The organism is Massilia luteola (assembly GCF_034420155.1).
GTDB lineage: Bacteria > Pseudomonadota > Gammaproteobacteria > Burkholderiales > Burkholderiaceae_D > Telluria > Telluria luteola.
Map to the genome: position 1 here is coordinate 453,449 of NZ_JAXOFN010000001.1, position 57,671 is coordinate 511,119.

The 57,671-nt window shown below is 69.4% G+C and carries 43 protein-coding genes (2 of these 43 running past the window's edge); 16 read left to right on the forward strand and 27 right to left on the reverse strand.

The features are described 5' to 3' along the window. On the forward strand, nucleotides 1-921 hold the 3' end of the coding sequence (locus U9J41_RS02090) for a sensor histidine kinase, YfiR-like protein-associated (protein WP_322399927.1). The gene continues 1,116 nt to the left of window position 1, outside the view; only the last 921 of its 2,037 coding nucleotides appear in the window; its start codon lies off the left edge, out of view; its stop codon occupies nucleotides 919-921. Beyond that, on the forward strand, nucleotides 918-3,098 hold the full coding sequence (locus tag U9J41_RS02095) for an EAL domain-containing protein (RefSeq protein ID WP_322399928.1): 2,181 nt from the start codon (nucleotides 918-920) through the stop codon (nucleotides 3,096-3,098). Before U9J41_RS02090 ends, U9J41_RS02095 begins: the two co-directional genes overlap by 4 nt. Nucleotides 3,099-3,107: 9 nt before the next feature. On the opposite strand, the gene U9J41_RS02100 is transcribed toward U9J41_RS02095, so the two are convergent. Further along, complete coding sequence (locus U9J41_RS02100) at nucleotides 3,108-5,345, reverse strand: ATP-binding protein (protein ID WP_322399929.1); 2,238 nt, start codon at nucleotides 5,343-5,345, stop codon at nucleotides 3,108-3,110. Nucleotides 5,346-5,504: 159 nt separating this feature from the next. Between U9J41_RS02100 and U9J41_RS02105 the strand changes: the two genes are divergently transcribed. Next, a complete protein-coding gene (locus U9J41_RS02105) occupies nucleotides 5,505-6,893 on the forward strand; it encodes an FAD-binding oxidoreductase (RefSeq protein WP_322400138.1) in 1,389 nt (462 codons plus the stop codon). A gap of 14 nt (nucleotides 6,894-6,907) precedes the next feature. Here U9J41_RS02105 and U9J41_RS02110 read toward each other — a convergent pair whose 3' ends face one another. Continuing rightward, nucleotides 6,908-7,606: an aspartate/glutamate racemase family protein gene (locus U9J41_RS02110; protein ID WP_322399930.1), complete on the reverse strand. Its 699-nt coding sequence runs from the start codon at nucleotides 7,604-7,606 to the stop codon at nucleotides 6,908-6,910. A 73-nt stretch (nucleotides 7,607-7,679) separates the two neighbouring features. Further along, complete coding sequence (locus U9J41_RS02115; protein WP_322399931.1) at nucleotides 7,680-8,573, reverse strand: LysR family transcriptional regulator; 894 nt, start codon at nucleotides 8,571-8,573, stop codon at nucleotides 7,680-7,682. A gap of 102 nt (nucleotides 8,574-8,675) precedes the next feature. Between U9J41_RS02115 and U9J41_RS02120 the strand changes: the two genes are divergently transcribed. Then, complete coding sequence (locus U9J41_RS02120) at nucleotides 8,676-9,281, forward strand: glutathione S-transferase family protein (protein WP_322399932.1); 606 nt, start codon at nucleotides 8,676-8,678, stop codon at nucleotides 9,279-9,281. Between the two features lie 7 nt (nucleotides 9,282-9,288). Further along, nucleotides 9,289-10,182 (forward strand): pyridoxamine 5'-phosphate oxidase family protein, encoded by an 894-nt coding sequence (locus tag U9J41_RS02125; protein WP_322399933.1) that lies wholly within the window; start codon nucleotides 9,289-9,291, stop codon nucleotides 10,180-10,182. Here the strand turns inward: U9J41_RS02125 and U9J41_RS02130 are convergent, their stop codons facing one another. After that, entirely contained in the window at nucleotides 10,183-11,310 is a 1,128-nt protein-coding gene (locus U9J41_RS02130; RefSeq protein WP_322399934.1) for a DNA topoisomerase IB, read from the reverse strand. 103 nt (nucleotides 11,311-11,413) lie between these two features. Here U9J41_RS02130 and U9J41_RS02135 point away from each other — a divergent pair, with 103 nt between their 5' ends. Continuing rightward, entirely contained in the window at nucleotides 11,414-11,728 is a 315-nt protein-coding gene (locus tag U9J41_RS02135; protein WP_322399935.1) for a hypothetical protein, read from the forward strand. 4 nt (nucleotides 11,729-11,732) lie between these two features. Here the strand turns inward: U9J41_RS02135 and U9J41_RS02140 are convergent, their stop codons facing one another. Together U9J41_RS02140 and U9J41_RS02145 are read right to left on the reverse strand one after the other, a co-directional pair. Beyond that, nucleotides 11,733-13,889: a PEP-CTERM sorting domain-containing protein gene (locus tag U9J41_RS02140; protein ID WP_322399936.1), complete on the reverse strand. Its 2,157-nt coding sequence runs from the start codon at nucleotides 13,887-13,889 to the stop codon at nucleotides 11,733-11,735. A 191-nt stretch (nucleotides 13,890-14,080) separates the two neighbouring features. After that, entirely contained in the window at nucleotides 14,081-15,721 is a 1,641-nt protein-coding gene (locus U9J41_RS02145; protein WP_322399937.1) for a Na+/H+ antiporter, read from the reverse strand. Between the two features lie 108 nt (nucleotides 15,722-15,829). Here U9J41_RS02145 and U9J41_RS02150 point away from each other — a divergent pair, with 108 nt between their 5' ends. Then, nucleotides 15,830-16,309 (forward strand): DUF3016 domain-containing protein, encoded by a 480-nt coding sequence (locus U9J41_RS02150; protein ID WP_322399938.1) that lies wholly within the window; start codon nucleotides 15,830-15,832, stop codon nucleotides 16,307-16,309. A gap of 89 nt (nucleotides 16,310-16,398) precedes the next feature. Here the strand turns inward: U9J41_RS02150 and U9J41_RS02155 are convergent, their stop codons facing one another. Together U9J41_RS02155 and U9J41_RS02160 are read right to left on the reverse strand one after the other, a co-directional pair. Further along, nucleotides 16,399-18,639, reverse strand: a complete 2,241-nt coding sequence (locus U9J41_RS02155) for a hybrid sensor histidine kinase/response regulator (RefSeq protein WP_322399939.1) — start codon at nucleotides 18,637-18,639, stop codon at nucleotides 16,399-16,401. 5 nt (nucleotides 18,640-18,644) lie between these two features. Further along, nucleotides 18,645-19,751 carry a pyridoxal phosphate-dependent aminotransferase gene (locus tag U9J41_RS02160; RefSeq protein WP_322399940.1) on the reverse strand — a complete coding sequence of 369 codons (1,107 nt, stop codon included), beginning with the start codon at nucleotides 19,749-19,751 and terminating at the stop codon, nucleotides 18,645-18,647. 291 nt (nucleotides 19,752-20,042) lie between these two features. Here U9J41_RS02160 and U9J41_RS02165 point away from each other — a divergent pair, with 291 nt between their 5' ends. Beyond that, nucleotides 20,043-20,402, forward strand: a complete 360-nt coding sequence (locus U9J41_RS02165) for a hypothetical protein (protein WP_322399941.1) — start codon at nucleotides 20,043-20,045, stop codon at nucleotides 20,400-20,402. Nucleotides 20,403-20,455: 53 nt separating this feature from the next. Beyond that, complete coding sequence (locus tag U9J41_RS02170) at nucleotides 20,456-21,061, forward strand: isochorismatase family protein (protein WP_322399942.1); 606 nt, start codon at nucleotides 20,456-20,458, stop codon at nucleotides 21,059-21,061. A 127-nt stretch (nucleotides 21,062-21,188) separates the two neighbouring features. Here U9J41_RS02170 and U9J41_RS02175 read toward each other — a convergent pair whose 3' ends face one another. From U9J41_RS02175 to U9J41_RS02185, 3 genes are read right to left on the reverse strand one after another with little or no spacing between them, the layout of a single operon-like run. Then, entirely contained in the window at nucleotides 21,189-22,691 is a 1,503-nt protein-coding gene (locus U9J41_RS02175; RefSeq protein ID WP_322399943.1) for a tetratricopeptide repeat protein, read from the reverse strand. A gap of 4 nt (nucleotides 22,692-22,695) precedes the next feature. Further along, nucleotides 22,696-24,957, reverse strand: a complete 2,262-nt coding sequence (locus U9J41_RS02180; RefSeq protein ID WP_322399944.1) for a xanthine dehydrogenase family protein molybdopterin-binding subunit — start codon at nucleotides 24,955-24,957, stop codon at nucleotides 22,696-22,698. Then, the gene (locus U9J41_RS02185) at nucleotides 24,954-25,433 is read right to left on the reverse strand and encodes a (2Fe-2S)-binding protein (protein ID WP_322399945.1); all 480 of its coding nucleotides are present in this window, start codon (nucleotides 25,431-25,433) and stop codon (nucleotides 24,954-24,956) included. The genes U9J41_RS02180 and U9J41_RS02185 overlap by 4 nt, the downstream gene beginning before the upstream one ends. Before the next feature lie 159 nt (nucleotides 25,434-25,592). Here U9J41_RS02185 and U9J41_RS02190 point away from each other — a divergent pair, with 159 nt between their 5' ends. Further along, nucleotides 25,593-27,998: a diguanylate cyclase domain-containing protein gene (locus tag U9J41_RS02190; protein ID WP_322399946.1), complete on the forward strand. Its 2,406-nt coding sequence runs from the start codon at nucleotides 25,593-25,595 to the stop codon at nucleotides 27,996-27,998. Nucleotides 27,999-28,027: 29 nt separating this feature from the next. On the opposite strand, the gene U9J41_RS02195 is transcribed toward U9J41_RS02190, so the two are convergent. The 9 genes from U9J41_RS02195 to U9J41_RS02235 all read right to left on the reverse strand — a co-directional run bounded on the left by U9J41_RS02195 (nucleotide 28,028) and on the right by U9J41_RS02235 (nucleotide 35,719). Then, nucleotides 28,028-29,011 carry a CsgG/HfaB family protein gene (locus tag U9J41_RS02195; RefSeq protein WP_322399947.1) on the reverse strand — a complete coding sequence of 328 codons (984 nt, stop codon included), beginning with the start codon at nucleotides 29,009-29,011 and terminating at the stop codon, nucleotides 28,028-28,030. Between the two features lie 188 nt (nucleotides 29,012-29,199). After that, nucleotides 29,200-30,531 carry an erythromycin esterase family protein gene (locus tag U9J41_RS02200; protein WP_322399948.1) on the reverse strand — a complete coding sequence of 444 codons (1,332 nt, stop codon included), beginning with the start codon at nucleotides 30,529-30,531 and terminating at the stop codon, nucleotides 29,200-29,202. 7 nt (nucleotides 30,532-30,538) lie between these two features. Beyond that, nucleotides 30,539-31,738, reverse strand: coding sequence for an SRPBCC family protein (locus U9J41_RS02205; RefSeq protein WP_322399949.1), 1,200 nt, complete (start codon nucleotides 31,736-31,738; stop codon nucleotides 30,539-30,541). Beyond that, entirely contained in the window at nucleotides 31,710-32,429 is a 720-nt protein-coding gene (locus U9J41_RS02210) for a phosphoribosyltransferase (RefSeq protein WP_322399950.1), read from the reverse strand. The genes U9J41_RS02205 and U9J41_RS02210 overlap by 29 nt, the downstream gene beginning before the upstream one ends. Before the next feature lie 110 nt (nucleotides 32,430-32,539). Beyond that, nucleotides 32,540-33,007, reverse strand: a complete 468-nt coding sequence (locus tag U9J41_RS02215; protein WP_322399951.1) for an Hsp20/alpha crystallin family protein — start codon at nucleotides 33,005-33,007, stop codon at nucleotides 32,540-32,542. 257 nt (nucleotides 33,008-33,264) lie between these two features. Further along, complete coding sequence (gene fghA / locus U9J41_RS02220) at nucleotides 33,265-34,107, reverse strand: S-formylglutathione hydrolase (RefSeq protein WP_322399952.1); 843 nt, start codon at nucleotides 34,105-34,107, stop codon at nucleotides 33,265-33,267. Nucleotides 34,108-34,181: 74 nt separating this feature from the next. Beyond that, complete coding sequence (locus tag U9J41_RS02225; RefSeq protein WP_322399953.1) at nucleotides 34,182-34,823, reverse strand: chromate transporter; 642 nt, start codon at nucleotides 34,821-34,823, stop codon at nucleotides 34,182-34,184. Further along, nucleotides 34,820-35,464 carry a chromate transporter gene (locus tag U9J41_RS02230; protein ID WP_322399954.1) on the reverse strand — a complete coding sequence of 215 codons (645 nt, stop codon included), beginning with the start codon at nucleotides 35,462-35,464 and terminating at the stop codon, nucleotides 34,820-34,822. The genes U9J41_RS02225 and U9J41_RS02230 overlap by 4 nt, the downstream gene beginning before the upstream one ends. 78 nt (nucleotides 35,465-35,542) lie before the next feature. After that, nucleotides 35,543-35,719 carry a hypothetical protein gene (locus U9J41_RS02235; protein WP_322399955.1) on the reverse strand — a complete coding sequence of 59 codons (177 nt, stop codon included), beginning with the start codon at nucleotides 35,717-35,719 and terminating at the stop codon, nucleotides 35,543-35,545. Between the two features lie 190 nt (nucleotides 35,720-35,909). Between U9J41_RS02235 and U9J41_RS02240 the strand changes: the two genes are divergently transcribed. Continuing rightward, nucleotides 35,910-36,128 (forward strand): hypothetical protein, encoded by a 219-nt coding sequence (locus U9J41_RS02240; protein ID WP_322399956.1) that lies wholly within the window; start codon nucleotides 35,910-35,912, stop codon nucleotides 36,126-36,128. Between the two features lie 386 nt (nucleotides 36,129-36,514). Beyond that, on the forward strand, nucleotides 36,515-38,647 hold the full coding sequence (locus U9J41_RS02245) for an ATP-dependent helicase (protein ID WP_322399957.1): 2,133 nt from the start codon (nucleotides 36,515-36,517) through the stop codon (nucleotides 38,645-38,647). Nucleotides 38,648-39,027: 380 nt separating this feature from the next. On the opposite strand, the gene U9J41_RS02250 is transcribed toward U9J41_RS02245, so the two are convergent. Next, nucleotides 39,028-39,849, reverse strand: a complete 822-nt coding sequence (locus U9J41_RS02250) for an SIR2 family NAD-dependent protein deacylase (protein WP_425259912.1) — start codon at nucleotides 39,847-39,849, stop codon at nucleotides 39,028-39,030. Beyond that, nucleotides 39,849-40,484, reverse strand: a complete 636-nt coding sequence (locus U9J41_RS02255; RefSeq protein WP_322399959.1) for a phosphohydrolase — start codon at nucleotides 40,482-40,484, stop codon at nucleotides 39,849-39,851. Before U9J41_RS02255 ends, U9J41_RS02250 begins: the two co-directional genes overlap by 1 nt. Nucleotides 40,485-40,610: 126 nt before the next feature. On the opposite strand from U9J41_RS02255, the gene glpD reads away from it, so the two are divergent. Beyond that, nucleotides 40,611-42,167: a glycerol-3-phosphate dehydrogenase gene (gene glpD / locus U9J41_RS02260; protein WP_322399960.1), complete on the forward strand. Its 1,557-nt coding sequence runs from the start codon at nucleotides 40,611-40,613 to the stop codon at nucleotides 42,165-42,167. A gap of 9 nt (nucleotides 42,168-42,176) precedes the next feature. On the opposite strand, the gene U9J41_RS02265 is transcribed toward glpD, so the two are convergent. After that, on the reverse strand, nucleotides 42,177-44,864 hold the full coding sequence (locus U9J41_RS02265; protein WP_322399961.1) for a M1 family metallopeptidase: 2,688 nt from the start codon (nucleotides 44,862-44,864) through the stop codon (nucleotides 42,177-42,179). A gap of 171 nt (nucleotides 44,865-45,035) precedes the next feature. Between U9J41_RS02265 and U9J41_RS02270 the strand changes: the two genes are divergently transcribed. Next, nucleotides 45,036-45,659 carry a glutathione S-transferase family protein gene (locus tag U9J41_RS02270; RefSeq protein WP_322399962.1) on the forward strand — a complete coding sequence of 208 codons (624 nt, stop codon included), beginning with the start codon at nucleotides 45,036-45,038 and terminating at the stop codon, nucleotides 45,657-45,659. 1 nt (nucleotide 45,660) lies between these two features. Here the strand turns inward: U9J41_RS02270 and U9J41_RS02275 are convergent, their stop codons facing one another. After that, nucleotides 45,661-46,512 carry a CheR family methyltransferase gene (locus U9J41_RS02275; RefSeq protein WP_322399963.1) on the reverse strand — a complete coding sequence of 284 codons (852 nt, stop codon included), beginning with the start codon at nucleotides 46,510-46,512 and terminating at the stop codon, nucleotides 45,661-45,663. Nucleotides 46,513-46,523: 11 nt separating this feature from the next. Beyond that, on the reverse strand, nucleotides 46,524-51,452 hold the full coding sequence (locus U9J41_RS02280; protein ID WP_322399964.1) for a response regulator: 4,929 nt from the start codon (nucleotides 51,450-51,452) through the stop codon (nucleotides 46,524-46,526). Between the two features lie 459 nt (nucleotides 51,453-51,911). Between U9J41_RS02280 and U9J41_RS02285 the strand changes: the two genes are divergently transcribed. Further along, a complete protein-coding gene (locus tag U9J41_RS02285) occupies nucleotides 51,912-52,643 on the forward strand; it encodes a helix-turn-helix transcriptional regulator (RefSeq protein WP_322399965.1) in 732 nt (243 codons plus the stop codon). Here the strand turns inward: U9J41_RS02285 and U9J41_RS02290 are convergent. Continuing rightward, nucleotides 52,618-52,890: a helix-turn-helix domain-containing protein gene (locus U9J41_RS02290; RefSeq protein WP_056435822.1), complete on the reverse strand. Its 273-nt coding sequence runs from the start codon at nucleotides 52,888-52,890 to the stop codon at nucleotides 52,618-52,620. The two genes, U9J41_RS02285 and U9J41_RS02290, sit on opposite strands and share 26 nt — an antisense overlap. Nucleotides 52,891-53,055: 165 nt before the next feature. After that, nucleotides 53,056-55,095, reverse strand: a complete 2,040-nt coding sequence (locus U9J41_RS02295) for a prolyl oligopeptidase family serine peptidase (protein ID WP_322399966.1) — start codon at nucleotides 55,093-55,095, stop codon at nucleotides 53,056-53,058. Nucleotides 55,096-55,205: 110 nt separating this feature from the next. Between U9J41_RS02295 and U9J41_RS02300 the strand changes: the two genes are divergently transcribed. Beyond that, nucleotides 55,206-57,671: the 5' portion of a CHASE domain-containing protein gene (locus tag U9J41_RS02300; RefSeq protein WP_322399967.1), read on the forward strand. It continues 558 nt past the right edge of the window; only the first 2,466 of its 3,024 coding nucleotides appear in the window; the start codon lies at nucleotides 55,206-55,208; its stop codon lies off the right edge, out of view.

Below are 57,671 nucleotides of genomic sequence, written 5' to 3' on the forward strand. Positions count from 1 at the left end.
CGGGCCATGCTCGAACCGCTGGGCGACCAGCGCGGGTTGCGCATGACGTTTCCCGCCGCGCCGGGCATCACCGTGCTGGCCGACCGGACGCGCCTGAAGCAGATCCTGTTGAACCTGTTGTCGAACGCGATCAAATACAACCGCGCCGGCGGCGTGGTGGCGCTCGACTGCGCGCTGGACGCGGCGTGGCGCGTGCGCATTGCCGTGCGCGATTCCGGACCCGGCCTGAACGCGGCGCAGATGGAGGGGCTGTTCCAGCCCTTCAATCGCCTGGGACAGGAAGCGGGCGCCGAGGAGGGAACGGGTATCGGCCTGGTCGTCACGAAGCGGCTGGTCGAGCTGATGAACGGCGACATCGGCGTGACGAGCACGGTCGGGATCGGCAGCGTGTTCTGGATCGAGCTCGACGGCGTGGCCCCGGCCGCGCCCGGCGCCGGCGACGTTGCCGCCGCGGCGTTGCCCACCGCCGCGGCGGCGGTGCCGGCCCCGCGCGCCGCCGGCAACGGCTACACGTTATTGTATGTGGAAGACAATCCCGCCAACCTGAAGCTGGTCGAATCGATCATCGCCCTGAGTCCCGACCTGCGCCTGTTGTCGGCGCCGGATGCCCACCTCGGCATTGCGCTCGCGCGCACCCATGCGCCCGACCTGATCCTGATGGACGTCCACCTGCCCGGCATGAGCGGCATCGACGCGCTCAAGGTCCTGCGCGCCAATCCCGCGACGGCGGGCATCCCGGTGATCGCCGTCAGCGCCAGCGCCATGTCGCATGACATCGCGCTCGCCATGAGCAACGGGTTTTTCCGATACGTCGCCAAACCGATCGACATCGCAGAATTTTCCGCCGCGATCGACAGCGCGCTGGAGGCCAACGGCGCCGTTCGCGGCCAAGTCATCGCCGACCGAAAAGAGGTGCCATGATTTCCTTATCCGACATTCACCGGGCCCGCATCCTGATCGTCGACGACCAGGAAGCGAACGTCAAGCTGCTCGGCTACATGCTCGAAGACGCCGGCTATACCTGCGTCACGCTCGTGACCGACGCGCGCACCGTGCTCGACCTGCATCGCGCCAACCGCTACGACATCATCGTGCTCGACCTGAACATGCCGTATATAAACGGGTTCCAGATCCTCGAAGGCCTGCGGCCGCTGGAAAGCGAGGGCTATCTGCCGGTGCTGGTGGTCACCGCCGAACCCGCGCACAAGCTGCGCGCGCTGGAAGCCGGGGCCAAGGATTTCGTCAGCAAGCCGTTCGACCAGGTCGAGGTGCTCACGCGCATCCGCAATATGCTCGAGGTGCGCCTGCTGTACACCGAGATGCGCGAATACGGCCTGCGCCTGGCCCGCTTCGACACCGTCACCGGCCTGCCGAACCGCATGCTGCTGCACGCGTCGATCGAGCAGGCGCTCGCGCAGGCGCAGTGCGCGGGCGAGATGGTCGCCGTGATGGCGATCGACCTGGACCGCTTCAAATACGTCAACGACACGCTCGGCCACGTCGGCGGCGACGAGTTGCTGTGCCAGTTCGCGCAGCGCCTGAGCGATTGCGTACCCGTGCGCACCGCGCTGGGCCGCGTCGGCGGGAACCAGTTCGAACTGGTACTGACGGGACAGCAGTTGCAGCACGAGGTGCTGCAGACCGACCATCGCATCCGGACGGCGCTGCAGCGGCCCTTCGCCCTCGAGACCCAGCACTTCACGATGACGGCCAGCATCGGCGTCGCGCTCTATCCGGCCGATGCCACCGATGCGGCGACCCTGCTCAAGTATGCCGACGTCGCCCTGCACCAGGCCAGGGCCGAGGAACGGGGGCGCTGCCACTTCTTCACCGACGAAATGAATGCCCAGGCGCGGCACCGGCTGACGCTGGAGAACGCGCTGCACGACGCGATCGGCAACGAGGAGTTCGTCCTCCATTACCAGCCGAAGGCCGAGATCAACACCGGCCGCATCACGGGCGCGGAAGCCCTGCTGCGCTGGAATCGCCCGGGGCACGGGCTGACAGCGCCGGGGGAGTTCATTCCCGTGCTCGAGGACACCGGCCTGATCGTCGACGTCGGCAACTGGGTGATCGACGCCGCATGCCGGCAGATCGCCGCGTGGACCGGCATCATGTCGGCGCCGATGCACATCGCCGTCAACGTCTCGGGCCGCCAGTTCGCGGGCGGCGGCCTGGAGAAGGCCGTGCTGGATGCGATCGACGCGCATGGCATCGACGCCGGCATGCTGGAGCTCGAAGTGACCGAAAGCGCCCTGGTGGACAACGTGGAATGCGCGATCGCCACCCTGCACCGCCTGCGGGCGCGCGGCGTGCGCGTGTCGATCGACGACTTCGGTACCGGCTACTCCAGCCTGGCGTACCTGAAACGGCTGCCGCTCGATACGCTGAAGATCGATATCACCTTCATCCGCGACGTCACGACCAATCCCGACGACGCCGCCATCACCGAAGCGATCATCGGGATGGCGCACAGCCTGAAGCTCGACGTGATCGCCGAGGGCGTGGAAACCGTGGCCCAGCTGTCCCTGCTCAGGCGCTATCGCTGCGACCAGATCCAGGGCTTCTACTTCAGCCGGCCGCTGCCGGCGTCGCAGTTCGAGGCGATGCTGCGCCAGGGCGCCGGCCTGGCGCTGCCGCCGGACCTGGTGGCCGCGGTGCCGCCGCGCACCCTGCTCATCATCGACGACGAGGCGAGCGTGCTCGCCGCGCTGAATCGCCTGCTGCGCCGCGACGGTTATCACATCCTGACGGCGTCGGGCGCGGCCCAGGGGTTCGAGCAGCTGGCGCTCCATCCCGTGCACGTGATCCTGTGCGACCAGCGCATGCAGGGCACGAGCGGCACCGAATTCCTCGGCAAGGTGAAGGAGATGTATCCCGACACGTTCCGTATCGTGCTGTCGGGGTACACCGACCTCGACACCATCATGGAGGCGATCAATCTCGGGGCGCTGTATCGCTTCTTTACCAAGCCGTGGGATAACGAGGTGCTGCGCGACAGCATACGCGCCGCGTTCCGGCACTATTGGCAATTGCACGGCATGGCGCCGGAGAACGTGCCGGCGATGCCGGCCCCCGAACTCGCCGGCCCGCCATGACGGCGCCGCTCAGGCGGACGGCGCGCCGGACCGGCCCGCGGGGTCGTCCGCTTCCGCGGCCCCCAGCGCCCGCCGCAAGTCGTCCACGCTGGCCGGCTTGGTCAGGTGCAGGTCGAACGCGGCCGCGTCATGCGGCGAGTGCGCGGCGACGCCGGCCTGGCGGCCGTAGCCGGTGAGGGCCGCCAGCCGCAGCGGCCTGCGCGCCGCGCGCCGCACGGCGGCGGCGAGGGCGTAGCCGTCCAGGTCGGGCAGGCCGATGTCCAGGATCGCCGCGTCCGGCGGCCACGCGGCCTGCACGTCGAGCGCGGCCAGCGCCGTATGCGCCGTCCTGACGTCGTGGCCGAGCTGGCGCAGGACGGCGGCCGTGAGCGTTGCCGCGTCCTCGTTGTCGTCGACCACGAGCACACGCAGCGGCCGCGTGTCGGCGTGGACGACGGGCGGCGGCGGCGCCGCCGCGGGCGTGCCCAGCGGCAGGCAGATCTCGAAGCGGCTGCCCATGCCGGGACCGTCGCTGTGCGCGCTCGCGCGGCCGCCGTGCAGCTCGACGATGCGCCGCACGATGGCGAGGCCGAGTCCGAGGCCGCTGTGGTGCCCGAGCGGCTGGGGCGCCTGGTAAAACGGTTCGAATATGCGCTCGGCCAGCCCGGCCTGCATGCCGATGCCGTTGTCGTTGACGACCACGCGCGCCGCGCCGTCGGCGCCGTCGAGCACGACGCGCGTGTCCGTGCTGCCGAAGCGGGCCGCGTTCGACAGCAGGTTGCCCAGCACCTGCGCGAGCCGGTGTTCGTCGCCGTCGACCCACAGCGCGTCCGGCGCCTGCAGCCGGATGGGCTGGTCGGGCAGGGCGGCGACGGCGTGGCGCGCGATGGCCGCGATGTCCACCGGACCGAGGTCGATGCGCAGCTTGCCGGACGCGATGCGCGACACGTCGAGCAGGTCGTCGACGAGGTGCTTCAGGTGCGCGACCTGGCGCCGCATGATGCCGCGCTCGCGCCGGCTGCCCTCGTCGTTGCGCAGGTCCATCAGGTCGAGCGCGCCGGCGATCGGGGCCAGCGGATTGCGCAGTTCGTGGCCCAGCACGGCGAGGAATTCATCCTTGGCGCGGCCGGCCCGGCGCGCCTGTTCCAGCGCTTCCTCGCGCGTGGCGAGGGCCTGGGCCAGCGTGTCCATCAGGCGGCCGCGTTCCTGTTCGTGCGCGGCGCGGTGCGCGCCGGCCGCCCGCAACGCGGCGCCCATCGCGTCGATTTCGCGGATGCGCGAATGGGGCACGGCGAGGTCGGCACCGGCGCCGAGTGCCGCGGCGCCGGCCTCGAGGGCGGCGATGCGGCGCACGATGCGCCGCGCCAGCACGGACGCGAGGCCGATGCTCAGCGCCAGCGACAGCGCGATGCCGGCCGCGTACCAGATGAATCCCTGCGCGGCACCGCGGGCCCAGCCGGCGGGCGGCGCGCCGACGGCCACCGTCCAGCCGTAGCGCGACAGCCGGGTATAGGCCGTCGTCAGTCCGTCGCCCTCGGTGGTGACCGTGGGCCCGACGCCTTCCGGTCCGTTCAACCGGGTCAGCCGCGCCAGCGTCGGACCCGGCACCGCGCCGACGTCCTCCTGTCCATGCGAGCGGGCGACGAGCGTGCCGTCGCTGTCCAGCACCGTGATCATCGAGCCGTCGGGCACCCGCTGCCGCTCGACCACGCGCATGATGCGGTCGGGCCGGACGACGGCCGTCAGCACGTAGGGATGGCCGGCCGCGTCGCTCACCGGATAGCGCACGGGCACGGCGGGACGGCCGCCCCTGCCGCGCGCGACGTGCCCGATCACGGGACGGCGCAGCGCGAGCGCCAGGTGCAGGCTGAAGGGATCGGCGATGGGTTGCGCCGGCGCGTCGAACGGCGCCGTCGTGCGGAACAGCATGCGGCCGGTGCCGTCGGCCAGGATCACGCCCAGCCATTCCTGCTGCGCCAGGGCCTGGTCGCGCGCGATGGAGTAGAACGCGCGCACGTCGCCGGCGTCGAGCGCCGGGGTGCGCGCCATGCTGGCGAGCGTGGCGACGGTGCCGTCCAGTTCCGCGTCGACGGCGCTCGACAGCGCCCGCGCCAGGTCCAGCAGCGCGCGTTCCTGTTCGCTCTGGTGGTATTCCGTGGCCAGGTGCACGCTCCAGGCGCCGAGCGCGGCCAGCGGCAGCAGGCCGATCGCGGTCAGCAGGATCAGCAGGTAGCGCAGCGACAGCGTGGGCCCGTGGTGAGCGCGCATGGGGAAATCCGTCAATACAAAGTGGTCCATTATACGTGCGGTGGCGCCCGTCCGGACGGCCGCCGTCGCTTGCACATCCCGCGCCGCGGCCTATGCTGCAAGGATGGCGCGGGCGGGATGGCGGCCGCCATCCGCCGGGCGCGCCGGGCGGAGGCCGCGATGATGCAGTTGAAACCTGAAGTGCTGGACGGCCTCGCGGCCGCCCTGCGGGGACCGGTGCTGCGGCCGGGCGACCCGGACTACGACGCCGCGCGCCGGATCTGGAACGCGATGATCGATCGCCGTCCGGCGCTGGTCGTGCGCTGCGCCGGCACGGCCGACGTGTGCACGGCCGTCGCGTTCGCGCGCGACCACGGCCTGCCGCTGGCCGTGCGCGGCGGCGGCCACAATATCGCCGGCAACGCCGTCTGCGACGACGGCCTGGTGATCGACCTTTCCGGCATGCGCGGCGTGCACGTCGATCCGGACGCGCGCCTCGCCTGCGTCGACGGCGGCGCGCTGCTGGCCGACGTCGACCACGAGACGCAGGCGTGCGGACTGGCCGTCCCCCTCGGCATCAATTCGACGACGGGCGCGGCCGGCCTCACGCTGGGCGGCGGCTTCGGCTGGCTGTCGCGCATGCTGGGGCTGACGGTGGACAGCCTCGTCGGCGCGGAAATCGTCACGGCCGAGGCGCGCCGCCGCCACATCGGGCCGCGCCAGGAACCGGACCTGTTCTGGGCGATCCGCGGCGGCGGCGGCAACTTCGGCGTCGTCACGCGCTTCGAGTTCGCGCTGCACGCCGTCGGGCCGCAGGTGACGGCCGGGCTGGTCGTGTTCCCGGCGTCGCAGGGTCGCGACGTGCTGCGCCGGTACCGCGATTACGTCGACGCGTTGCCGGCCGACGTGTCGATCTGGGCGGTGCTGCGCCAGGCGCCGCCGCTGCCGTTCCTGCCGCCGCCCGTGCACGGCCAGGACATCGTCGCGCTGGCCGTGTTCTCGCCGCGCGCGCCGGAAGACGCGGCACCTGTGATCGCCCCGGTGCGCACGTTCGGGCACGTGCTGGGCGAGCACGTCGGCGCCGTGCCTTACGCGGCGTGGCAAAAGATCTTCGACCCGCTGCTGGCGCCGGGCGCGCGCAATTACTGGAAGTCGCACAATTTCACGACCCTGTCCGACGCCGCGATCGACGTCGTGCTGCACTACGCCGCCAGCGTGCCGACGCCGCAGTGCGAGATCTTCATGGGCCTGATCGGCGGCCGCGCCAACGAACCCGCGGCCGACGCGACGGCCTACCCGCACCGCAACGTGACGTATGCGATGAACGTGCACGGCCGCTGGAGCGACGCGGCCGACGATGCCCGCTGCGTGGCCTGGGCGCGCGACTTCTTCGCGGCCGTGGCGCCGTATGCGGCCGGCAGCGTCTACGTCAACTTCCTCACCCAGGACGAGACGTCGCGCATCCGCGACGCGTACGGGCCGAACTGGGACCGGCTCGTGCAGGTCAAGCGGCGCTACGATCCGGACAACCTGTTCCGCTTCAACCACAACATCGCGCCGGTCGGGTGAAGGCCAGATGAGCGTCAGACGAGCGCCAGCTCGACCGCCGCCGCCGCGTGCAGGCCCGTCGTGTCGAACAGCGGCACGGGACTGTCCTCCGGCGTCACGAGCAGCACGAGTTCGGTGCAGCCGAGGATGATCGCCTCGGCGCCGGCGGCGACGAGCCGTTCGATCACGCCGCGGCAGGCGGCGCGCGACGCCGCTTCGATGCGACCCTGTACCAGCTCGTCGTAGATGATGCGGTGGACCGTGGCGCGGTCGCCGGCATCGGGCACGAGCACGTCGAGGCCGTGCTCGTCCGCCAGCCGACCCTTGTAGAAATCCTGCTCCATCGTGAACGCGGTGCCGAGCAGGCCGACGCGCCTCAAGCCTGCGGCCTTGATGCACGCGGCCGTCGGGTCGGCGATGTGCAGCAGCGGCACGTCCACGGCGGCCTGCAGCTGCGGGTAGGCCTTGTGCATCGTGTTCGTGCAGATGATGAGGAAGTCGGCGCCGCCCCGCTCCAGCCGCTGCGCCGCCTCGATCATCAGGGCCGCGGCGTCGTCCCAGCGGTCGGCGCGCTGCAGCACCGCGATGTCGTCGAAGTCGAACGACCACATGAGGCAGCGCGCCGAATGCAGCCCGCCGAGGCGGTCGCGCACGCCCTCGTTGACGAGGCGATAGTATTCGGCCGAACTGGCCCAGCTCATCCCGCCCAGCATACCGATGATCTTCTGCGTCATGCACGCCTCCTGTCGATGTCGAGCCGTCCAGTATAGCCAGAACGTACGCACGGCGCTGCCGTGCGGTTCGGCGTCAGCGGATCACGGCCAGCGCCGCGAATTCCGCCACCGCGAAATCGACGAACGCGCGCAGCCGCGGCGCCATGTGGCGGCTGCTCGGCAGCACGAGGTGCACGGGCGCCGGTTCCGGTTCGTAGTCCGCGAGCAGGCGCCGCAGCAGGCCGGCCCGCAGGTCCGGCTCGACCTGGTACGACATCGCGCGGGCGATGCCGAAGCCGTCGCGCGCGGCCGCCAGCACGGCCTCGACGTCGTTCATGCGCAGGCGCGGACCGTAGCGCACGACGTGCTCGCGGCCGCCCGCGCGGAAGCGCCACTCGGCCACGCTGCGCACCGACGTCGACATGATCAGCTCATGCCCCGCGAGGTCGGCGGGCGCGTGCGGCGTGCCGCGCCGGTCGAGATAGGCGGGGCTCGCGACCGTCACCTGGCGCACCTCGCCCAGCCGGCGCGCGACGAGGCTCATGTTGGACAGCGCGCCGATGCGCACGCCGGCGTCGATGCCTTCCTCGATCAGGTCGACGTTGCGGTCGGACAGCGCCAGGTCGACCTGGATGTCCGGGTGGCGCGCGAGAAAGCGCGTGACGACGGGCGCCACGTGGCGGCGGCCGAACACGGTCGGCGCCGTCAGCCGCAGCAGGCCGCGCGGGGCCCCGGCGCCCGGCGGCTGCAGCGCGGCGTCGTAGTCGGCCAGCAGGCGGCACGCCTGTTCCGCCAGCCGCAGCCCCGCTTCGGTCGGGGTCAGGCGGCGCGTGCTGCGCTCGAACAGACGCGCGCCGGCGCGGGTCTCGAGCAGCGCGAGGATGCGCGTGACGGCGGCCGGCGAGCGCCCCAGCTTGCGCGCGGCGGCGGCCATGCTGCCGGCGTCGAGGATGGCGAGGAACACGTGCAGCTCGTCGAGTCGGTCCATGATTATTTCGGAAACTGAAATGCTGAATTGCCATTATGCCGGATTCCGGCGTGAATGGAATCGCATTACGATGCTTGCATTCCCACCCACTGCGAGACGACCATGCCCCAGACCCGCATCCTCCACGGCACCCGCCTGTCCGGCCACACGCACCGCGTGATGCTGTTCCTGCACCTGCTCGACCTGCCGTACGAATTCGCCGACAGCCCGGCCGACGTGCGCCGCGCGCCGGCGTTCCTGGCGCTCAATCCGCTGGGCCAGATTCCCGTGCTGCAGGACGGCGACGTCGTGCTGGCCGACAGCAATGCGATCCTCGTCTACCTCGCGAAGCGCCATGCGGCGGGGACGGCCTGGCTGCCGGAAGATCCGGTCGGCGCGGCGCGCGTGCAGCGCTGGCTGTCGCAGGCGGCGGGCGAGATCATGTTCGGGCCGGCCGCCGCGCGCGTCTCGGCGCGGTTCTACGACACGGGCGTGCCGCCGGCGCTGGCGCAGGCGCTGGCCGCGCGGGTGCTGGGCCTGATGGAAGGCGAGCTGGCCGCGCGCGACTGGCTGGCGGCGGCCACGCCCACCATCGCCGACATCGCCTGCTACAGCTACGTCGCCCACGCGCCGGAGGGCGGCATCGCGCTCGATCCGTATCCGCGCGTGCGGGCCTGGATCGCCCGCGTGCAGGCGCTGCCCGGCTTCGTCGCGATGCCCGCCGAGTGAGGCGACCATGGACGGAGACCGCATTCCCATGCCGTTCCACGCGGGCGAGCTGCGGGCGCAGGAACTGGCTGGCATCGAGCCGTTCAACGCGCCGATCCGCAACCGCATGCCGGACCAGCACCGCACGTTCTTTCCGCTGCTGCCGTTCGTCTGCGTGGCCGTCGCGGATGCCGACGGCTGGCCGCTGGCGACCCTCGTGCAGGGCCCGCCCGGCTTCGCCAGCTCGCCCGATCCGGCGCGGTTGGACGTCGCCGCGCTGCCGCCCGGCGACGATCCGGTGCGCGCGCGCCTCATCGACGGTGCGGCGGTGGGCATGCTCGGCATCGACCTCGGCACGCGCCGGCGCAACCGCCTGAACGGCGTGCTCGCGCAAGTGGGCGATGCCGGGTTCGGCGTCGACGTCGCGCAATCGTTCGGCAACTGTCCGCGCTACATCCACGTGCGCTCCCTGGCGCCGGTGGTGCGCACGCCGGGGCCAGTGACGACGTTCGGCGCCGACCTGCCGGCGCGGGCGCGCGCGCTGCTGGACGCGGCGACGACGCTGTTCGTGGCCAGCGCGAGCGGCGCGGACGCGCCCGACGCCGCGGCCGGCCTGGACATCTCGCACCGAGGCGGCCCGGCCGGCTTCGCGCGGCTGGAGGGGGACGTCCTGTGCGTGCCGGACTACGCAGGCAATCGCTACTTCAACACGCTGGGCAACTTCGTCGCGGAGCCGCGCGCGGCCATCGTGCTGGCCGACGCGGCGACGGGGGACGTGCTGCAGTTGCAGGGCGTCGTGGACATCGACTGGACGGCCGCGGACCCGGACCGCGTGCCGCCGGTGGAGCGCATGTGGCGCTTCCGGATCGTGCGCGGCTGGCTGCGTCCCGGCGCGTTCGGACTGGCGGAGCGGGACGCGTAGTCAGGCGGCGCGCCGCTTGACGGCCAGGTCGGCGTGCGCCGTCTCCTGCGCGAGGCGCCGTTCCAGCATCGCGAGCACGGCCGCTTCCTCGGGTTCGAGCTCGCGCAGGTCCTCGACGAGGCTTTCCTCGGCGCGGGCACGCAGGCCTTCCAGCATCGTGCCGTCGAGGTAGGCGTCCAGCACGGCCGGGTGCACGTAGCACTTGCGGCAGACGGACGGCGTATTGCCGAGCCGCTGCGCCACCGACTCGATGGCGCGCACGATGTTCTTCTTCGCCTGGGCGTCGGAATCGACGGCTTCGAATTCCTGCAGCGCCATCGCCGCCAGCACCGTGCCGGACCACGTGCGGAAATCCTTCGCCGTGTAGTCCTCGCCGGTGATCGTGCGCAGGTAGTCGTTGACGTCGCTCGACCCGACCGTGTGCCGTTCGCCGGCCTCGTCGAGGTACTGGAACAGGTCCTGGCCGGGCAGGTCGCGCGTGCGCTGGATGATGCGCGCCAGGCGCCGGTCGTGTACCTTGACGTCGTGGTACACGCCGCTCTTGCCCCGGAAGCGGAACTCGACGTCGCTGCCGTCGATCTTGACGTGGCGGTTGCGCAGCGTCGTCAGGCCGTACGACTTGTTCTCGCGGGCGTATTCGTCGTTCCCGATGCGCATCATCGTCGCTTCCAGCAGGTAGACGATCGTCGCCAGGACTTTGTCGCGCGGCAGGCCGGGGAGGGCGAGGGCGCGGTCGACTTCCTTGCGGATCCTGGGCAGCGCCTTGCCGAAGTTGATCATGCGTTCGTACTTCACCTCGTCGCGCACTTCGCGCCACTTGGGGTGGTAGCGGTATTGCTTGCGCCCGCGCGCGTCGCGGCCGGTCGCCTGCAGGTGGCCGTTGGCCTGGGGGCAGATCCAGACGTCCGTCCACGCCGGCGGAATCGCGAGCGACTTGATGCGCCTGAGCGTGGCGTCGTCGTCGACGGGCGCGCCACTGGCGTCGAGGTAGCGGACCTCGTCGGCGCTGGCGACGCGGCGGATGCCGGGGCGGTCGTCGTGGACGTAGCGCAGGCCCGCGGCCTTCGCGGCGGCGGGCGGGTCGGTGTTCGGCACCGGACTCGCCGGCGCGGGGTCTTCGCTCTTCATCGGGTGCTCGTCGGTCGCAAGGGTGGGCTGGCGCCAGTCTACGCCGGCGCCCGGCGCGCACCGTTCGGGAACTAACGTTGGCCGCGCCCGTTACAATGGCGCCATGCCCGGCAAATCACCCATCTTCCCCGGCCCGCGCACCGCGCGCGGCATCGTGCTCGCCGTCCTGCTGTCGAATGCCGACCAGGCGGGCGCCGAACCGTTGCGCGGCCGCGTGACCCTGGCGGCCATCGTCCGCGCCCTCAAGCGTAAATATCACTGGCCCATCGAGACGACGAGTTTCCCGTCGAACGCCGCGGACGGGCGCGCGACGTGGGCCACGGTGTACAGCCTGCCGGCCCACGTCATCGACAAGGCGCTCGATGCGCGCGGGCGCGACTGGCTGCGCAGCAGCCTGGGGGACCAGGCTGCCCGTTGAGCCGTCAGTGCACGGCGACGTAGCGGACCGCGCCGCTGGCAAGGACGTCGTACACCGATGTATCGACCGTGTGCGTGCCCGCAATGCGGGGCGCGCCCTGGATCTTCTTGAGGTCGATGACGGCGAGCCAGCTCGGCGTGCCGATGGCCCAGTCGGCGATCACGCCGTAGGCGCGGCCGTCGTTGGGGCTCGTGTAGGCCGTGATGGTGTGCGGATCGAAACCGGCCGTGAAGGACGCGCCGTCCGGCGTGTTCGGCAGGTTGTTGACGACCGCGTAGTCGACCAGCGCCGGGACCGTGCCGCCGGTCGCCGGCGTGGCCGGCAGCTGGAACACGGCGAAGCTCTGGCCGCCGAATTCGCCCGTCAGGATCCCCATGTGCTGGCCGCCCGGCGCCACCGAGATGCCGGAGATGCCGGCCGCGAAGGAGCCGTCGAGCGTCACGACGTTGTGCGGCGACGTCCAGCTGCCGATCCCGCTGCCGGAACCGGGTATGAAGCTGGCCTGGTTCAGGTCGGCCATCGACACGTTCGACGTGAACTCGTTCGACGCGAGCGCGATGCCGGTCGTGCAGTCGGATGCGCTCGAGTCATATTCGCCGCCGCCGCCGATCGTGCTGTTCTCGAATTCCGTCAGCAGGTCGCCCACGCTGGAGAGCCGCACGAGGCCATAGCTGTTGTCCTCGCCCGGGGTCAGCAGCAGGTTGCGGCCGGCGTCGACCGAGATGTTTTCGGAGACGATGTGGCGCAGGCGCAGCGGCGCGCCGAACGCATTGGTGGCCAGGTTCAGCGCCTGGATGCCGGAACCGGACGCGCTGTCGGACAGGCCCACCGTGATGTAGGCGGTGTTCGTCAGGCCGTTCACGGCCACGCCGCAATTGCGGCAGCCGCCGCCGGAGAAGAATGCGTTGCCGGTGGCGCTGCTGAGCAGGGTATTGGTCAGCGTGTGGCCGTTGATCAGGTACACGTCGTTCGTGTTGGCGGTGCACACGGCCTGGCCCGTGCTCGGATTGGACGAGCAGGAATTCACGATAGCGGCCGTGGGAATCGACGCGGGTGCGCCGGCCCCTTCGATCGGTACGACCTGGATGCCGGTCGCGCCGCCGCCCCACCAGCCGTTCGGCACGTAGGCGGTGACCGTCGGGCCGAGCGCGACGGCCAGTGAGCTGGTCGGCAGGCACGAGTTGAGCGTCGTGTTCGACGTCGTCACGTTCAGCACGGAGCAGTTGGTGCTGGCGAACGCCCCCGCGCCGCTGCCGCCGGACAGCGAGACATAGTACGTGCCCTGGCTCAGCGCGGCCGGGATCTGGAAGCGGACCTGGGACGTGCTGCCGATCACGGGAATGATGGACGACGCCGGCGTGACCACCTGGCCCGCGACCGGGCCGCCGACGGCGCAGGTGGGGGCGATCGTCATCATCACGCTGGCGGGCGCCACGGCGGGCAGGCCCATCGCCGTGACCTTCACGAACGACACGCCGACGACGCCGCTGCTGGGAATCGACGCGGCCGCGAGCTTGACGGGAATCGAGGCGGACGCGGTGCCCGCGCCGGCGAGCAGGGCGACCAGGGCGGCCGAGCGGGCGCGCCGGCGCAGGCCGAACGCGGCGGCGCCGATCACGATGAGCCAGGCCGACGACGGTTCCGGCACGGTCACGGTGCCCGGTTCGTGGACGTAGATGACGCCGAGCGCGCCGTCGTCCAGCGCCGGACCGTGGATATCGCCAAACATCACGGGACTGAAGGCGGCGTCGATGTCCATCATGGTGCCGGTTCCGGGATCGATCGAGGTGGGACCGACAAGGCCCGACAGCGTCGCCGCCACGGGCAGCGTCGTGCCGCCGATCGCGACCGTCGGACCGTCGAGCGACATGCCGTCCACGCTGAGCGTGAAGTCGGACAGCCCGAACGTATGGTTGGTGCCGTCCGAGAAGGTGACGAGCAGGTTCAGTGCGCTGAACGTGAGTGGCGTGGCGACCGGGAAGTCCGGCGCGAGTGCGTTGGGACCGGTGAGGTTGGCGATGTCGAACTGGGCCGTGGTGCCCGACGTGACGTCGAACGACATATAACCGATTGCGATGGGGCCGGCGGCGGCCCACTGTGAGAACAAGAGCACGACGAGCGCGCCCAGCCATCTGACGCTGAGACTGAGTTTCCCAAACATAGTGATCTCCCTATTTATTGGTATGAGCGAAATCAAAGACTTGGTACGGTCCTGCGATTAATTGTTGAGCAAGATTCACACCATGTTGGATAACTGAATGTAATCAGCGTCTTACAAATGCCGGGATCGCGCGCTGTAAAGACAGCCGACAGTGCGCCATGCGGGCCGGGTCGGCACGGGCCCGGGGCCGCTCAATCCTGCTGGTAGCGCGCTTCCAGCAGGTCGATCTGGCGCAGCAGCTTGCGCGCCGTCTCGTCCGAGATGTCCATGCGGCGCGCGAGCCGCAGCACGGTGTCGCGCTCGGCGTTCAGCGCGAGCAGCCGGTAGGCGCGTTCCGTGCGCTGCTGGGCCTGGGCGTCGCCGTTGCCGCCCGCGACGTCGGTCGCGTCCAGCCGGTGCCGGTACAGCCGCAGCACGTGGCCGAGGGCCTGGTCGCGCAGGGCGGGATCGGGATCCCCGTCGATTCGGCCGGGGGCCTTGCGCGCCTGTTCGAGCGCGGCGATGGCGGCCAGCGTGGCCGCGTGGCGGGCGCCGTCCTCGCCGCAGTTCGCGTCCGGTTCGTCCGGCATCCTGAGGCCGCGCAGCAGGGCGGGCAGGGCGGCGCCGGCGAGCAGCAGCGAGACGACGATCACACTGGCGGCGAGGAAGATCGCCAGTTGGCGCGCGGGGAACGGGGCGCCGTCCGGCAGGGCGAGCGGCAAGGTCATCACGCCGGCCATCGTCAACGCGCCGCGCACGCCGGACACGGACGTGGCCAGCATCACGCGCAGCTTCGGCGCAAATGCCTGGCGGCCGAGCCGGCGCCGGTTCAGGAGCGTCAGCTGCAGCGAGATCCACACCCACACGAAGCGCAGCAGCACGAGGCCGAGGCTGAACGCGAGGGCGCGGCCAGCGAGCCACCACGGGTCGAACGGCTGGCCGCCGTCCGGGTGGAGCGCGCCGCGCGCGATGTCCGGCAGTTGTTCGCCCAGCAGCACGAACATGGTGCCGTTCAGGGTGAATTGGAGGGCGTCCCAGACGACGTTGCGGCGGATGCGCGTGCCGGGCGTCGCGCCGCCGGACAGTTCCAGGTAGCTCATCGTGACCCCGGCCGCGACGGCCGCCAGGATGCCGGACGCGTTCAGGCGCTCGGCCACGAGATAGGCGCCGAACGGCGTCAGGAGGTTGATCAGCACCGGCACGCCGTCTTCCTCGCCGAAGCGGCGCTGCAGGATGCCGTGCGCGCGCGTGATGGCGAACGTGATCGCCACGCCGGCGGCGATGCCGGCCAGCGCGATCCACAGGAACGACAGGCCCGCCCGCGCCGGCGAGAAGTGCCCCGTCACGGCGGCGGCGACGGCGAAGCGGAAGCAGACGAGGCCACTCGCATCGTTGAGCAGGCTCTCGCCCTCGATGATGTGCTGCAGGCGCGGCGGCATCGGCACGCGCGCCGTGATCGACGAGACGGCCACGGGGTCGGTCGGCGCCACGATCGCGGCCAGCGCGAAGGCCACCGCGAGCGGCATCGCGGGGATCATCCAGTGCAGCAGATAGCCGGCGCCGACGACGGTGAACAGGACGAGGCCGAGGGCCAGCTCCAGGATCGTGGCCCTGTCGCGGAACAGGCCGATCTTGGGGATGCGCCAGCCGTCCACGAACAGCAGCGGGGGCAGGAACAGGAGGAAGAAGATGTCCGGGTCGAGCGCGACGCCGTGGCCGAAGACGCCCGAGATCACGGCGCCCAGCACGATCTGGATCAGCGGCAGCGGCAGGGCCACGGGCAGCACGCGCGCCACGTAGCCGCTGGCGATCACGGCGACGAGCATCGCCAGGACGACTTCGACGGTCTCCATATCATCTCCTCGGTCACGGCCGATGATAAGGGATGGGGCGGATGAGCGCGGCACGGCAGGCAGGCGAACCGGCGTATACTGGCGGCGTCACCCGATCGGAGAACGACCATGAAGATCCGCATCGTTGCATTGCTGGGCATGAGCCTCGCCGCCGGCGCCGCATCGGCCGCCGTCACCGTCCGCTACGTCCAGCCGGAGCGCTTCACCGACCTGCCGCGCGCGCCGTGGCAGCGCACGCAGGCGCTCGACGATTTCAAGAAGCATTTCGAGACGCTGGGGGCGGCGCTGCCGCCGGGGCGGGACCTCGCCATCGACGTGCTCGACATCGACCTGGCCGGCCGCGAGCAGCCGAATGGCCTGGGCAGCGACGAGCTCCGCATCATGCACGGCGGCGCCGACTGGCCGGCCATGCATCTGCGCTACACGCTCAGCGAGGGCGGCAAGGTCGTCGCGAGCGGCGATGCGCAGCTCAGCGACAAGGGGTACGCGGACCACATCAACACCTATCCCCGCAGCGAGCGCTGGCCGTACGAGATGCAGATGATCGACGAATGGTGGAAGAAGACGTTCGGGGCGCCGCGGCGGTGACGTGCGGCGTGATTCACGCAGCCGGCGGGCGGGGGGCCGCCCACCCGACGCGATTTACGTGCCCGCCGTGACGCCGGCATGGCGCGCAACTAGCGCCGGATGTTCGCCTCCGCGGCGGCGGCGAGGATGTCCGCAAGCTGCGTCGTGTTCACCGGCTTGACGAGGTAGTGGTCGAAGCCGGCCGCCATCGACGCGTCGCGGTCCTGCTGGCGGCCGTAGCCGGTCATCGCGATCAGGGTGGCGCCGGCCGCCTGCGGCAGCAGGCGCAGGCGGCGTGCCAGTTCGTTGCCGTCGAAGTCGGGCAGGCCGATGTCGAGCAGGCAGACTTCCGGCACGAACGACTTCGCCAGTTCCAGCGCGTCCGTGGCGGAATACGCGACTTCCACGCGGTGGCCGCCGGAACGCAGGAACAGCTGCAGCGTGTGCACCGCGTCCACGTTGTCGTCCACGAGCAGGATGCGCAGCGGTACGGCGCCGTCGCCGTGCGGTCCGCCGACGATGGGCGCCGGCGCCAGCACGACGTCCTGCGAGTAGCGCGGCAGGCGCACGGTGAACGTCGACCCCTTGCCCAGGCCGGGACTGTACGCCCGCACTTCGCCGCCATGCAGCTCGACGAGGCTTTTCACGAGGGCCAGGCCGAGACCGAGGCCGCCCTGCGAACGGTCCGGCGTGCGCTCGGCCTGGGTGAACAGGTCGAAAACGCGCTCGACGAGGGCCGGCTCCATGCCGATGCCGTCGTCGGCCACCGTCAGCACGTAGTCGTTGCCGTCGGCGTCCACGCGCAGCTGCAGGGTGCCGCCTTCCGGCGTGTACTTGGTCGCGTTGTTGAGCAGGTTCGCGCACACCTGCACGAGGCGTTTGTGGTCGCCCTTGACGTAGGCCGGCATCGGCGGCAGTTCGATCACGACGCGGTGGCGCCGCGCCGCGATCAGCGGGCGGATCTGCTCGGCCGCGTCGTCGACGACGCGCTTGAAGTCCAGCACCTGGGTCGACAGCGAGACGAGGCCGCGCGTGACCCGCGACACGTCCAGCAGGTCGTCGACGAGGCTCGTCATATGGTCGACCTGGCGCACGATGATGGAGCAGGTCTGGGTGATCTGGGCGTTATCGGAGTGCAGAAGCTTGAGCAGGTGGGCGCCGGTGCTGATCGGCGCCAGCGGGTTCCGGAGCTCGTGCGCGAGCATGGCGAGGAATTCGTCCTTGCGCTGGTCGGCGGCGCGCAGTTCGCGCTCGGCCAGCGAACGGGCCGTCTCTTTCTTTTGCAGCGCGGCGGCCATGCGGTCCAGCGCCTGGGCCAGGTTGCCGATCTCCTCGTGGCCGTAGGCGATGCCGGAGCGGGCTTCCAGGTCGCCGGCGGCGATGCGCTCGGCTGTGCCCATCAGCTTGCGCACGCGCTGGACGATCAGGACGTCGCCGACGAGCCACGCGGCCAGCAGGGCGAGCAGCGTGGTCGCCGCGAGGCCGAGCAGGGACATGATCTGGTCATGGCGCGCGGCCGACAGGATCGTCTCGGTGGGGATGCCGATCGTGACCGTGTACTCGGTCAGCGCGGGCGCGCCCACGCGGGCGAAGGTGTGCAGGCGCTCGACGCCGTCGTCGCCGCGGATCGTCACGGCGCGCTGGCCGGCCGTGTTCAGCGCGTCCATCGTGGCGGGCGACAGCTTGGTGCCGAAGAAACGTTCGGGATCGGGGCGGCGCGAGATGATGGTGCCGCGCGCGTCCGCCGTCGCCAGCACGGAGCCGGGCGGCAGGTTGATGTCGTTGATGAAGGTGTCGAGGCCTTCGAGGTCCATCGCCGCGAACACGACGGCCAGCACCTTGCCGCTGCGGTCGATGACGGGGTAGGTCAGGTTGATCGTGTGCTTCTTGATGACGCGGCCGAACACGTAGTCGCCGGCGATGAAGCGGCGTTCCGAGATCGCGCGGCGGAAGTGGCTGCGGTCGCCCAGGTTGACGGGATGCAGCAGCGGCACGGCGCTGCAGGTGACGTCGCCGTTCAGCTGGATGAGGCCGAAGTTGACGAAGCCCTCGTTACGGTCGAGGACGTCGGACAGCAGCGACGTGCACTTGGCGGTGTCGCCCATCAGGTCGGGGACGCTGGCCAGGTCGACGAGGATCTGGCGCGCGCCTTCGATCGACTGGGCTTCGTTGGCGGCCGCCATGCCCGTCAGCCGACGCAGGTTTTCTTCCGACGCCTTGATGGCATGTTCACGTTCGCGGATCCCGGACAGGATCGTCATCACCGCCAGCGGCGTGATCGCCAGCGCGACCAGCAACATGAGCCGGCTGCGCAGGCTGTTCAGCCGGAAGCGGCTCAAGCCAGATGTCATCTTATCTATCTTCTATCTGCCACCTTGTGGGCAGCAAACGCATCACCAAATTCAATTATCCTGCGGATGCCTTCGCGCAAGGTCGCCACGTCGTCCGAAATATAGCCGAGCCGGATGTAGCCCGGCACGCCCAGCGCTTCGCCCGGCATGACGGCCACCTTCTGTTCCTCCAGCAGCGCCTCGGCAAAGCCGACCGTGTCCAGCGTCAGGCTGCGCACGTCTCCCCACAGGTACGGACCGGAGGCCGGCGCGCGCATGACGATCCAGGGGACCTCGGCAAACAGCCGCACCACCAGGTCGCGCCGTTCACGGTAGTCCGCCATCATCGCGCGCGGCGCACCGGTCGCGAATGCGACCTCGAGAGCGACCTGCGACAAATGGGGGGCTGCAGCCGTGATCGGACCTTGCAGCGTCTGCATCGCGTTGACCACTTCGGCGGGCGCCAGCGCAAAGCCGACCCGCCAGCCCATCATGGCATAGCTTTGCGAGGCCGAAAACAGCGTTGTCACGCCGATCTTCCGCCAATCGCACAATGCCGCCAGGCTGGTGTGTCCGCCGTCGAAGATCAGGTGTTCGTAGCTTTCATCCACGATCACTTGCGCCCCGATGCGCTCCACCCAAGTACGAAGGTGTTCCAGTTCCCGGCGAGTGTACACCTTGCCGGTGGGATTGTGCGGGTTATTGATGATGACGATGTCGGGTTTGCCCAGCCCGTCCAGCAGCGCGGGCGTGATTTCCCCGGGCAGGTCGACGAGGATAGGGCGCAGGCCCAGCAGTTGTGAGGTAGCAACATAGGCCGGCCAGTGCGGCTTGAACACGAGCACGGTGTCGCCGGGGTCGCCCAACGTGTACAGCGCTTCGTACAACCCCTGCTTGGCGCCGTTGGTGACGATGATCTCGCCCGGGTGCGCCTCGATGCCGTTTTCCTTGCGCAGCTTGTCCGCCAGGCGTGCGCGCACGTCGAGGGCGCCGACCACGCTCGTGTACGGCATGATGCGGCGGCGCTCGATCGCCGCGGCCACCGCATCCAGCACCGGCCGGGGCGCCGGAAAGTGCGAGATCGCAATCGAAAAATCGATCACGGACTGGCCCTCGCTGCGCAGCGTTTCCACGCGCCCATGCATGGCGGTGGTGGCGAGGGGACGGGATGAAGCGATCCGGGCTGAAATTTTCATTTTATTCTCTTGGGAGTGATGTTATTGAAAAGTCGTGAAGCACGGTGCAACGGCTGGGGTGTTGCCAGATTGTACTAAAAAGACGAAATCATGCCGCACGTGTCGAAAATAGCGCAGGAGAACCTGCCATCCGGACAGGGTACGACATCCGGGACAGTCGCGGCGGGCGCCGTGCGGTACGGGATTCTGGTACGGTGATTGCAAGCGCATATCATGCAGGAGGACACCATGCAGCAAGCCATCATTCGCACGTTCAAGCACGTCACCGCCGCCGAGGAGGCGCGCATGGCGCTGCTGGCCGCCGGCATCGCGGCGGACGACGTCGCGATCGACGTCCGCGTCGACGAAAGCGGACCCGTGCAAGGCAATTTCACGGTCGGCGACGCGCCCTCGGTGACGGGCAAGACCGCTTATTCGCACACCTATGCGCCCGTCGCGCAGGAGGACGTGCGCGACTGCCAGGTCACGGTGAACGCGGCCGACGCCGCGCTGGCCGAACGGGCCGCGGCCATCCTCGACCGTCTCGGCGGGCACGATCCCGACCCGGCCGCCGCCGCCGCCATCGCCGCGCGGGGGACGCGGCACTGAAGTTTGCGCGACAATAGGGCATCGCGGCTTGCCCGCCTTATCTGGAGAACAGCATGAGTGCGATCCACCTCGACCAGCGTGACGCCTTGCTCGTGATCGACATGCAGGCCGATTTCCTGCCCGGCGGCGCGCTCGGGGTGGCGGGCGGCCATGAGGTCGTCGCGCCCATCAACCACCTGATCGAGCTGTATCGGGCGCAGGCGCTGCCCATCTTCGCGTCGCGCGACTGGCACCCCCGCGACCACTGCTCGTTCCAGGCCCAGGGCGGGCCGTGGCCGCCGCACTGCGTGGCCGGCACGCCGGGGGCGGAATTCGCGGCCGAACTCGCGCTGCCGGACGACGCCCTCGTCATTTCTAAGGCCGCCTCGGCGGCCGTCGACGCCTATTCCGCGTTCGGCGGCACCGACCTGGCCGCGCAACTGCGCGAGCGCGGCGTGGAGCGCGTCACGGTGGTGGGCCTGGCCACCGACTACTGCGTGCTGAACACCGTCACCGATGCGCTCGAAGAGGATTTCACGACGCTGGTCGTGCCGGAAGCCATGCGCGCCGTGGACGTGCAGCCGGGCGACGGCCGCCGCGCGCTCGACCGCATGGTCGCGCGCGGCGCGGTGCCGGTGCGGCTCGGCGAGTTCGGCATGGTGGCGCTGTCGGTCGCGTAGGGTGGGGACCCTGTGCCCACGCGGCGATAAGCGAGGCGCGATATATCGTGTCCGCGCCGGCCGGAGGGTAAAGATACGTCGTGTCCGTGCCGGCGCACGCTGAACGCGTGGGCACGGCGTGCCCACCCTACGACAGCACGATCAGGTAGCCGGGAACGTCGCGGCCGTGGTCGCGGCGCAGCACCGCGCGCTCGGTGTCCACGACGGTGAAACCGGCCGCCCGCGCGGTGCGCCGCACGTAATCCGGCGCATGCGCGAACCGGTTCGACGGCTGGATCGCATAACCCCGCTCGCCGCGGTCCTCCAGCGCCTCGCAGGAAAAGGCGAACAGCCCGCCCGCGCGCAGCACGCGGCGCACGCGCGCGAACAGCGGCGCCAGGTCTCCCAGGTACACCAGGACGTCGGCCGCGACGGCGAGGTCGCACGACCCGGGCCGCTCCGCGAGCCAGTCGACGATGTCGGCGCACGCCAGTTCATCGTACAGGCCCAGGTCCGCCGCCTTGTCCAGCATGCGCTGCGACAGGTCGATCCCGGCGAGATGCCGCGCCAGCGGCCGCAGGAACGGCGCGCACAGGCCCGTGCCGCACCCGAGGTCCAGCACGGATGCCAGCGGCAGGGCCGCCAGGCGCGGACGCAGCAGCGCATCCAGCAGCGCCGGCGTGCGGTAGCCGAGGACGTCGACGAGGTGGCGGTCGAACCGTCCGGCATACTGGTCGAACAGGCTTTTCACGTAATCGGCGGGCGCGGCGTCCGGCTGGTCGGCCTCGCCCAGCGCGGCCAGCGCGAAACGGATCTCGTGCGCGTCCGCACCCAGCGCGAGGGCGCGGCGGTACGCGGCGACGGCCGCGTCGCGCTGGCCCAGCGCACGCAGCGTGTTGGCGCGGTAGTGCTCGGCCAGCGCATAGTCGGGACGCGCGGCCAGCGCCCGTTCGTAGCTGTGCAGCGCGGCGGCGAGGTCGCCCGACTTCTTCAGCGCCGCGCCGCGCGCGCACCAGGTGTCCGCCGCCTGCGGGGCCAGCGCGAGCGCGCGGTCGTAGGCGTCGACGCTGGCCGCGTGGTGGTCCAGCGCCTGCAGCGCATGGCCCAGCGCGACGAGCGCCTCCACATGCGCGGGCCGCGCGGCCAGCGCCTGTTCGGCGCTCGCCGCCGCGTCGGCGTGGCGGCCCAGGTCGTGCAGCACGATGGCCCGGTGGCACCACGCATCGGCCATCGCCGGGCTGATGCCGAGGGCGCGCTCGTAACTGTCCAGCGCTTCCGGCAGGCGGCCGAGCCGGCGCAGCGTGTTGCCGCGGTTGTCCCACGCGAGCGCATAACCCGGATCGATGCGCAGCGCGGCCTCGTAGCTGGCCAGCGCCGCGTCGACGCGGCCGAGGTCCTGCAGCGCGGCCCCCAGGTTGCAATGGGCGCGCGCCTGGTGCGGATCGGCGCGCAGCGCTTCCTCGATGAATTCGACCGCGCGCGCCGGCTGGCCGCGCTGGCGCTCGATCACGCCCAGCAGGTGCAGCGCATCGAACTGGCGCGGGGCCGCGGCCAGCACGCGCCGGTACAAGGCCTGCGCGTCCTCGAGCCGGCCCTGCTGGTGCAGCCGGACGGCCTGGCCCAGCAGGTCGGACACGTCGCCCGTCGTCACGCTGTCAGCTCCAGGACAGGTCCGCCTTCGCGAGCGGCAGTTCGCGCACGCGTTTGCCGGTGGCGGCGAAGATCGCGTTGCAGACGGCCGGCGCGAGCGGCGGGAGCGCGGGTTCGCCCAGTCCGGTGACGGGATAGGCCGTCTTGAGGAAGTGGGCTTCGACCCGCGGCGGCGTGTCGGGCATGCGCAGCAGTGGATAGTCGTGGAAGTTGCTCTGCACGATGCGGCCCTTGTCGATGTCGAGCGCCGGATACATCAGGGTCGACAGGCCGTCGATCACGGCCCCCTGCACCTGGTTCTCGGCGCCGGACAGGTTGACGACCTGCGCGCCGACGTCGGCGACCACGACGACGCGGTCCACGCGCAGCCGGCCTTCCTTCGACACCGTCACCTCGGCCACTTCCGCCACGTAGCCGCGGTGGCTGAAGTGGAACGCGACGCCGGCGCCTTGCCCGCGCGCGAACGTGCGCCGGCCCCAGCCGGATTTCTCCGCAACGGCGTTCAGCACGGCGCGCATGCGCCCCACGTTGTACGGCACGCCGCGTTCGCCGGTGCCGGCCACGAGGTCTTTATCGCCCAGCAGGTCGAGGCGGAACGCGACCGGGTCGCGTCCGGCCGCATGCGCCAGCTCGTCGATGAAGCTGTGGAACACCCACGCGAACACATTGCTGCCCGGCGCGCGCCACGGTCCCATCGGGATGCGGCATTCGAGCGGCGTCTGTTCGATCAGGCAGTTGGCGAGCCAGCGGCCGGGGAACTCGTCGCCGGACAGGTTGGCGCCGCTGCCCGCAAGCAGCACGCTGGCCGTGCCGCCGTCGCTTTCCTTCCTGTCGACGCGGTTGGCGAACGTGACGAAATGGTCGTGCCAGGCGACGACCTTGCCTTCCGCATCGACGCCGCCGCGCAGGAAGTGGAAGCCGCCGGCGCGGAAGTGGTCGTGCTGCAGGTCGTCCTCGCGCATCCACGTCAGCTTGACGGGCGCCTTGACCCGTTGCGCGATCGCCGCCGCCTCGACGATGAAGTCGGACGACAGCCGGCGCCCGAATCCGCCGCCGCTGCGCGTGATGTGGAGCGTGATCTTGTCCTTCGGGATGTTGAAGGTGGCGGCCACGAGGGCCTGGCCGGCGCCCGGGTTCTGCGTCGGCGCCCACAGCTCGAGCGTGCCGTCGGCCGGCTTGAACCACGCCGTGCAGTTCTGCGGTTCCATGCTCGCGTGCGAGATGAACGGATAGACGTAGTTCGCCTCGACGGTGCGCGCGGCGCCGGCGAGGGCGGCGTCGACGTCGCCGTCCTTGCGCATCACGGCGGCGCCGGGCTGGCCGCTGGCGGCCTGCGCCTGGGCGACGAAGCCCGGCCAGCTGTGGCGCGCGCCTTCGCCTTCGTCCCACGTCACCCGCAGTGTCTTGCGGGCGCGGAAGGCGTTCCACGTCGAGTCGGCGACGATGGCGACGCCGGGCCGCAGCCCGTTCAGGTTTTCCGTGCCCTCGACGATGAACGCCGCCTTCACGCCGGGCATGGCCTTGATGGCGGCGAGGTTCGCCTCGACCGGGCGGCCGCCGGGCACGGGGCATTTCACGTACGTCGCGTACAGCATACCGGGCAGGCGCGTATCGATGCCGAACAGCGGCCGGCCGCTGACGACGAGCGCGTTGTCGACGCCGCCCACGCGCGTGCCGAGCAGGCGGTACGTGGCCGGATCCTTCAGCACGACGCTGGCCGCGAGCGGCACGGGCAGCGTGGACGCCGTGCGCACGAGCGCGCCGTAGCCCAGCGTGCGGCCGCTGGCGCCGTGCACGACGGCCCCGTTCTCCGCGCGGCACTCGGCCGCCGCCACGTTCCACGCCTGCGCGGCCGCGCGCACCAGCATCGTGCGCGCGGTGGCGCCCAGGCGGTGGAAGTTGTCGTAGTTGGCCGGCGTCGACGTCGAGCCGCCGGCGCCCTGCGAACCGTAGATCGGGTTCAGGTCGCCCTGCACGACGCGGACCGATTTCCAGTCGACCTCGAGTTCCTCGGCCAGCACCATCGGCAGCGAGGTCTTGATGCCCTGGCCGATTTCCGGCTGCTTGGAGACGAGCGTGACGCGGCCGTCCGTGCCGATGCGGATGAAGGCGTTCGGCATGAAGTCGCCGGGGGCGGCGCCGGCCTGGCCGTTGTCGGAGAGCGCGGCGATGGCGCCGTCGGCCTGCACGCCGAGCAGCAGGGCCACGCCGGCGCCGGCCGAGCGGCCGAGGAAGCGGCGCCGTGCGGGGGAGGCGGGGCGGCTCATGCCTTGCCCTTGCCGGCGCCGGCGATGTCCGCCGCGCGGTGGATGCCGGCGCGGATGCGCACATAGGTCGCGCAGCGGCACAGATTGCCCGCCATCGCGTCGTCGATCTGGGCGTCGGTCGGACGGGGATGCTGCTTCAGCAGGGCGCACGCGGTCATGATCTGGCCGGCCTGGCAATAGCCGCACTGCGGCACGTCGAGTTCGGTCCAGGCCTGCTGCAGCGGATGCATGGCGCGCGCGTCCAGGCCCTCGATGGTGGTGATGCGGCGCTTGCCGAGGCTGCTCACCGGCAACTGGCAGGCGCGCGCCGGCTGGCCGTCCACGTGCACGGTGCAGGCCCCACAGGCGCCGATGCCGCAGCCGTATTTCGTGCCGACGAGACCGAGGGTATCGCGCAGCGCCCACAGCAGCGGGGTATCCGCTTCGACGTCGACGGCCTGGGCCTTGCCGTTGACGTGCAGTGTGTATTTAGTCATGTCCTCGTGGGATCGTTATCAAGTTGCCGGGCCTAAAGTGCAATGCTAAACCAAACCGCCCGGTCCAGAGCAAGGGAATTGATGTTTTGCTTCGTATTAGTAGAAATTCAAGCGGTATGACATACTGGTACGGCCCGATGCGTAGCGGTGCACTGACCCATGATGCGACGACCGATCTCTTTCCCGACCACCCTGCGCAGCCGCCTGGCCGGCGCCGTCGGCGTGCTGGTGCTGGGCGCCACGCTGCTGGCCGGCCCGCTGGCGGTGGACGTGGCCGAACACGACCTGCGCGCGGTCCTGGGCGGGCAGCAGTATGCGCTGCTGTCCGGCGCCGCCGCCTTCCTCGACGACCAGCTGGAAGCGCGCCTGCGCCAGATGGCCGCGCTGGCCGCGGCGCTGCCGGTGGACGCCCGCCATGATCCGCGTCGCCTGCAGGCCTGGCTGGCCGAGCGCACGGCCGACGCCAGCGAGGACTTCGTCAACATCGCCGCCTTCGCGCGCAACGGCGAACTGGTCGCGTCGGGCGCGACCATGCCGAGCTCCCAGCCGCTGACGGCCGCCGGCCGCCCCTATTTCGAGGAAACCCTGCTGCGCGGGCGCGGCATCGTCTCCGATCCGTTCCAGAGCCGGCTGTCGGGCGCGAAGGTGGTGGTGGTGACGGCCCCCGTGTTCGACGACCACGGCGAGATCCTGTATGTGCTGGCCGGCCGCATCGACCTGCAGCATGCGCGCTTCCTGCGCCAGGTCGACGCCTTGCGGCCGGGCGGCGGTTATCTGTTCCTGATGTCGGCCGACGGCGTGCTGATCGACTCGCCCCCGAAGGCGCACGCCCTGGCGCGCCTGGAGGAGACGCCCGGCACCCAGCCCGGCCTGGCGCGCGCGCTGCACGGGTTCGAGGGCTGGTTGTACGGCGACGACCGCGAAGGCCCCGCCATCGTCACCTACCGGCGCCTGGCCACGACGGGCTGGATCCTCGGCGCGCGCAACCCGGAAGCGGCGGCGCTCGCGCCGCTGGCGCGCGTGCGGCGCACGGTGCTCGTCGTCGCGGCGGTGCTCGCGCTGGTGGCGGGGATTTTGGCGTGGTGGCTCGTGCGCTGGGGCCTGCGGCCGCTGGACGCGCTGCAGCGCAACGTCGCCGCCGTCCGCCACGAGGGCGTCGACATCGACGTGCTGGCGCTCGCCCGGCACGACGAGGTCGGCGAACTGGGCCGCGCCTTCCACGACCTCGTGCACGCGCGCGAGCGCGCCAGCGCCCGCATGCGCGCGATCGCCGACAATGTCCCGGCCGTGATCGCCTACGTCGACCGCGACGAGCGCTTCGAATTCACGAACGCCGGCTTCGACCGCATGATCGGCACGCCGCCGGACTGGGCGCTCGGGCGCACGGTGCGCGAGGCGCTGGGCGAGGCCGGCTACACCCGTCTGGAGCCGCTGATCCGCGCGGCCCTGCGCGGCGAGCACGGCCACGTCGAGGACGTGCGCAGCGACGACGCCACGCGCCACCAGATGATCGACACGATCCCGGACGTCGACCAGGAGGGGCGCGTCGTCGGCTTCACCGTCATGGCGATGGACATCAGCGAGCGCAAGGAAGCGGAGCTGGCCCAGGCCGCGAGCGAGCAGCGCCTGCGCCTGATCGCCGACAACCTGCCCGTGCTGATCTGCTACATCGACCGCAACCACCGCATGGGCTTCGGCAACGCGACGTTCGACGCCTGGCTGGGACTGGAACCGGTCCGCCTGCCCGGCATGCACCTGGCCGAGGTCCTCGGCAAGCCGGCCTATGACGCGGCGCGTCCGCGCCTGAAACAGGCGTTCGAAGGCGTCGGGGCCACGTTCGAGATGCCGTTGCAGGCGCAGGGCCGGCACCGCATCCTCGAGTGGACGTTCGTCCCGGACGTGCAGGCGCAGGGCCGGGTGGCGGTCGCCGTCGCGGGCGTGTATGCGCTGGCGCACGACATGACCCGCGTGAAGGAGGCGGAAAGCCGGCTCGTGCAGATGGCCCGCTTCGACAGCCTGACGGGCATCGCCAACCGCCGCCTGTTCGGCGAGCTGCTGGGCCTGGCCCTGGAGCGCGTGCGCCGCCAGCGCCAGGTGCTGGGCGTGGCCTATATGGACATCGACCATTTCAAGGCCATCAACGACACCTGGGGCCATGGCATCGGCGACGAGGTGCTGAAGGAGTTCGCCCAGCGCCTGGCCGCCTGCGTGCGCGTGACCGACACGCCGGCCCGGCTGGCCGGCGACGAATTCGTCGTGCTGCTGGAAGACGTCAAGGGCCCCGAAGAAGCCGAACGGATCGGCGCCAAGATCGTGGACACCATCCGCCGGCCCTTCGCGACGGGGGCGGGCGAGCTGGCCGTGACGGCCAGCGTGGGGATCGCGCTCGTGCGCGGCGCGGACGGCCCGCTGCCCACGCAGGACCAGGTGCTGGGCTGGGCGGACGGCGCGCTGTATGCGGCCAAGCACGGCGGACGGGACCGCTGGGTCGTGCGGGCGGCGGGCGATGTGCCGGTCGCGGCCGCGCCCGCCGCCGCACCGCAGGCCGACGCGCGCATGCGCTGAGGCCCAGGGCTGCAGCGGGTTACCGCGGCTTACTGCGGTGCCGGCTGCGTCGCGACCAACGTCCGCTGGACCCAGCCGCCCGACACGTTTTCGCCGTCGATCTTGACGAAGCCGTCGCGCTCTTCGCCGGTGGCGATCGCTTCTTCCGCGCGCTTCAGCGTCCCCATCACCTTGCTGCCCGCGCGGGGTTCCGTGTACACCTTGACGGTCGCGAGGCGCGCATACACGCTGGCGCCGGCCGACACCGGCACGCCCTCGCGGGTGGATGCCAGTGCATTCGCCTTGCCGGCCGCGCTGGCCGTGCGCACCAGGCTGGGCTCGTTGCGGATCTTGAGCACGATGCGGTTGTAGTTGTCGAGCAGGCTGGCCGCAACCATCTTGCCTTCCGGCGTATTCGTATAGCCGCCCAGGCGCGAGTAATCGCCGCCGCCCCAGCTCCAGCCGGAAATGCCGAAGTCGGTCTTCGTCGCGACGCCTTCTTCCGCCGCGACCTGGATGCCGGAACGGACATCCGCGATCAGCAGACTGGTCTGCGCTTCCTTGAACTTCAGGTTGCCGGCGATGCCGCCCGCGATGCGGCCCAGGCCGCCAAGCAGCCGCCCGCCGTAGTCCGAGATGGCGCCGCCGATGCCGCCCGTGTTGTTGGCGGCGAACTGCACGTTCGGCGTCATCACGAAATCCGCCGCCTGCAACTGGCCCTTGCCGACGTTGCTGCCGGCCAGCGTCTCGCCATTCGCGGCCAGTGCGCGTTCCTGCTGCAGGTTGGCCATCGCGGCGCCGCGCTCGACGACCTGGAAGCAGTTCGATTGCTGCACCATGATGCGCAGCAGCGCAACCGGCGAGCCCAGCCCATAGCTCTGCAGCGCATGCGCGCTCTCGCTCTGCGCTTCCGTCACCGCGAGCGTGCCGAGCGGACGGTCGCAATGTTCCACGTTGGAATTGGTTTCCTGCGCGTGCAGGCCGGCGCTGCCTGCGAGCAGGGCGGCAATGATCGATACCCGGATTGGTTTCATAACCCTCGATGAGTGAACAAATGACTGTTAACGATTGCGTGGTTGCGCGACCGTCTCATGACGATGACGGCGCGCGACATGCGCAAGACATTTGTTCATTTTACAATTGTGCAGACCGTTGCATTCTCGCCAATTTTCACATTGACGCGCTCGGGATACACAATCGTCGATACAAGGGCGGGGCGGGCCTAGATACCGGTCGGATAGGTCTCCGGTGGTTCGTCCGCATGCCAGCCGCCACCCGGATCGAGCGGCTGCACGGCCGACGTGTGGTCGATGTGGATCACGGCATCGAACTGGCGCGCCATTTCGGCCGCAAAATAATGGCTGTGGCGTTCCGTGCGCGGCAGGTAGATGACGCCGATGGCGCGTTCCAGCTTGCGTTCGAGCATCGTGTCGCGCGCACGATTGTTGCCGTCGCGCAGAGGCAGCAGGAAGCGCGGGATGCCCGTCGCGTGCAGCAATTCCTCGTAGCTGCCCGGCATGCCCGGCCTGACGCGCTTGTGCTCGGCCGGCGCGTCCCATTCGGATGCGGCCGTGACGAAGCCGTCGTAGGTGGAAAAGCCGATCAGCCGCGCCTGCCCGTCGTATTCCTTGCGCGCCAGTTCGCCGACGTTCCACTCGCCCATCTCGCCCATCTCCGTCGCGCGTGCGTCGCCGATGTGGGAATTGTGTTCCCAGACGATGATTTTGCTGGCGGGTTCGTCATCCTTCGACAAGTGGCGGGCCAGCGCATCCAGCGTCTCTGCCATGTGGCTGTCGCGCAAGTTCCAGGACGACACGCGACCCCGGAACATGGTCCGGTAGTATTCCTCGGCATTCTTGACGAGCCGCGCGTTCTGCTCGGCATAGAAGAACGCTTCCTCGTCGCCGTCCCGGTACATATAGTCGGCGGCACGTTGCTGCAGCTGCTTCAGTTGTTCGAGGACGCCTTGTTCGCACGATGCGGACAGGTCGAGGCTCGCCGTGTAGCCGTAATGCTGGCTGTCCTCGTGGTAATGGTCGAAGCAGGCATAGCGTTCGCGGGCCTGGCGCGCCGCGTTCGGATCGACCTCGTCGAGGTAGCGCAGCACTTCCTCGATCGACGAGAACATGCTGTACAGGTCGAGCCCGTAGAAGCCGACCTGCGGGCCCGCCGCGTGCGCATTGTGGTGGCGCAGCCATTCGACGAAGGCGGCGACGTCGGTGTTCCGCCACATCCAGTTCGGGAAGCGCCGGAAGCCGGACAATGCTTCGTTGGCGTCGCGGTCGGCCCCGCGGCCGCGCACGTAGCGGTTGACGCGGTAGGCGTCCGGCCAGTCGGCCTCGACCGCCACGGCGTTGAAGCCCCTGTCCTCGATCAGGCGCCGGGTGATGCGCGCGCGTTCCTCGTAAAACTCGTGCGTGCCGTGCGTCGCTTCGCCCAGCAGGACGAAGCGCGCGTCGCCGACGAGGTCGAGCAGGGCGTCGTAGTCGCGTTTGCCGCCCGTCAGCGGGCGGGCGGCGGCGCGGATCGCGGCAACGGCATGCGGGGTGGCCATGGCGTCCTCAGTGCAGCCAGCGGCTGCCGGTGCGCGGGCGCGCGGCGTCGCGCGGCACGGCGCCCCGTTCGATGAACGCCTTCATGCGCGCCAGGTCGTCGTCCATCCGGGCCTTGGGATCGGACCCGAGCAGCATCGCGAGGCCGTGGCCGAGGACGCCCGCCGGCGGCGTGTACGACATGTGGACGGTGACGAGGGTGCCGCCGCGCTCCGGTTCGAACTGGACCGAGCCGCTTTGCGGGATCTCGGCGCCGGTTTCGCTGCGCCAGGCCAGGCGGTGCGGCCGGTCCTGCTCGGTGAGTACGGAATTCCATTCGAACTCGCTGCCGCCCGGTCCGCGCACGGTCCAGTGCGAGCGCCCGCGCCCGAGGTCGCGCACCTCGGCGACGTGGGACATGAAGTGCGGGAAATTCTCGTAATTGGCCCACACGTCGTACACGTCGTCCGGCGCGGCGTCGATGAGGATGGACTTGCTGAAGTCGATGGTCTGGTCCAGGCCCATGCCGCGCCCGCGCAGCATGCCCGCCAGGGGCTGGTTGGCGGCACCCCGCGCCAGCAGCGCGGCGCCGGCCAGGCCGAGCAGCAGGGCCAGCGGCGAGCGCCGCGTCAGCGCGTACAGGGCCAGCAGGCCGCCGCCGGCCAGGGCGGAATTGCGCGCGGCCGGTGTCCATTCGCCGCCCGGTCCCGCCTGCAGGGCGTCGCGCATGCGCGCGCGCAGGCCGCCCGCGCCATCCGATTCCCCGATTGCGTCGCCGGCCTTGGCGCTGCCGTTCCCGACGCCGACGCCGCTTCGGCTGAATGTACGCTTGGCCTTGTCCATGCCCGTCTCGACGGCGTCGCCCGCATGGCCCACGGTGTCCTTCGCCTTGTCGAGACCGGCATCGAGCGCGTCGCTGGCGGCGCGGCCCATGCGTTCGAGCGCCGAGCCCGTCGTGGACGCCGCGCCGTCCGTCCGGAGGTTGTCCGCCAAGCCGGCCGCACCGTCGCGCAGGCTGTCGGCCGCAGCGCCGATGCGCGCGCCCGCGCCGTGCCACACATTGCCCAGCGCGCTGGACGTGCGCGACCCGGCGTTGCGCACGGCCGCGGCCGATTGGGCGCGCCGCGCGCCGCCGCGGTCGGGGTCGAGCATATACATCAGCAGGGCGCCGGCGGCGGCGCCGCCCAGCCATTTCGCGATGTCAAAGCCTGTGTCGGTCGTTTGTCTCATGATTCGCTCCTCCGGTTGGTCTGGCCCCGGCCGCCGCCTCGTCGTGCCAGGCGGTGGCCAGCAAATCCTGCACTTCCTCGTCGCTGGTCTGTCCGAACGTGTCGTACCACTGGCCGACCGAGCGGAATTGCGGCGGGGTCGACAGGCAGACGAGGTCGTCGACGCGCGCCGCGAGCGCGGCCGCCGTGTCGGGCGGCGCGACGGGGACCGCCAGCACCAGCGTGCGCGGCCCGAGCTGGCGCGCCACTTCGATCGCGGCCAGCATCGTGGAGCCCGTGGCGACCCCGTCGTCGACGAGGATCGCGCTGCGCCCCGCGAGGTCGAGCGGCGCCCGCCCGCCGCGGTAAGCGCGCTCGCGCCGCCGCAGCTCGGCCAGTTCGCGCGCCGTGACGAGGTCGACGTCGTGCGCGCTGACGCCCATCAGTCCGGGCACGCCGGACTGGAGCACGCGCACGCCGCCGCTGCCCACCGCGCCCATCGCGAATTCCTCGTGGCCCGGCATGCCGAGCTTGCGGACGATGAGGATGTCGAGGGCGATGCCGAGCCGCCGTGCGATCGCGAACCCGACCGGTACGCCGCCGCGCGGCAGCGCCAGCACGACAGCATCCGGCCGCCGGGCGTACTCGCCGAGCCGCTTCGCCAGCAGGCGGCCCGCCTCGGTGCGGTCCTTGAAATGACGGATGTCGGCCATGGTGCACTGTCCCTGAGGTTCACCGCATTGCGGCGGCGCGAGCGCGGCCGCGGGCGGCCGACAGGCCAACAGGCCGCCGGGCCACGTCCGCGCGTCGCGCGCGTTGCGGCTTACTGGATCGTCAGCTGGCGCGCCGTGCCGCCCTGTTTCTTGGGCAGCGAGAGCATCAGGACGCCGTCCTCGAGGCGGGCCTCGGCACTGGCATCGTCGACCTCGGCGGGCAGCGTGAAGCTGCGCTGGTACTTGCGCGTCGAGCGTTCAGAATACACCACCTGTTCGCCCTCGCGCTGTTCGTTTGCCTGCTGACACTCGCCCTCGATGGTGACGCGCTGGCCGTCGATCGAGACGTGCACGTCGTCCTTCTTGACGCCCGGCAGCTCGGCCTTCACCTCGAAGGTTTTCTCCGTCTCGCTGACGTCCAGGCGCGGCATGCCGACGTCGTCGCCGGACCAGCGGCCCTGGGCGAGCGGGGCGAAGAAATCCTGGAACATGTTTTCGACCAGGCGTCCGAACTGGTCTTCCATGGCGCCGGGACGGTAGGTGGAGAGCGGCGTCGCGCCTCTTCTGATCAGGTTCATGATAGACCTCCCTCGTAATAAGAGTGACGTTCAGGAATGGCGTCCGGCGACGCACCGGACGCCGCCAATCCCATTTATAGGGCGGGCGAACCGGGTTTGCAAGGGGCGTCCCGATACGTGCGCGGGCGGCCGGACGGGACGTTTGATCCCGGCCAGCACGCGCGGAAAAACGGGGAATTTTATGGATACGCCCGGGTCCATGACAGTGTGGCCCGCGTCGTTCCGCATGACGCGACGGAACGTGGGCCGGGGCGGCGTCAGCCGAGGTTGCGGCGGTGGAAGCGCAGGTGGTCGTCGACGAAGGTCGAGATGAAGTAATAGCCGTGGTCGTAGCCCTGGTGGCGGCGCAGGTCGAGGGGCTGGCCGACGGCGCGGCAGGCTTGCGCGAAGGCGTCCGGGTACAACTGCTCGGCCAGGAATTTATCGCCCAGGCCCTGGTCGATCAGGATGCCTTTCGGGAACGGAGGCGCGTCGGCGCACGCCATCAGCTCGGTCGCATCGTAGGCGCGCCACGTGTCGCGGTCGGGGCCGAGGTAGCCGCCGAACGCCTTTTCGCCCCACGGGCAGCGGGACGGCGCGGCGATGGGCGCGAAGGCCGACACGGACCGGAACAGGGCGGGATTGCGCAGCGCCAGCATCAGGGCGCCGTGGCCGCCCATCGAGTGGCCGAAGATGCCCACGCGCGCGGGATCGGCCGGCAGTTCGGCCAGCACCAGTTCGCGCAGTTCGAGGATGTGGCTGTACATGCGGTAGTGGGTGGACCACGGTTCGCGCGTGGCGTCCACGTAGAAGCCGGCGCCGGCGCCGAAGTCCCAGCTGTCCGTCTCGCCCGGCACGCCGGCGCCGCGCGGGCTCGTGTCGGGGGCGACCAGGACCAGGCCTTCCTGCGCCGCCACGCGCTGGGCGCCGGCCTTGGTCATGAAGGTCTCTTCGGTGCAGGTCAGGCCGGCGAGATAGAACAGCACGGGCAGGCGCTTGCCGTGCGCGCCGGGCGGCAGGTACACGGAAAAACGCATCGGCAATCCGATGGCGGCGGAATCGTATTTGTAGAAGCGTTGGACGCCGTCGAAACAAATGTGTTCGCTGAGGAGTTCGGGCATGGCGCGGTCCGTCGGAAGTGTGGATGATCAAAAACGCAAGTATGCCCGGTCGGCGCCCTCGTTGCCAATGCGCGTCAGATCAGGCCGAGGGCCCCCAGCACGGCGCCCGCGGCCAGCAGCCACAGCAGGTGGATGCGCGTGCGCCAGATGACCAGGCCGCTGACGATGACCGTGAGCCACAGGGGCCAGTGCGCCAGGACCCCGCGCGCGGCGTCGGCGCTGGCGTTGGCGCCGCCGTCCGCGGCGGGCGGCGCCACGGCGGCGGCGGAACTGGCCATGATCCAGGCCGTCGACAGCAGCAGGGCGATGACGATGGGCGCCATGCCCTGCTTGAAGGCGCGGACGGCGCGCAGGTCGCGGTTGCGATGGCCCCAGCGGGCCGCCGTGTAGGTGATGATCGTGGAGGGCGTCATGATGCCGACCATCGTCACGAGGACGCCGAACAGGGCGGCGCCCGTGCTGCCGGCGTTCATGCCGACGTGCCACCCCATCAGGGCGACGAACAGGACGTTCGGCCCGGGGGCGGCTTGCGCCAGCGCGATGGACTGGTTGAACTGTTCCTGGGTTAGCCAGTGATGTTGGTCGACGAGGAAGCGGTGCATCTCGGACGATGTCGAGATGGCCCCGCCGACGGACATCATCGACAGGGTGAGGAAATGGCCGAACAGGTTGAGCCAGTCGGCCCAGTCCAGCGTGAGGTGCAGGGGCGCGCTCATGCTTTCAGGCGGCGGTAGGTGAGAACGCAGCCCATGCCGCCGAGGCCGAACAGCACCCAGGCGAGCGGCCACTTGAGGAGCGCCACGAGGACGAAGCCGGCCGCGCTGATGGCCACGCACCACGACAGCGGCATCGGACTTTTCTTCAGCGCGCTCACCGGGCGCAGGCCCGCCGCGCCGATCAGGCCGGCACAGACGGCGGCCATGCCGTGCAGCGCGCCCGCCACGACGGGGCTGGCGGCGAAGCGGTCGTGCAGTACCACGAGCCCGAGGACGAGCACGAGCGGCACGGCCAGCAGTCCGGCCAGCGCGGCGAGTGCGCCGGCGATGCCGAAATAGCGGCCGCCGATCATCAGGGACAGGTTGACGACGTTCGGTCCGGGCATGATCTGGGCGACGGCCCAGTCTTCGATGAATTCCTCCTGGGTCAGCCAGCCCTTGCGGTCGACCAGTTCGCGCTGGACGATGGCCAGTACGCCGCCGAAGCCCTGCAGGGCCAGCAGGGTGAAGGAAACGAACAGGTCGGTGAGCGAGCGGGGATGGGGACGGTCGGGCAGGGCGGCGCCGGCGGAACGATCGGGGGTATCGCGACTATTGAAACCATCGGAACTATTGGAACTATTGGAGCGGGGCGCGTTCATCTCCGGATTATCGCGCCGCCGCCCGGGCCTGTCCATGGCGGATCGGCGCCGCGCGGGCGAGCGCGATCGCGGCCGGCATCAGCCGCCGCCGATGCCCCGCATCACGCGTCCCGTCCCTTCGCATTCGGGACAGGTCTTGCCGTTGGCCAGCTTGCCGCTGCCGCCGCACGTTTCGCACAGGTCTTCGCCTGCGCCGGGCGTGCCGGGTTCGGCTTCGTCGCCGGGTTTCAGGTCGGGATCGGGCATGGCGCTCATGGATTCCTCGTGATGGTTGGATGACTAGGCCATTCTAGGCGCAGCGGCGAGCGGGCGGCGCACGGCGCGGGGGCGAGGTGCGGGCGCAGGGCATACCACGAAGATTAAAAAATAAGCTTGACTTTGGCTGAAGCTGGGAAATACTCGTTAGGCGGCAATCCCTTTCAATCCATCAAAGTCAGGAACTGCGATGAACCAACACTCCCCCGAGCTCGAAGACGGTCAGGCGACCGTCCCCTATCAGCGACGCGATGCCCAGCAGACGGACATCGTCGACCTGGGCATTGCGCTCCAGCAGCGCAGCAATACGATGTCGGCCGTGGAATACATGCGTTCGCAAAACGTCGGCAACGATGTCATCGAACGCGTGCTGACGGAGCCGGGCCGCAGGCGCTCGTGGTGCAGGTAAGGGAGTCGGCGCCAGGACAGTTATGCACGATATGTCCTTTCTTTTCATCTTGCATATTGTTTTGATTTATGTTTACGATTTACCGCGTAAGCCATTGATTTTGCGACGGTTGAGTTTTGCCCACGCAACGGGCAAATTGTTGAAACCCGCATTCTGGCTCGGTTTTGGCATGTCAAGAGGGTGTTTTTCCACAACCTTATGCACAGATTTTGTGGATATCTGAGCAAGCTTTGATAATCAGGCAAGTAGAGCGGGCGCGGCCGCCGAGCCGTACGCCCGCTTTCTTTTTTGCCGGCGACATTGACGTGGTTTTGCTACATCGACATCAAGCCGCTTGCATTTAGATACTGGACAAATGTACAGTTGAGCATCAACGCTCAACCGCCATGTCCACCGCCGCCACCGCCATCCCCGCCGCCGCCATCCCCGGTGCCACGCCTGTTTCGAGGCCATCCGCGCCCGCCGATCCGTTCGCCGGTCTGAACCCCGAACAACTGGCTGCCGTCGAGCACGACGTGGGCGCGGACCCGGTGCGGCCGCTGCTCGTGGTTGCGGGCGCCGGCTCGGGCAAGACGAATACGCTGGCGCACCGGGTCGCGAAGCTGATCCTGGCGGGCGGCGATCCGCAGCGCATCCTGCTGCTGACCTTTTCGCGCCGCGCCGCGGGCGAGATGGGCCAGCGCGCCGCCGGCGTGCTGCAGCGCGTGCTGGGCACGTCGTCGGCGGCCGTGGGCAGCCTGCCGTGGGCCGGCACCTTCCACAGCATCGGCGCGCGCCTGCTGCGCGAGTACGCCGGACGGATCGGCCTGGAGGCCTCGTTCACCATCCACGACCGCGCGGATTCCGAAGACCTGATGGGCCTGGTGCGGCAAGAGGTCGGCCTGGGCGCCGCGTCCGGCCAGAAGCGCTTTCCGCTCAAGGGCACGTGCCTGGCGGTGTATTCGCGCGTCGTCAACAGCCGCGAGCCGCTCGCCGACGTGCTGCAGTCGACCTTTCCTTGGTGTGGCGAATGGGAAGAGCAGCTCAAGCGCCTGTTCGGCGCCTACGTCGACGCCAAGCAGGAGCAGAACGTGCTCGACTATGACGACCTGTTGCTGTTCTGGGCCGAGATGGCGTCCGACCCGGAGCTCGGGCCGGCGTTGGGCGCGCTGTTCGATCACGTGCTCGTCGACGAATACCAGGACACGAACCGGCTCCAGGCCGCGATCCTGCAGGGCATGAAGCCGGACGGGCGCGGCGTGATGGTCGTCGGCGACGATGCGCAATCGATCTATTCGTTCCGCGGCGCGACGGTGCGCAACATCCTCGATTTCCCGCAGCAGTTCGCGCAGCCCGCCCGCGTGATCACGCTGGACCGCAACTACCGGTCCACGCAGCCGATCCTCGACGCGTCGAATGCCGTCATCGGCGCCGCGCTGGAGCGCCATGCCAAGACGCTGTGGACCGACAAGGTCGCGACCGCCAAGCCGCAACTGGTGCTGATCCCGGACGAGGCCGAGCAGGCGCGCTGGGTCTGCAACCGCGTGCTGGAGCAGCGCGAGGCGGGCATCAAGCTCACGCAGCAGGCCGTGCTGTTCCGCGCCGCCAGCCACAGCGCGGCGCTGGAACTGGAACTGGTGCGGCGCAACGTGCCGTTCGTCAAATTCGGCGGCCTCAAATTCCTGGAAGCGGCCCATATCAAGGACGTGCTCGCCATGCTGCGCTTCGCCCAGAATCCGGCGGGGCGCGTGGCGGGCTTCCGGGTCGTCCAGCTGATTCCCGGCATCGGTCCGGCGACGGCCGCCCGTTTCCTGGACGCGGTGGCGCAGGCGGCCGAGCCCGTCGCGGCCGTCGACGCGTTTCCCGCGCCGGCGCGCGCGCAAGGGGAGTGGAAACAGTTCACGGCGCTGTTCCGCACCCTGCGCACGACCGGCCTGCGCTGGCCGCTGGACGTGGAACTCGTCCGGGACTGGTATGCGCCGCATCTGGAACGCCTGCATGACGACGCGGCCGTCCGCGCCGCCGACCTCGACCAGCTCGTGCAACTGGCTGGAGGCTACGGCTCGCGCGAAAACTTCCTCACCGAACTGACGCTCGACCCGCCGGAAGCGACGAGCGACCGCGCCGGTCCGCCGCTGCTGGACGAGGATTACCTGATCCTGTCGACGATCCACTCGGCCAAGGGCCAGGAGTGGAAGGCCGTGCACGTGCTGAACGTCGTCGACGGCTGCATCCCGTCCGACATGGCGACCGGGAGCGCCGAGGACATCGAGGAAGAGCGCCGCCTGCTGTACGTCGCCATGACGCGGGCCAAGGAACACCTGCACCTCGTCGTCCCGAACCGCTTCTTCATCAAGCAGCAGGCGCAGATGGGCGACCGCCACGTGTACGCGCAGCGGACGCGCTTCGTGACGCCCGTCATGCTCAAGCATTTCGAGGAATGTGTCTGGACGAATGCCGATACGTTGCAAACCCGCAAGCCGATGCCGGACAGCGTGCGGATGCTCGTGCGCGACCGCGCCCGCAATGCCTGGAAATGACGCGCCGGGCGAAAATGACGGCAAGATGACAGGAAAAGTGGACAGAAGCGGAACAGCGCGGCCAAGTTATCCCCGCCGCGGCGGTTTTGTAGGAATTTGCCCCGGTTCCAGTTCTTGCTTAAAACACGGGCAACCGTAAGTCATTGATTTTAATGGGATTCATTTTTGCCTGTTCAACGGGCAGTTTGTTGAAACCCGCACCAATACTGCGCTTCCGGCTTGTCAAGAGGCGCTTGTCCACACAGTTATCCACATTTCTTGTGGATATTAAAATTAATCCCGTCGAATCAATATCTTAGGTCATTGAGTTGATACGACGTCGAGTATTTTCGCGCCGCCAAGGACCCATTTGCGCGGGCAAACATTACCCGGCGTGTGCATCAATCCAGCAATGCGCGAAGGGTAAGCAAGGCCTCCAGCGCGCCCAGCGCGATGCCGGCACCCTGATCCGGACCGACATGCGGCTCGCGCGGATTGATGCGGATCAGCGGCGCGTCCTGGCCCTCGCACATGCGCCGCACCGAAGGCACGTCCGTGCCGGCGCCGAGTTCGATGACGACGAGCTTGCGCACCCGCGCGCGCCAGCGTCCGAAACGGGCGAACTGGTCTTGCGTGCGCGCGTCCAGCCAGCGGCCGTCGCCGAACATCAGGATGTTCGGCCGCGCCAACGCGCCGCAGCGGGGGCAGCGCGGCAGCGGCGGGGCCATCAGGCAGGTTGACGGATCGACGACGGGATCGACGGCGCCGGCCGGCCAGATGGCGTCGCCGCACGGGCGCGTGCATTGCAGGTGGTGAATCGACCCATGGCATTCGACGAGCGCCTCGTCGCCGAAGCCCGCGCGCTGGAACTGGCCGTCGACATTGCTCGTGAAGACGAATGCCCCGTGCGGCAAGCGCGCGCCGATGTCGCGCAGGACCGCGAAGCCCGCGTGCGGGACCGTGTTCCGGTACAGGGCGAGGCGGTGGCCGTAGAAGCCCCAGGCCAGTGCCGGATGCGTGTCGAAGCTGTGCGGATTCGCGATCTCGACGAAGCGGATGCCGGCGGCGGCGAGCGGCGGATAGGCGCGGCAGAAGCCGTGGTCGCCGCGGAAATCGGGCAGGCCGGAATCGACGCCGATGCCGGCGCCGGCGCCGATCAGCAGGCCGTCCGCGGCGCGCAGCAGCGCGGCGGCCCGGGCGAGGGCGGCATCATGGTCCGGCATCATGCGTCGCCTGCGTCGATCCGTCGTTGCAGATGTTCCAGTTCGCCCAGGAAGCGTTGCGCGGCCAGGCCCGGCGACCACGGTTCCCAGGGCGGGCAGCCGTAGACGTCCACCAGCGGATCGCGTTCCAGCACGGGCGAGCGGATCTTGAGCGTGGTGCGCACTTCCCGCTCCGACCAGCCGGCCACGTGCACGGCCTCGCTGGCGGCGGCCAGGCGGTCGGCCCGCTTGTGCAACCGGTGTTCGGCCGGCGTCCAGGCGGGCAGGCGGTAGCGCAGGAAGACGGCCTGTTCGAGCCGGCGGGTGAGCGCCCGGAAACCGTCGCCGAGGAAGGGCTTGATGGGCGCGACGGCGTCGAAGCCGAGCAGGCCTTCCTCCGCGTCGTGCAGCAGTTCGCGCAGTTCGAGGACGGGCGCCAGCGGGGCCGGCGCCGCCGCGCGCCGCAACAGCATGACGGCGATCGAGTGCTGGGCCACGGACAGCGGCAGCGGCCAGGCCGAATGTCCGCCCCAGCGGTAGGTGCGGGCCAGGCCGAGGGCAAGGTCGCTGTCGTCCCAGTCGAACGGAGTCGGATTCAACAGGTCGAGTCGTTTGCCGGACGGCATACGTACCCAGGCGCGCATGTCGGAGGTCATGGCCAGATTCTACACGGCCCGCGGCCGGCCCCGGCCGGATTGACGTGGCCGAACACAGGGCGCCGTTCGCGGATTATAGTAGGCTGCGGCCGGACGCGGGTCCGGGCGAACAGGAGCGTGGTGGACATGGGAGAACTTGCCAAACGTATCGATTGCGACGTCCTCGTCGTGGGCGGCGGCATCAACGGCGCCGGGATCGCGCGCGACGCGGCCGGGCGCGGCCTGCGCGTCGTCCTGTGCGAAAAGGACGATCTCGCGCAGCACACGTCGTCCGCTTCCAGCAAACTGATCCACGGCGGCCTGCGCTATCTCGAGCAGTATCGCTTCGGTCTCGTGCGCAAGGCGCTGGCCGAGCGCGAAGTGTTGCTCAAGAGCGCGCCGCACATCATCCGTCCGCTGCGTTTCCTGATGCCGCAGGCGGCGGGCGCGCCGGGGCAGCGACCGGGCTGGATGATCCGTGCCGGCCTTTTTCTCTACGACCACCTGGCGCGGCGCGACTTCCTGCCGCCGTCCGGCACCGTCTCCCTGCGCGCGAGCCCGGCCGGCGCCGCGCTGCAGCGCCAGTTCGTGAAAGCGTACGCGTATTCCGATGCGTGGGTCGACGACGCGCGCCTCGTCGTGCTGGCGGCGCTCGATGCGCGCGAGCGCGGCGCCACCGTCCTCACGCGCACGCGCTGCGTGCACGTGCGGCGCGAAGCGAAACGCTGGGAGGCCGACCTGCACGGGCCGGGCGGCGACGTGCACGTGCACGCGCGCTGCCTCGTGAACGCGGCCGGGCCGTGGGCGGGCAGCTTCCTGCAGGCGGCCGGCGCCGGCCCGGCGCGGGCCATGCGTCTCGTGAAGGGCAGCCACATCGTCGTGCCGCGCCTGTTCGACGGCGACCACGCCTGCCTGCTGCAGCAGCCGGACGGCCGCATCGTGTTCGCGCTGCCGTACGAGGGCGCGTTCACGCTGGTCGGCACGACCGACGTCGACCACGATGCGTTGGACCTCGACCGGGTCGCCATCAGCCCCGCCGAGACGGCCTATCTGTGCGAAGCCGTGAACCGCTGCTTCGAGTGCCGCATCGGGCCGGACGACGTGGTGTGGAGTTACGCGGGCGTGCGGCCGCTGATCGGCGACGACGGCGGCAGCGCATCGTCCGCCAGCCGCGACTACCGGTTCGAACACGACACGGCCGGCGGCGCGCCGTTGCTGTCCGTATTCGGCGGCAAGGTCACGACGTTCCGCAAGCTGGCCGAGCAGGCCGTCGACTGGATCGGCCCCGTCCTCGGGCGCCAGGTGCCGGCATGGACCGCGCACGCCTGCCTGCCGGGCGGCGACTTGTACGGCAAGGTGCCGATCGCGCGCGCCGTGCTGGAATACGACGCGTGGGTGCGCACGCGCCGCCAGCAATTCGCCTGGCTGCCGGACGGCCTGTTGACGCGCTATGCCCGCAGCTACGGCACGCGGCTGTCCGCGCTGCTGGCCCATTGCCGCACCCGCGCCGACCTCGGCGCGGAAATCGTGAACGGCCTGTACGAGGTCGAGGCCGACTACCTCGTGCGCCAGGAATGGGCCACCTGCGCCGACGACATCCTGTGGCGGCGCACGAAGCTCGGCCTGCACGCGGCGCCGGGCGCGGCCAGGCGCGTCGACGCGTGGCTGGCCGCGCGGCGCCGGGGCGCGGTCACCGTGCCCTGACGCGAGGCGTCATTCGGCGTGCTTCGCCAGCCACGCATCGATCTCCGGCAAGCGCGCCGCATTCACCTGGATGCGGTCCTTGATGGAGGCGACGGCCGCCTCGACGTCGCCGCGCGAACTCGGCGCCAGGTTCGCCTGCGCATACGCCCCCAGCTTGTCGACCATGGCCGGGTCCGACGAGCCCATCGCGAGGCGCGCCAGGTAGCGGCTGCGCGAGCTGGCGTCCACGCGCTCGTTGATCCGGGCGAGGTTGGCGAGGGCGAAGTCGAACGCCATGTCCGGATAGCGCTGCGCGACTTTCGAGATCATCGTCGCGCTGATCGTCAGGCCCGGCTCGTCCGTGAGCGCGAGCTGCAGGGCGCGCATGGCGAGCGCGCGGTCTTCCGTCGCGGCCAGCAGGGTGTAGCGCTGGTCGCGCACGAGCGGGTTCGTCTCGTTGCGGGCGGCCGCGTGCAGCTGGTCCCACATGGCGGCGTCGGCGTGCTGGGCGACGACGCCCATGACGGTCTTGCGCAGCGGTCCCGGCACGGCGTCGGCATCCGTCGCCAGCGCGGCGTAACGGCGGCGCGCCTCGGCGATGACGGTCGCGTCGCCCAGGTCGCCCAGCACGACGATCAGCTGCCCGCGCAGGTTCGCCACGGCCGACGGTTCGCCCGGCCGCGCGGTCCAGCCGACCTGCGCCATCAGCGGGGCCAGGCGCGCGATCGCGAACGTGTCGAAGCGCCGCAGGCGCGTCGTGTCGCCGCCGGCGGCCTGGTCGCGATAGCGGTCGTGGATACCGTCGAGCATGCCGGCGATGCGCGCCCACACGGCCGGATCGGCGCCGGCCGGCGTCGCCTTCACGAGGTCCATCACGTCGGACGCCGGTTGCCGGCCCGCCAGGCCGAGCGCGCCGCTGTCGGCCAGCAGGCCGATCTGGTCGATCGGCGCCAGGCTCGCGAACCGCTGCGCCAGTTGCGCGAAGTCGGCCGACGTGTACAGTGTGCGGTAGTAGCCGGTCTGGCCGGCGTTGACGATGACGGCGCCGCAGCCCGGCACGGTGATCGTGCCCTTGCCGCCGGTGACGAGCGTCGCCGCCTGCTTCGTGTTGCCGGCGATCTGCGCGATGACGGGCACGCGCCACGCCAGCGGCGCCTTGTCGGCGCGGTCGCGCGTGAATTCCGCCTGCGTCAGCGCCACGGTCGTCGCGCCGTTATGGCAGACCGGGTCGCCGACCTCGATCAGCGGGATGCCGGGCTGCAGGGTGAAATCGTGGGCGATGGCCGTTACCGGCTTGCCGGCCGCCTTCTCGATCTGCTTCCACAGGTCGTCCGACACCGTGTTGCCGTACGCATGCGCCTTCATGTACGCGCGCACGCCGTTCTTCCAGGCGTTCTCGCCCACATAGGCTTCCAGCATGCGGATCACCGATTCGCCCTTCGCATACGTGATGTCGTCGAACGCCTGGTTGGCCTGTTCGACCGTCTCCACGTGCTGCACGACCGGGTGCGTGCCGGCGACGGAATCGCGGCGCATGGCGCGCTCGCGCGTGGCGACGGCGCCCAGGTGGGTGTTCCATTCGGGGTGCAGGCGGGCCGTCGTGCGGCTCTCCATCCACGACGCGAAGCCCTCGTTCAGCCACAGGTCGTCCCACCAGCGCATCGTCACGAGGTCGCCGAACCACTGGTGCGCCATCTCGTGCGCGGCCGTCTCGAAGATCTCTTCGCGGTCGTGCTGGGTCGCGATGGCGGGGTCGAGCAGCAGCGCGTATTCGAACGTGAAGATCGCGCCCCAGTTTTCCATCGCGCCGAAGAACTGGCTGCGGCCGGCGCCGGCCACGTTGTCCAGCTTGGGCAGCGGATAGCGCACGCCGAAGTAATCGTTGTATTCGCGCAGGATCGACTTCTGCGCGTCGAGCGCGAACTGCGCCTGCGGCAGCGCGCCGCGGCGGGTGACGACGCCGACCTCGGTGCCTTCGACCTTCGCGGTCGCCCGTTCGAAGTCGCCGAGGGCGAAGAACAGCAGGTAGGTCGACATCTTCGGCGTCGTCGCGAAGCTGATGTGGCGGCGGCCGTCGGGCAGCGTCGCCGTGGCCGTCGCCGGCATATTGCTGACCGCCATCTGGCCGGCCGGCACGACGACGTCCAGCGCGAAACTGGCCTTGTACGCCGGCTCGTCCCACGAAGGGATCATGCGGCGCGCGTCCGAGTTCTCGAACTGCGTGTACAGCGCGCGCTGCTTGTTGCCGCCGGCGCCCGGGTAGTCCAGCGAGAACAGGCCCACGGCCTGGGTGCCGATCACGCCCGTGTAATCCATCGCCAGGTGGTACATGCCCGGCGCGACGGGTTGCGCGAAGGTGAACGTCGCGGTCTGCGCGGCGGCGTCCACGGCCACCGTCGCATCGCGCGCGGCGCCGCCGGCGGCCGGGGCCAGCGTCACGTGCGCGAACTTCAGGTCGGCCGCGTTCAGCGTGATGCTGTCGGTGGCCTTGGTGACGTTGATCGTGACGACGGCGCGGGCGCCGAACGACGCGGCGGCCGCGTCGGGCGTCAGCGAGATCTGGTAATGCGTGGGGATGACGTTGCGCGGCAATTGCGTCGTGGTGTCGACGGTGGCCGCCGCGCCGGCGTGCGCGCGGGTAGGCGCGGCGCTGGCGTGGACGGTAGGCAGGGCCGCCAGGGCGAGGATGACGGCGGCGGAGAGCAGGCTGCGTTGCATGGGATTCCTATCGAGTATGTACGTCGAACGCGCGCGATGGTCGGGGTAGTGCGCGCGGCCAGTCTGGCAATCTACGATCAAACGGCGCGGCCTGTCAAATGAACAAGTGGACAGGCGCGGCCGCGGCGTGGGGTATGATCTGCCACGCATGACGAGACGAGGAGCAGACGCATGAAACTGTACACGAGCAGCCGCGCGCCGAATCCGCGCCGCGTGCTGATGTTCATGGTCGAGAAGGGCATCGCCGGCATCCACACCGTGCAGATCGACCTGGGCAAGGGCGAGCACCGCGGCGCGGCGTTCATGGCCGTCAATCCGATGGCCCAGGTGCCCGTGCTGGAACTGGACGACGGCCGCACGCTGGCGGAGACGCGCGCCATCTGTACCTACCTGGAAGGGAAGTTCCCGCAGCCGAACCTGATGGGCGAGGGCTTCGAGGAACGCGCCTTCATCGAGATGATGGACCGGCGCTGCGAGCTGCAGCTGTTCCTGCGCATCGCCAACTGCGTGCGCCACACGCATCCGGGCCTGGCCGCGCTGGAGCAGCCGCAGTTCGGCGACTTCGGCGCCGCGCAGGGCGCCAAGGTGCGCGAGTCGGCGCGCTGGCTGGACGGCGTGCTGGCGGACCGCGACTACGTGGCCGGCGACCGGCTCACGATCGCCGACATCACGGCATTCTGCGCGCTGGAATTCGCGCGCGGGCTGATGCGGTTCCGGCCGTCGGATGACGGACTGGCGAACCTGCAGGCGTGGCGCGACCGGATCGCGGAGCGGCCGAGCGCGCAGGCGGCCTGACTCACCCGACCCGCTTGTACCACGGCCGGTCCCCTTCGATCGCCTGGTACGTCCCCGCATACGCGTCCGACACGGCCAGCGGCCGGTCCAGGCACAGCACGCCGAAGCGCGCCAGGCTGTCGTGGAACAGCCGCAGCACGCGCTGGCGCAGCACGGGCCCGAAGTCGGACAGCGCGCTGCCGCACAGGATCGCCTGGAATTCGTTGAACGAGGCATCCGTCACGAGGCTGTACTGCGACCACGTGATGCGCCGGCGCAGCTGCGGCTGCAGGCGCGCGCGGCCGTCGCGCACGTCGAAGTACGACGGCAACGCCGCCTGGCCGTCGCCGGCCGCGTAACGCGACTGCGCGGCGTCGAGGTCGGCCACGGGCAGCCATGCGTCCTGGTGCTGCGCCACCAGATCCTCGTTGGCGAGCGTCGCGTGGATGTCCAGCTTGTCCAGCACGCCTTCTTCCGCCAGCACGACGGCGAGCGTCCACGCTTCGCCCACGCCCGCGCATTCCGCGATCCACACCCGGGGCAGCGGCCAGGCGCGCAGCGACGGCGCCAGCACGGCGCGCAGGCGCCGCGTGTGGTCCGGATCGTCGAACAGGGCGGCCGGCCGCGGCGACAGCATGCGCAGCAGCGCGGCCGATGCGGCCGGATCGTGCAGCACCTTTTCCTGCAGGCCGGACAGCGTGGCGGCGCCCTGCGCGCGCATGGCGTCCGCCAGCCGCAGACGCAGGACGTGGCGGTCGTAAGCGCGGAAATCGTGGCCGAAGCGCTGGAACAGGGCTTCCAGCAGCAGCTGCGTTTCCAGTTCCTCGACCGCCAGCCCGGCCGCCAGGCCCGTCCACGCATTCGATGTGCCCATCACGGCAGCCATCAATGCAACCACACCCGCATCATCGACAGCAACTGGGCCACGTCGACCGGCTTGGTGATGTAGTCGGACGCGCCGGCGGCGATGCACTTGTCGCGGTCGCCCTTCATCGCCTTGGCCGTCAGCGTGATGATCGGCAGCGACTTGAACTTCGGGATGCGGCGGATGGCGCGCATCGTGTCGTAGCCGTCCATCTCCGGCATCATGATGTCCATCAGGACGATCTCGATGCTCGGGTCCTTTTCCAGCACCTCGATGCCGTCGCGGCCGTTCTCGGCGAACAGCACCTGCATCTGCTGGCGCTCCAGCAGCGAGGACAGCGCGAAGATGTTGCGCAGGTCGTCGTCGACGATCAGCACCTTGCGTCCCGCGAGGCCGGAATCGAGCGCGTGGATCTCTTCCAGCATCTTGCGCTGCGTCTCCGGCAGGCTGGCCTGCGAGCGGTGCAGGAACAGCGCCGTCTCGTCGAGCAGGCGTTCGGGCGAGCGCGCGTCCTTGACGACGATGGTCTTGGCGTAGCGCTTGAGTTTCGTGACCTCCTTGCGCGACAGTTCCTGCGCCGTGTAGATCACGATCGGCAGGTCGCGCAAGGCCTGCTGCTTGCCGATCTGGTCGAGCAGGTCGAAGCCGGAGATGTCGGGCAAGGTCAGGTCCAGCACCATGCAGTCGAAGTGCTGCTGGGCCAGCGCGTCCAGCGCGGCCTTGCCGTCTTCGGCCGTCACGATGCGCACGTCGGAATCGCCGATCAGGCCGACGATCGATTCGCGCTGCGCCATGTCGTCCTCGACGACGAGCAGCGAACGCTTGCCGCCCATGAGGAATTTCTGGATGCGCTTGAATTCCTCCTGCAGCATCTCGCGGCTCACCGGCTTGTTGATGTACGAGATGGCGCCCTGGCGCAGCGCGCGTTCGCGCTCGCGCAGCGACGACATCACGTGCACCGGGATGTGGCGCGTGCTCGGGTCGCGTTTCAGGCGGTCGAGCACCGTGAAGCCGTCGATGTCGGGCAGGTCGATGTCGAGCAGGATCGCGGACGGCAGGTAGTCGCGCGCCAGTGACAGCGCGGAATCGCCGCGGTGCGTGACGATGCCCTTGAAGTTCTTTTCGCGCGCGAATTCGAGCAGGGTCTTGGCGAAGCGCTCGTCGTCCTCGACGATCAGCACGGACGGGTCGCCCGGCACGATCAGGCCGCGGTCGTCCAGCATGGTCGCGTATTCGACGAGGCTGCCGGCCGGATCGGACAGCCCGGCGCTCGTGACGGCATTGCCCGCGTCGGTATCGGTCTCGGCCTCCAGCAGCAGGGTCCGCGCAGGGACGGCGGACGACTGCGACGGCGGCGGCGCCAGGCGCGCCGGTTGCGGCTGGCGGGTCTGCTCGTAGTTGATGAAGCCCGCGCGGTTGTACGGCAGGTACAAGGTGAACGTGGAGCCGATGTTGACGGTTGACTCGACTCTGATTTCGCCGCCCAGCAACCGCGCCAGTTCGCGCGAGATCGACAGGCCCAGGCCCGTGCCGCCGTATTTGCGGGCGGTGGAACCGTCGGCCTGCTGGAACGCCTCGAAGATCAGCTGCAGCTTGTCGGACGGGATGCCGACGCCCGTGTCGCGCACCGAGAACGCCAGCACGGCGTCCGCATGCAGCAGGTGCGGGTGGTCAGCCGTCCAGCCGCTCGTCACGAGGCTGATCATCAGCGACACGTTGCCGTGGCTGGTGAACTTGAACGCGTTCGACAGCAGGTTCTTGAGCACCTGCTGCAGGCGCGTCGTGTCGGTCATCACGGCGGTCGGCAGGTTGTCCGCCAGCTCCACCGTGAAGCCCAGGTGCTTAGCCTCGGCCATGTGGCGGAACGTGCGGTCGACGTAGTTGCGCAGGTTCGAGAAGCGGTATTCCGAGACGTCCAGCGTGACGGTGCCGGACTCGATCTTCGACAGGTCGAGGATGTCGTTAATGAGCGTCAGCAGGTCGGAGCCGGAGCCGTGGATCGTCTTCGCGAACTCCACCTGCTTGGACGACAGGTTGCCCTCCGGGTTGTCGGACAGCTGCTGCGCGAGGATCAGGAGGGAGTTCAGCGGCGTCCTCAGCTCGTGCGACATATTGGCCAGGAACTCGGACTTGTATTTCGACGACAGCGCCAGCTGCGTGGCCTTTTCTTCCAGCGCCAGCTTGGCCTGTTCCACTTCGCGGTTCTTGCGCTCCACCTCGATGTTCTGCTCGGACAGCAGGCGCGCCTTTTCCGCCAGTTCCTGGTTGGTCTGCTGCAGTTCCTGCGCCAGCGATTGCGACTGGGTCAGCAGCGATTCCGTCCGGCTGTTCGCCTCGATGGTGTTCAGCACGACGCCGATCGATTCCATCAGCTGGTCGAGGAACGACAGGTGGGTTTCCGTGAAGCGGTCCAGCGACGCGATCTCGATGACGGCCTTGACCTGCTGTTCGAACAGGATAGGCAGCACGACGATGTTGGTCGGCGGCGCGGAGCCGAGGCCGGACGACACCACGATGTAGTCGCGCGGGACGTCCGTCAGCCAGATGCGGGTCTTTTCGAGCGCGCACTGGCCGACGAGACCTTCGCCCGGCAGGAACGACGTCGGCAGCTTGCGGCTGGAGCGGTAGCCGTATGACGCGATCATGCGCAGGCGCGCATCGGCTTCCTGCGAATCCATCATGTAGAACACGCCGTGGTGGGCCGAGACCAGCGGCGCCAGTTCGGACAGGATCAGCTTCGTCACGGCCTGCAGGTCGCGCTGGCCCTGCAGCAGCCGCGTGAAGCGCGCCAGGTTGGTCTTCAGCCAGTCCTGCTGGGCGTTCTTCTGCGTCGTCTCCTTCAGGTTGCGGATCATCTCGTTGATGTTGTCCTTCAGGTAGGACACCTCGCCGCGCGCTTCCACCTGGATCGAGCGCGACAGGTCGCCGCGCGTCACCGCCGTCGCCACTTCGCCGATCGCGCGCATCTGGTTGGTCAGGTTCGCCGCGAGCTGGTTGACGTTCTCCGTCAAGTCCTTCCACGTACCGGCCACGCCGGACACGTTCGCCTGGCCACCCAGCTTGCCTTCCGTACCCACCTCGCGCGCCACGCGCGTCACTTCCGACGCGAACGACGACAACTGGTCCACCATCACGTTGATGGTGTCCTTCAGTTCCAGGATCTCGCCCTTCACGTCCACCGTGATCTTCTTCGACAGGTCGCCGCGCGCCACGGCGGTGGTCACCGCCGCGATGTTACGCACCTGGCCCGTGAGGTTGGACGCCATGAAGTTCACGTTGTCGGTCAAGTCCTTCCAGGTGCCGCCGACGCCCGGCACGTACGCCTGGCCACCGAGCTTGCCTTCCGTACCGACCTCGCGCGCGACGCGGGTCACCTCGGATGCGAACGAGGACAACTGGTCCACCATCACGTTGATGGTGTTCTTCAGCTCGAGGATCTCGCCCTTCACGTCCACCGTGATCTTCTTGGACAGGTCGCCGTTCGCCACCGCGGTCGTCACTTCCGCGATGTTACGCACCTGCGCCGTCAGGTTGCCGGCCATCGAGTTCACGCCGTCGGTCAGGTCTTTCCACGTACCGGCGACGCCCGGCACGTTCGCCTGGCCGCCCAGCTTACCTTCCGTACCGACCTCCCGCGCCACGCGGGTCACCTCGGACGCGAAGGAGTTCAGCTGGTCGACCATCACGTTGATCGTGTTCTTCAGTTCCAGGATCTCGCCCTTCACGTCCACCGTGATCTTCTTGGACAAGTCGCCGTTCGCGACGGCGGTCGTCACGTCCGCGATGTTGCGCACCTGGCCCGTGAGGTTGCCCGCCATCGAGTTCACGGAGTCGGTCAAGTCCTTCCATGTGCCCGCGACGCCTTTCACCACCGCCTGGCCGCCGAGTTTACCTTCCGTACCGACCTCCCTTGCGACGCGCGTCACCTCCGATGCGAACGACGACAACTGGTCCACCATCACGTTGATGGTGTTCTTCAGTTCGAGGATCTCGCCCTTCACGTCCACCGTGATCTTCTTCGACAGGTCGCCGTTCGCCACCGCGGTCGTCACCGCCGCGATGTTGCGCACCTGGCCCGTGAGGTTGGACGCCATGAAGTTCACGTTGTCGGTCAAGTCCTTCCACGTGCCCGCGACGCCCGGCACGTACGCCTGGCCCCCGAGCTTGCCTTCCGTACCGACCTCCCGCGCCACGCGGGTCACCTCGGACGCGAAGGAACGCAGCTGGTCCACCATCACGTTGATGGTGTCCTTCAGCTGCAGGATCTCGCCGCGCACGTCCACCGTGATCTTCTTCGACAAGTCGCCGTTCGCCACGGCGGTGGTCACCTCCGCGATGTTACGCACCTGCGACGTCAGGTTGCCCGCCATCGAGTTCACCGAGTCCGTCAAGTCCTTCCACGTGCCCGCGACACCCGGCACGTACGCCTGGCCGCCGAGCTTGCCTTCCGTACCGACCTCGCGCGCGACGCGCGTCACCTCGGACGAGAACGACGACAGCTGTTCCACCATCGTGTTCGCGGTGGTCGCGGCGCGCAGGTACTGGCCCTTGAGCGGGTGGCCGTCGACTTCCAGCGCCATCGTCTGCGACAGGTCGCCTTTCGCGACGGCGCCGATGACGCGCGCCATCTCCGTCGTCGGGCGCACGAGGTCGTCGATCAGTGTATTGACCGAGCTGATGATGGTCGACCAGCCGCCCGCGGCGCCCGGCACGGAGGCACGCTGCGTCAGGTGGCCCTCGCGGCCGACGACGCGCGACACCTCGGTGACCGCTTCGACCATTTTTTCCTTGGTCTCGATGATGTCGTTCAGGGTGTCGGCGATCTTGCCGGACACGCCGGTCCAGTCGGACGGCATGCGTACGGAGAAATCTCCCTTTTTCAGCGCCATCAGCGTGGACAACAACAGCTTGACGTCGAGCTGTTCAGCCATGTCGGTCATATTATTCATTGACTAAAAATCCTCGAGTAAGGAAAGAAGGGAAGAGCAGGACGCCGGCGAACGCCGGCAGGCCGCGACCGCGGCGGGTCGCTGTAATTCGGATGGGTGTCGCGAACAAGATTTTGGACGAGCGCGTATTGTTAAATGTCTAGAAAACGCAAAGATACTCCGGTGTCCAGTCAAGTCAAGCATGGGTGGCGATCGCTCGGCGAGATTGTTACGGACGCCGTAGAAAAACTTGCATTTTTGAAATTTTAAACGGACAATTCGCGCGAGAATAATCGAAAAGTGCAGGGGGCGGCGCACGATTCGATGGCGGGCCGCGTTCGGCGTGTATCGGAACGACAACTGAGCAAACGCCGGTGCTCTGCCATAATGAATAAAAGACTAATTTTTCGTGCTTTTTGGTTACAACTCATCTAGCATACCGGGTGTCGTTACATCCCACATCAATAGCGCGAGGCAGCCATGAAGACCGTCGATTTGGACGAGTTGTTACATACCGACACCGCGTCCAGTTGGGGCGAAGCGCTGTTCGCCCTGGGCCGGCAGTATGGATTCGACAAGGTCTTGTTCGGCATGTCCGGCTCGCGGCATGCGCGCCTCGAAAATGCATTTATTCAAAGCAATTATCCGGTGAAATGGCGGGAGCGCTACGACGCCGAGCGGTTCGCCTATGTCGACCCCATCGTCAGCCATTGCATGGCCACCACGTTGCCGCTGGTCTGGCAACCGGAGCTCTTCCGCAGCCCGGCCCAGCGCGCCTTGTACGAAGAAGCGTGCACCCACGGCATCCGGGCCGGCGTGACGTTTCCCATCCACGGTCCGAACGGGGAGTTTGGCCTGTTGAGCTTTGCCATCGACGCGGCGGCCGACGGCGCGTTCGTGCGCGACGTGTCGAGCATGCTGGCCGATCTGGCGCTGGTGCGGGATTACGCGTTCGCGTCGGGCGTGCGTTTCTGCCCGCCGCCCACCCAGGAAGCGGCGCCGCGCCTGACGCCGCGCGAGCTGGAAGTGCTCAACTGGGTCATGGTGGGCAAATCGTCGTGGGAGATTTCAAAAATCACCGGCTGCTCCGAGGCGACGGTAAACTTCCATATGGGTAATATCCGGCAGAAGTTCAACGTCAACACCCGGCAACAGGCGGTCGTGCGAGCAATTTCTTTGGGTCTGATTACCCCAGAAGATCACCATCGTTGAGCTTGCCGTTGACATACAGCTTCAACAGCAGGGCGACGGGGGCCGGTATGGCCAGACCCGTTTCGAAGCGGCTGCCGCTGGACTGGGTGACGCCGAAACGGCCCCAGAATTTTTCCTGACTCTCGCGTTTGCTGATCCGATACTTCTTCAGATCGCCGATGGAGGGCGACAGTGAAGCGGGCGGCTTCACCAGGGTGCCTGCCAACGGTTCACGCAGGCTTGCTTCGGTAACGAAATCATTAGCCATCGCAGCTCCTCCATGGAAAGATGTGTGAGAAACAAGTATTCCATGCAACATTCATTTAGCGTCCTAGCAACCCTGCTAGTTCCCCATTCAATCTTTCGGTAACGACTTTGCGATAACCGGTGGTTACCATCGAAATATGCCACCGGCCACGTCAATTTTCGCCGTTTACTTGAGCTGACTCAACAGGAACGCATACGTCAGCGCCCACATGGTCGCCGTCTGTTCGTTGTTGGCCGCGCCGGCATGGCCGCCCTCCGTGTTTTCCCAATACAGCACGTCGTGGCCCTGTTCCCGCATCCGCGCCGCCATCTTGCGTGCGTGGCCGGGGTGGACTCGGTCGTCGCGCGTGGACGTCGTGAACAGCACGCGCGGATAGCGTTTGTCCGGGACCACGTTCTGGTACGGCGAGTAGCGGGCGATGTAGTCCCATTCGTCCGGCTCGTCGGGGTCGCCGTATTCGCCGATCCACGAGGCGCCGGCCAGCAATTCGTGATAGCGGCGCATGTCCAGCAGCGGCACCTGGCAGGAGACCGCCCCGAACAGGTCCGGCCTTTGCGTGAGCGCCGCGCCCACGAGCAGCCCGCCATTGCTGCCGCCCATGATGCCGAGATGGCGTGGGCGCGTGACGCCGCGCCGGACGAGGTCCCCGGCGACGGCCAGGAAATCGTCGAATGCCTTCTGGCGGTTTTCCTTGAGCGCGGCCTGGTGCCAGCGCGGGCCGAACTCGCCGCCGCCGCGGATGTTCGCCAGCACGTACACGCCGCCCTGGTCGAGCCACGCCGTGCCGGTGACGCCGCTGTAGAAGGGCGTCAGCGACACTTCGAACCCGCCGTAGCCGTACAACAGCGTGGGGTTCGTGCCGTCCAGCGGCGCGTCCTTGCGCATCACGACGAAATAGGGGACGTCGGTGCCGTCGGGCGAGCGCGCCGCGAACTGGCTGACGGCGTACGGCGCCGCGTCGAAGAACGCCGGCATGGATTTCAGGAGCTCGCGCCCGTCGCTGCCGGCTTCCATCAGATACAGGCTGCTCGGCGTGAGGAAGTCGGTGACGGTCAGGAAGACCTGGTCCGACGCGTAGTCGTCGACGCCCGACACGTGCAGCGCGCCCATGCCGGGGGCCGGCACGTCGCGGCGCTGCCAGCGGCCGTCCGCGTGGCGCCACTCGACGACGCGGTTCTTGACGTTGTCGAGGATGGTGAGGAACAGCGCCGCGCGCGTGGCCGCGATGCCGTCCAGCGACGTCGTCGGCGACGGTTCGAACAGGATGTCGAAGTCGCGGCTGCCTTCCATGAAGCGGTCGAACCCGATGGCGAGCAGGGCGCCCTGCGGCCATGTGTTTGCGCCGATCGTCCAGTCCGAGCGCAGTTCGACGATCAACTGGTCGCGCAGCGCGAACGCGTTGGCGTCCTGCGGCTTGTCGATGCGTTCGAGCCGGCCGTCGGCGGGATCGCGCAAGAACAGGTCGCTGGTGTAGAAATCGATCTGACGCTGGACGAACTGGCGCGCGTAGCCGGGCGTCGGGTCGTGCCAGGCGGAGACCGACAGATCGTCGGGCTGCGCTTCGTACACGGGCGTCGCCGCGTCCAGCGGCGTGCCGCGGCGCCAGGCCTTGACGATGCGCGGGTAGCCGGACGCCGTCATCGAATCGGGGCCGAAGTCGGTCGCGACGAAGAGCTGGTCCTGGTCGATCCAGCCGGCGCTCGTCTTCGCTTCCGGCAGCGCGAAACCGCCGGCGACGAAGGCGCGCGCCGCCACGTCGAATTCGCGCACGACGTGGGCGTCGCCGCCGCCGCGCGACAGCGAGACGAGGCAGCGCGTGCCGTGCGGTTCCAGGAACGCCACGCCCGCCCAGACCCAGTTCTCCGCTTCGTCGCGCGCGAGCGCGTCCAGGTCCAGCACCGTTTCCCAGGCCGGCACGGGCTTGCGGTATTCGGCGAGCGTCGTGCGGCGCCAGATGCCCCGTTCGTGGTCGGCGTCGCGCCAGAAATTATAGAAGCGGCCGTCGTGGTGGCCGACGTAGGGAATGCGGTCGCGCGAATCCAGGATCGTCTTGAGCCGCGCGCGCAGGTCCGCGTAGCCGGGCAGGGCGGTCAGTTCGCGTTCGCTTTCCGCGTTGCGTTCGCGCACCCAGGCGAGCGCGCGATCCGAATCGACGTCTTCCAGCCACAGCCAGGGGTCCGGATTGTCATGATGTGTTTCGCGCATACGCATTCCTTCTTGTTAAGCTCGCCATTTTGTTCCGATTCGGACATACTAGCAAACATCTAAAAATTGCCGCACGACAATACTAATTGTCATATCTCGGACCGGTGGACATGGCTGACATCGCAATGCGCAACACGGGAAGGACGGCCGCGTCGTGGGCCGGCGGCGTGACGCTCGCCCTGCTGGCCGGTGTCGGCCTGTACCTGGGCGCGGCCCATGCGGTCGCCGTCGGCGCGCAGGCGCGCTTCGACCACCTCGCGCGCACCGGGTGCCAGCAACTGGACGGCGCCGTGCACGAGTACGCGGACGTCGTGCGCGGACTGGCGGCCCTGTTCCAGGCCAACGGCGGCACGGTCTCGCGGCTGCAGTTCCACCGCTATGTCGAGACGCTCGGCGTGGCACGCCACTACCCGGCGATCGAGTCGATCAACTACGCGCAATACGTGGACGACGGCGCGCGCGCCGCCTTCGTGGCCGCCGTCCGCGCCGACCGCGGCGTCGCGCCGGCCGGCTATCCGGACTTCACGATCCGTCCGGCCGGGCACCGTCCGGCCTATACCGTGCTGACCTACCTGGAGCCCCACCTGCCGGAAAAATTCGGCGTCGACCTGACGGGCGGCGCGCCTGCCGTCGCGCGGACGATGGACCGCGCGCGCGACAGGGGCCGCATGGCGGCGTCGGGCAAGCCCATCGTCGTGGAGCGCCCCGCGCGCCACTCGGCCCTCGCCCTGCGCGTGCCCGTCTACCGCATCCCGGCCGGCGGCGCCTTGCCGCGCGACGTCGAAGGACGGCGCGCCGCCTATGCGGGCTCGGTCGGCGTCGGCTTTTCCATTCCGGCCCTCGTGCACGACGCCATGCGGGGCGTGGATGCCCGCCTGGTGGCGCTGCAGTTGTACGCGGCGGCCGATGCCGCGGCGGCCGATGCCGCGGCGGCCGACGCCGGCGCGCCCGGACGGCTGCGCGTGAACGGGGCGGATGCGGTGTTGTACGACGGCGCGCCGCCGGCGCTGGGCGGCGACGACCTGCTGGAAACCGTGCTGCCCGTGCGCTTCGACGACAACCTGTGGAAAGCGCGCTTCGTCGCCCGCCGCGCCGACCTGGCCGGCGGCTTCGGGCGCATCGTCCCGTGGCTGGCGGGCGCGGGCGGCTTCGGCGCCACGCTGCTGGCCTACGCGCTGTTCCTCAACCTGGCCCGGTCGCGCCGGGCGGCGGTGGAGCAGCGCCGGCTGCTCGATCTCGTGCTGGACAACGTCGACGCCTACGTCTACCTGAAGGACCGCGACCGCCGCTATCGCTACGTCAACGCGAAGATGGCGGCCGCCTGCGGCCTCCCGGCCAAGGACGTCGTGGGCCGGCGCGACCACGATGTGATGCCGCCCGCGCAGGCCGACGCGCTGTGGGCGCTGGACCGTCCCGTTTTCGAACTGGGCGAGAAGCGCGCCGTGCAGAACGCCTTCGCCGGCACCGACGGCGTCGTGCGCCAGCTGTGGAGCGTGAAGGTGCCGGTACGCTTCGACGGCGACGGCGACGGCGACGGCGACGGTGACGGTGACGTCGATGCCGTCCTGTGCGTGTCGACCGACGTCACCGAACTGCACGCGCTGAAAGCCCGGGCCGATGCGGCCAGCCGCGCCAGGAACGACTTCCTGTCGACCATGAGCCACGAGATCCGCACGCCGATGAACAGCATCCTCGGCATGGCATACCTGGCGCGCAAGCATGCGGACGCGCCGAAGCAGCGCGACTACCTGGACAAGATCCACCACGCGGCGCAGCACCTGCTGGGCATCCTCAACCGCGTCCTCGACCGGCCCCGGACCGACGCCGGCAAGGTGGACCTGGAACGGCTCGACTTCACGCTGGACGCGCTCGCGCACGATCTGGCCGGCCAGTTGGGCGCGCAGGCGGCGGTGCGCGGCCTCGTGCTCGAATTCGACGTGGCGCCCGAGCTGCGGCAGCCCTTGCGCGGCGATCCGCTGCGGCTGGAACAGGTGCTGCTGAATTTGGTCGGCAACGCCATCCGGTTTTCCGAACGGGGCACCGTGCAGGTGCGCGCCCGCGTCGAGCGCACGGTGGGCGCCGACCTGCTCGTGCGCTTCGAGGTGGAGGACCACGGCGTCGGCATCGCGCACGACGACCTGGCTCAGCTGTTCGGGCCCCGCCGCGAGGCCGACCCGGCGCCGCCGCGGCACCACGGCGCCGGCCTGGGCCTCGTCATCAGCAAGCAGCTGGTGGAGCTGTTGCAAGGCACGATCGGCGCGACGAGCACGCCGGGGCGGGGCAGCACGTTCTGGTTCACGGCGCGCCTGCAGCCGGTACCGGCGGCGCGCGCGGCCGCCGAGCCGCAACCGGCGGGGCCCGGGGCGCTGGACGGCATCGCGATCCTGCTCGTCGAGGACAATGCGTTCAACCAGCTCGTGGCGCGCGATCTGCTCGAAGACGCCGGCGCGCACGTGACCGTCGCCGGCAACGGCGCCGACGCGCTGGACCGGCTGGCGGAGCGTCCCGTCGACTGCGTGCTGATGGACGTGCGGATGCCGGTGATGGACGGGATCGATGCCACGCGCCGCATCCGC

Bases quoted from the DNA above. Each gene is read 5' to 3' on its own strand.
- U9J41_RS02095 (WP_322399928.1), top strand. From the start codon at position 918: ATGATTTCCTTATCCGACATTCACCGGGCCCGCATCCTGATCGTCGAC.
- U9J41_RS02100 (WP_322399929.1), bottom strand. From the start codon at position 5,345: ATGCGCGCTCACCACGGGCCCACGCTGTCGCTGCGCTACCTGCTGATC.
- U9J41_RS02105 (WP_322400138.1), top strand. From the start codon at position 5,505: ATGATGCAGTTGAAACCTGAAGTGCTGGACGGCCTCGCGGCCGCCCTG.
- U9J41_RS02110 (WP_322399930.1), bottom strand. From the start codon at position 7,606: ATGACGCAGAAGATCATCGGTATGCTGGGCGGGATGAGCTGGGCCAGT.
- U9J41_RS02115 (WP_322399931.1), bottom strand. From the start codon at position 8,573: ATGGACCGACTCGACGAGCTGCACGTGTTCCTCGCCATCCTCGACGCC.
- U9J41_RS02120 (WP_322399932.1), top strand. From the start codon at position 8,676: ATGCCCCAGACCCGCATCCTCCACGGCACCCGCCTGTCCGGCCACACG.
- U9J41_RS02125 (WP_322399933.1), top strand. From the start codon at position 9,289: ATGGACGGAGACCGCATTCCCATGCCGTTCCACGCGGGCGAGCTGCGG.
- U9J41_RS02130 (WP_322399934.1), bottom strand. From the start codon at position 11,310: ATGAAGAGCGAAGACCCCGCGCCGGCGAGTCCGGTGCCGAACACCGAC.
- U9J41_RS02135 (WP_322399935.1), top strand. From the start codon at position 11,414: ATGCCCGGCAAATCACCCATCTTCCCCGGCCCGCGCACCGCGCGCGGC.
- U9J41_RS02140 (WP_322399936.1), bottom strand. From the start codon at position 13,889: ATGTTTGGGAAACTCAGTCTCAGCGTCAGATGGCTGGGCGCGCTCGTC.
- U9J41_RS02145 (WP_322399937.1), bottom strand. From the start codon at position 15,721: ATGGAGACCGTCGAAGTCGTCCTGGCGATGCTCGTCGCCGTGATCGCC.
- U9J41_RS02150 (WP_322399938.1), top strand. From the start codon at position 15,830: ATGAAGATCCGCATCGTTGCATTGCTGGGCATGAGCCTCGCCGCCGGC.
- U9J41_RS02155 (WP_322399939.1), bottom strand. From the start codon at position 18,639: ATGACATCTGGCTTGAGCCGCTTCCGGCTGAACAGCCTGCGCAGCCGG.
- U9J41_RS02165 (WP_322399941.1), top strand. From the start codon at position 20,043: ATGCAGCAAGCCATCATTCGCACGTTCAAGCACGTCACCGCCGCCGAG.
- U9J41_RS02170 (WP_322399942.1), top strand. From the start codon at position 20,456: ATGAGTGCGATCCACCTCGACCAGCGTGACGCCTTGCTCGTGATCGAC.
- U9J41_RS02180 (WP_322399944.1), bottom strand. From the start codon at position 24,957: ATGAGCCGCCCCGCCTCCCCCGCACGGCGCCGCTTCCTCGGCCGCTCG.
- U9J41_RS02185 (WP_322399945.1), bottom strand. From the start codon at position 25,433: ATGACTAAATACACACTGCACGTCAACGGCAAGGCCCAGGCCGTCGAC.
- U9J41_RS02190 (WP_322399946.1), top strand. From the start codon at position 25,593: ATGATGCGACGACCGATCTCTTTCCCGACCACCCTGCGCAGCCGCCTG.
- U9J41_RS02195 (WP_322399947.1), bottom strand. From the start codon at position 29,011: ATGAAACCAATCCGGGTATCGATCATTGCCGCCCTGCTCGCAGGCAGC.
- U9J41_RS02200 (WP_322399948.1), bottom strand. From the start codon at position 30,531: ATGGCCACCCCGCATGCCGTTGCCGCGATCCGCGCCGCCGCCCGCCCG.
- U9J41_RS02205 (WP_322399949.1), bottom strand. From the start codon at position 31,738: ATGAGACAAACGACCGACACAGGCTTTGACATCGCGAAATGGCTGGGC.
- U9J41_RS02210 (WP_322399950.1), bottom strand. From the start codon at position 32,429: ATGGCCGACATCCGTCATTTCAAGGACCGCACCGAGGCGGGCCGCCTG.
- U9J41_RS02215 (WP_322399951.1), bottom strand. From the start codon at position 33,007: ATGAACCTGATCAGAAGAGGCGCGACGCCGCTCTCCACCTACCGTCCC.
- fghA (WP_322399952.1), bottom strand. From the start codon at position 34,107: ATGCCCGAACTCCTCAGCGAACACATTTGTTTCGACGGCGTCCAACGC.
- U9J41_RS02225 (WP_322399953.1), bottom strand. From the start codon at position 34,823: ATGAGCGCGCCCCTGCACCTCACGCTGGACTGGGCCGACTGGCTCAAC.
- U9J41_RS02230 (WP_322399954.1), bottom strand. From the start codon at position 35,464: ATGAACGCGCCCCGCTCCAATAGTTCCAATAGTTCCGATGGTTTCAAT.
- U9J41_RS02235 (WP_322399955.1), bottom strand. From the start codon at position 35,719: ATGAGCGCCATGCCCGATCCCGACCTGAAACCCGGCGACGAAGCCGAA.
- U9J41_RS02240 (WP_322399956.1), top strand. From the start codon at position 35,910: ATGAACCAACACTCCCCCGAGCTCGAAGACGGTCAGGCGACCGTCCCC.
- U9J41_RS02245 (WP_322399957.1), top strand. From the start codon at position 36,515: ATGTCCACCGCCGCCACCGCCATCCCCGCCGCCGCCATCCCCGGTGCC.
- U9J41_RS02250 (WP_425259912.1), bottom strand. From the start codon at position 39,849: ATGCCGGACCATGATGCCGCCCTCGCCCGGGCCGCCGCGCTGCTGCGC.
- U9J41_RS02255 (WP_322399959.1), bottom strand. From the start codon at position 40,484: ATGACCTCCGACATGCGCGCCTGGGTACGTATGCCGTCCGGCAAACGA.
- glpD (WP_322399960.1), top strand. From the start codon at position 40,611: ATGGGAGAACTTGCCAAACGTATCGATTGCGACGTCCTCGTCGTGGGC.
- U9J41_RS02265 (WP_322399961.1), bottom strand. From the start codon at position 44,864: ATGCAACGCAGCCTGCTCTCCGCCGCCGTCATCCTCGCCCTGGCGGCC.
- U9J41_RS02270 (WP_322399962.1), top strand. From the start codon at position 45,036: ATGAAACTGTACACGAGCAGCCGCGCGCCGAATCCGCGCCGCGTGCTG.
- U9J41_RS02275 (WP_322399963.1), bottom strand. From the start codon at position 46,512: ATGGGCACATCGAATGCGTGGACGGGCCTGGCGGCCGGGCTGGCGGTC.
- U9J41_RS02280 (WP_322399964.1), bottom strand. From the start codon at position 51,452: ATGAATAATATGACCGACATGGCTGAACAGCTCGACGTCAAGCTGTTG.
- U9J41_RS02285 (WP_322399965.1), top strand. From the start codon at position 51,912: ATGAAGACCGTCGATTTGGACGAGTTGTTACATACCGACACCGCGTCC.
- U9J41_RS02290 (WP_056435822.1), bottom strand. From the start codon at position 52,890: ATGGCTAATGATTTCGTTACCGAAGCAAGCCTGCGTGAACCGTTGGCA.
- U9J41_RS02295 (WP_322399966.1), bottom strand. From the start codon at position 55,095: ATGCGCGAAACACATCATGACAATCCGGACCCCTGGCTGTGGCTGGAA.